Source organism: Aliiglaciecola aliphaticivorans (genome assembly GCF_054782055.1).
This window is the reverse complement of sequence record NZ_BAAGTF010000014.1, coordinates 57672-115342: the sequence shown is the minus strand read 5'-3', so window position 1 is coordinate 115342 and position 57671 is coordinate 57672. Positions and strand designations below refer to the sequence as shown.

At 41.4% G+C, this 57671-nt stretch carries 48 protein-coding genes (2 of these 48 cut by a window edge); 20 read left to right on the top strand and 28 right to left on the bottom strand.

Annotated elements, in window-relative coordinates; translation table 11 throughout:
- Positions 1-544, top strand: partial view of a FecCD family ABC transporter permease gene (locus ACYVIL_RS08120; protein ID WP_460312141.1) — the 3' portion only. 485 nt of this gene lie to the left of the window's left edge; the window shows 544 of its 1029 coding nt (coding positions 486-1029); its start codon lies off the left edge, out of view; the stop codon is at positions 542-544.
- Between the two features lie 2 nt (positions 545-546).
- Entirely contained in the window at positions 547-1437 is an 891-nt protein-coding gene (locus ACYVIL_RS08115) for a cobalamin-binding protein (protein ID WP_460312140.1), read from the top strand.
- Between the two features lie 79 nt (positions 1438-1516).
- Here the strand turns inward: ACYVIL_RS08115 and ACYVIL_RS08110 are convergent, their stop codons facing one another.
- Positions 1517-1840, bottom strand: coding sequence for a BolA family protein (locus ACYVIL_RS08110; RefSeq protein WP_303471221.1), 324 nt, complete (start codon positions 1838-1840; stop codon positions 1517-1519).
- A gap of 149 nt (positions 1841-1989) precedes the next feature.
- Positions 1990-2601: an alpha-ketoglutarate-dependent dioxygenase AlkB family protein gene (locus ACYVIL_RS08105; RefSeq protein ID WP_460312139.1), complete on the bottom strand. Its 612-nt coding sequence runs from the start codon at positions 2599-2601 to the stop codon at positions 1990-1992.
- Positions 2602-2626: 25 nt separating this feature from the next.
- Between ACYVIL_RS08105 and ACYVIL_RS08100 the strand changes: the two genes are divergently transcribed.
- A complete protein-coding gene (locus tag ACYVIL_RS08100) occupies positions 2627-3766 on the top strand; it encodes a methyltransferase (RefSeq protein WP_303471227.1) in 1140 nt (379 codons plus the stop codon).
- A gap of 12 nt (positions 3767-3778) precedes the next feature.
- Entirely contained in the window at positions 3779-4378 is a 600-nt protein-coding gene (locus tag ACYVIL_RS08095; protein WP_303471230.1) for a peptidylprolyl isomerase, read from the top strand.
- Here the strand turns inward: ACYVIL_RS08095 and ACYVIL_RS08090 are convergent.
- The 4 genes from ACYVIL_RS08090 to efp form a co-directional block, all read right to left on the bottom strand.
- The gene (locus ACYVIL_RS08090; RefSeq protein ID WP_303471232.1) at positions 4373-4903 is read right to left on the bottom strand and encodes a GNAT family N-acetyltransferase; all 531 of its coding nucleotides are present in this window, start codon (positions 4901-4903) and stop codon (positions 4373-4375) included. The genes ACYVIL_RS08095 and ACYVIL_RS08090 overlap by 6 nt on opposite strands.
- Positions 4900-6039 carry a GGDEF domain-containing protein gene (locus tag ACYVIL_RS08085; protein WP_460312138.1) on the bottom strand — a complete coding sequence of 380 codons (1140 nt, stop codon included), beginning with the start codon at positions 6037-6039 and terminating at the stop codon, positions 4900-4902. The genes ACYVIL_RS08090 and ACYVIL_RS08085 overlap by 4 nt, the downstream gene beginning before the upstream one ends.
- Before the next feature lie 174 nt (positions 6040-6213).
- The gene (gene epmA, locus ACYVIL_RS08080; protein WP_460312137.1) at positions 6214-7191 is read right to left on the bottom strand and encodes an elongation factor P--(R)-beta-lysine ligase; all 978 of its coding nucleotides are present in this window, start codon (positions 7189-7191) and stop codon (positions 6214-6216) included.
- 53 nt (positions 7192-7244) lie between these two features.
- A complete protein-coding gene (efp, locus tag ACYVIL_RS08075) occupies positions 7245-7814 on the bottom strand; it encodes an elongation factor P (protein ID WP_303471241.1) in 570 nt (189 codons plus the stop codon).
- Positions 7815-7846: 32 nt separating this feature from the next.
- Here efp and epmB point away from each other — a divergent pair, with 32 nt between their 5' ends.
- Positions 7847-8872, top strand: a complete 1026-nt coding sequence (epmB, locus tag ACYVIL_RS08070) for an EF-P beta-lysylation protein EpmB (protein WP_460312136.1) — start codon at positions 7847-7849, stop codon at positions 8870-8872.
- Position 8873: 1 nt separating this feature from the next.
- Here the strand turns inward: epmB and ACYVIL_RS08065 are convergent, their stop codons facing one another.
- On the bottom strand, positions 8874-9062 hold the full coding sequence (locus ACYVIL_RS08065; RefSeq protein WP_460312135.1) for a hypothetical protein: 189 nt from the start codon (positions 9060-9062) through the stop codon (positions 8874-8876).
- 122 nt (positions 9063-9184) lie between these two features.
- Here ACYVIL_RS08065 and ACYVIL_RS08060 point away from each other — a divergent pair, with 122 nt between their 5' ends.
- Positions 9185-9514 (top strand): hypothetical protein, encoded by a 330-nt coding sequence (locus ACYVIL_RS08060; protein ID WP_460312134.1) that lies wholly within the window; start codon positions 9185-9187, stop codon positions 9512-9514.
- Positions 9515-9735: 221 nt separating this feature from the next.
- Complete coding sequence (locus ACYVIL_RS08055) at positions 9736-10086, top strand: hypothetical protein (RefSeq protein ID WP_460312133.1); 351 nt, start codon at positions 9736-9738, stop codon at positions 10084-10086.
- A gap of 5 nt (positions 10087-10091) precedes the next feature.
- Here the strand turns inward: ACYVIL_RS08055 and ACYVIL_RS08050 are convergent, their stop codons facing one another.
- The 7 genes from ACYVIL_RS08050 to nudF form a co-directional block, all read right to left on the bottom strand.
- On the bottom strand, positions 10092-11411 hold the full coding sequence (locus ACYVIL_RS08050) for a hypothetical protein (protein WP_303471254.1): 1320 nt from the start codon (positions 11409-11411) through the stop codon (positions 10092-10094).
- A gap of 128 nt (positions 11412-11539) precedes the next feature.
- A complete protein-coding gene (locus tag ACYVIL_RS08045) occupies positions 11540-12049 on the bottom strand; it encodes a prepilin-type N-terminal cleavage/methylation domain-containing protein (RefSeq protein WP_460312132.1) in 510 nt (169 codons plus the stop codon).
- Between the two features lie 47 nt (positions 12050-12096).
- Positions 12097-13986 carry a DNA topoisomerase IV subunit B gene (gene parE / locus ACYVIL_RS08040; protein WP_303471256.1) on the bottom strand — a complete coding sequence of 630 codons (1890 nt, stop codon included), beginning with the start codon at positions 13984-13986 and terminating at the stop codon, positions 12097-12099.
- Positions 13987-14162: 176 nt separating this feature from the next.
- The gene (locus ACYVIL_RS08035; RefSeq protein WP_460312131.1) at positions 14163-14738 is read right to left on the bottom strand and encodes a YqiA/YcfP family alpha/beta fold hydrolase; all 576 of its coding nucleotides are present in this window, start codon (positions 14736-14738) and stop codon (positions 14163-14165) included.
- Positions 14739-15494 (bottom strand): metallophosphoesterase family protein, encoded by a 756-nt coding sequence (locus tag ACYVIL_RS08030; protein ID WP_460312130.1) that lies wholly within the window; start codon positions 15492-15494, stop codon positions 14739-14741.
- 11 nt (positions 15495-15505) lie between these two features.
- Positions 15506-15952, bottom strand: a complete 447-nt coding sequence (locus tag ACYVIL_RS08025) for a DUF1249 domain-containing protein (RefSeq protein WP_303471265.1) — start codon at positions 15950-15952, stop codon at positions 15506-15508.
- On the bottom strand, positions 15939-16565 hold the full coding sequence (gene nudF / locus ACYVIL_RS08020; protein ID WP_460312129.1) for an ADP-ribose diphosphatase: 627 nt from the start codon (positions 16563-16565) through the stop codon (positions 15939-15941). The genes ACYVIL_RS08025 and nudF overlap by 14 nt, the downstream gene beginning before the upstream one ends.
- 351 nt (positions 16566-16916) lie before the next feature.
- Here nudF and tolC point away from each other — a divergent pair, with 351 nt between their 5' ends.
- Entirely contained in the window at positions 16917-18254 is a 1338-nt protein-coding gene (gene tolC, locus ACYVIL_RS08015) for an outer membrane channel protein TolC (protein WP_460312128.1), read from the top strand.
- 125 nt (positions 18255-18379) lie between these two features.
- Positions 18380-19213, top strand: a complete 834-nt coding sequence (locus ACYVIL_RS08010; protein WP_303471272.1) for an ion transporter — start codon at positions 18380-18382, stop codon at positions 19211-19213.
- Between the two features lie 723 nt (positions 19214-19936).
- Here the strand turns inward: ACYVIL_RS08010 and prsT are convergent.
- Entirely contained in the window at positions 19937-22678 is a 2742-nt protein-coding gene (prsT, locus tag ACYVIL_RS08005) for an XrtA/PEP-CTERM system TPR-repeat protein PrsT (protein WP_460312127.1), read from the bottom strand.
- Between the two features lie 330 nt (positions 22679-23008).
- Between prsT and ACYVIL_RS08000 the strand changes: the two genes are divergently transcribed.
- From ACYVIL_RS08000 to ACYVIL_RS07985, 4 genes are all read left to right on the top strand, one after another.
- Positions 23009-24736, top strand: coding sequence for a DEAD/DEAH box helicase (locus ACYVIL_RS08000; protein ID WP_303471276.1), 1728 nt, complete (start codon positions 23009-23011; stop codon positions 24734-24736).
- Between the two features lie 142 nt (positions 24737-24878).
- Positions 24879-26276, top strand: coding sequence for a siroheme synthase CysG (gene cysG / locus ACYVIL_RS07995; RefSeq protein WP_460312126.1), 1398 nt, complete (start codon positions 24879-24881; stop codon positions 26274-26276).
- A gap of 81 nt (positions 26277-26357) precedes the next feature.
- A complete protein-coding gene (locus ACYVIL_RS07990; protein ID WP_460312125.1) occupies positions 26358-27311 on the top strand; it encodes a hypothetical protein in 954 nt (317 codons plus the stop codon).
- Positions 27312-27536: 225 nt separating this feature from the next.
- A complete protein-coding gene (locus tag ACYVIL_RS07985; protein ID WP_460312124.1) occupies positions 27537-28814 on the top strand; it encodes a type III PLP-dependent enzyme domain-containing protein in 1278 nt (425 codons plus the stop codon).
- A gap of 110 nt (positions 28815-28924) precedes the next feature.
- Here ACYVIL_RS07985 and ACYVIL_RS07980 read toward each other — a convergent pair whose 3' ends face one another.
- On the bottom strand, positions 28925-30253 hold the full coding sequence (locus ACYVIL_RS07980) for an aminotransferase (RefSeq protein ID WP_460312123.1): 1329 nt from the start codon (positions 30251-30253) through the stop codon (positions 28925-28927).
- 306 nt (positions 30254-30559) lie between these two features.
- Positions 30560-31957, bottom strand: a complete 1398-nt coding sequence (locus ACYVIL_RS07975) for a PhoH family protein (protein WP_460312122.1) — start codon at positions 31955-31957, stop codon at positions 30560-30562.
- 400 nt (positions 31958-32357) lie between these two features.
- On the opposite strand from ACYVIL_RS07975, the gene rapA reads away from it, so the two are divergent.
- The 4 genes from rapA (at position 32358) to ACYVIL_RS07955 (ending at position 38801) form a co-directional block, all read left to right on the top strand.
- Complete coding sequence (gene rapA / locus ACYVIL_RS07970) at positions 32358-35198, top strand: RNA polymerase-associated protein RapA (RefSeq protein ID WP_460312121.1); 2841 nt, start codon at positions 32358-32360, stop codon at positions 35196-35198.
- A 35-nt stretch (positions 35199-35233) separates the two neighbouring features.
- Positions 35234-35938: an RluA family pseudouridine synthase gene (locus ACYVIL_RS07965; protein ID WP_460312120.1), complete on the top strand. Its 705-nt coding sequence runs from the start codon at positions 35234-35236 to the stop codon at positions 35936-35938.
- Between the two features lie 62 nt (positions 35939-36000).
- The gene (locus tag ACYVIL_RS07960) at positions 36001-36846 is read left to right on the top strand and encodes a DUF3530 family protein (protein ID WP_460312119.1); all 846 of its coding nucleotides are present in this window, start codon (positions 36001-36003) and stop codon (positions 36844-36846) included.
- A 593-nt stretch (positions 36847-37439) separates the two neighbouring features.
- Positions 37440-38801, top strand: coding sequence for an AmpG family muropeptide MFS transporter (locus ACYVIL_RS07955; protein ID WP_460312162.1), 1362 nt, complete (start codon positions 37440-37442; stop codon positions 38799-38801).
- A gap of 39 nt (positions 38802-38840) precedes the next feature.
- Here ACYVIL_RS07955 and ACYVIL_RS07950 read toward each other — a convergent pair whose 3' ends face one another.
- Genes ACYVIL_RS07950 through rppH form a run of 7 tightly spaced genes read right to left on the bottom strand, consistent with a single transcriptional unit; the run spans position 38841 to position 46153 of the window.
- The gene (locus tag ACYVIL_RS07950; RefSeq protein WP_460312118.1) at positions 38841-39794 is read right to left on the bottom strand and encodes a GGDEF domain-containing protein; all 954 of its coding nucleotides are present in this window, start codon (positions 39792-39794) and stop codon (positions 38841-38843) included.
- A 3-nt stretch (positions 39795-39797) separates the two neighbouring features.
- Positions 39798-40844: a response regulator gene (locus tag ACYVIL_RS07945; RefSeq protein ID WP_460312117.1), complete on the bottom strand. Its 1047-nt coding sequence runs from the start codon at positions 40842-40844 to the stop codon at positions 39798-39800.
- A gap of 12 nt (positions 40845-40856) precedes the next feature.
- Positions 40857-41690, bottom strand: a complete 834-nt coding sequence (locus ACYVIL_RS07940; protein ID WP_303471342.1) for a thymidylate synthase — start codon at positions 41688-41690, stop codon at positions 40857-40859.
- Positions 41691-42521, bottom strand: coding sequence for a prolipoprotein diacylglyceryl transferase (gene lgt / locus ACYVIL_RS07935; protein WP_303471344.1), 831 nt, complete (start codon positions 42519-42521; stop codon positions 41691-41693).
- 8 nt (positions 42522-42529) lie between these two features.
- Positions 42530-43315 (bottom strand): sulfite exporter TauE/SafE family protein, encoded by a 786-nt coding sequence (locus ACYVIL_RS07930; RefSeq protein WP_460312161.1) that lies wholly within the window; start codon positions 43313-43315, stop codon positions 42530-42532.
- Positions 43316-43330: 15 nt separating this feature from the next.
- Positions 43331-45619, bottom strand: coding sequence for a phosphoenolpyruvate--protein phosphotransferase (gene ptsP / locus ACYVIL_RS07925; protein WP_460312116.1), 2289 nt, complete (start codon positions 45617-45619; stop codon positions 43331-43333).
- A 12-nt stretch (positions 45620-45631) separates the two neighbouring features.
- The gene (rppH, locus tag ACYVIL_RS07920) at positions 45632-46153 is read right to left on the bottom strand and encodes an RNA pyrophosphohydrolase (RefSeq protein WP_303471346.1); all 522 of its coding nucleotides are present in this window, start codon (positions 46151-46153) and stop codon (positions 45632-45634) included.
- A 129-nt stretch (positions 46154-46282) separates the two neighbouring features.
- On the opposite strand from rppH, the gene mutH reads away from it, so the two are divergent.
- Complete coding sequence (gene mutH, locus ACYVIL_RS07915) at positions 46283-46960, top strand: DNA mismatch repair endonuclease MutH (RefSeq protein ID WP_460312160.1); 678 nt, start codon at positions 46283-46285, stop codon at positions 46958-46960.
- A gap of 58 nt (positions 46961-47018) precedes the next feature.
- Here mutH and ACYVIL_RS07910 read toward each other — a convergent pair whose 3' ends face one another.
- From ACYVIL_RS07910 to ACYVIL_RS07895, 4 genes are all read right to left on the bottom strand, one after another.
- A complete protein-coding gene (locus ACYVIL_RS07910) occupies positions 47019-48449 on the bottom strand; it encodes an aldehyde dehydrogenase family protein (protein ID WP_303471349.1) in 1431 nt (476 codons plus the stop codon).
- 8 nt (positions 48450-48457) lie between these two features.
- Positions 48458-50098 (bottom strand): acetolactate synthase large subunit, encoded by a 1641-nt coding sequence (locus ACYVIL_RS07905; protein ID WP_460312115.1) that lies wholly within the window; start codon positions 50096-50098, stop codon positions 48458-48460.
- 247 nt (positions 50099-50345) lie between these two features.
- Positions 50346-51491: a helix-turn-helix transcriptional regulator gene (locus ACYVIL_RS07900; RefSeq protein ID WP_460312114.1), complete on the bottom strand. Its 1146-nt coding sequence runs from the start codon at positions 51489-51491 to the stop codon at positions 50346-50348.
- A 7-nt stretch (positions 51492-51498) separates the two neighbouring features.
- A complete protein-coding gene (locus tag ACYVIL_RS07895; protein WP_460312113.1) occupies positions 51499-52998 on the bottom strand; it encodes a CYTH domain-containing protein in 1500 nt (499 codons plus the stop codon).
- Between the two features lie 156 nt (positions 52999-53154).
- Between ACYVIL_RS07895 and ACYVIL_RS07890 the strand changes: the two genes are divergently transcribed.
- Positions 53155-53760 carry a TIGR04211 family SH3 domain-containing protein gene (locus ACYVIL_RS07890; RefSeq protein WP_303471359.1) on the top strand — a complete coding sequence of 202 codons (606 nt, stop codon included), beginning with the start codon at positions 53155-53157 and terminating at the stop codon, positions 53758-53760.
- A gap of 206 nt (positions 53761-53966) precedes the next feature.
- On the top strand, positions 53967-57671 hold the 5' portion of the coding sequence (putA, locus tag ACYVIL_RS07885; protein WP_460312112.1) for a bifunctional proline dehydrogenase/L-glutamate gamma-semialdehyde dehydrogenase PutA. It continues 96 nt past the right edge of the window; the window shows 3705 of its 3801 coding nt (coding positions 1-3705); it begins with the start codon at positions 53967-53969; the stop codon falls past the right edge of the window.

Genomic DNA, 57671 nt, shown 5'->3' with positions numbered 1-57671 from the left:
AGGTGTAGCCGTGTCATTTATGTTAAGTGCACTGAGTCATTTTTTATTGTTTATGGCAGAACCTTTTGCTGCTAATAAAGTGATTTTTTGGTTACTTGGAAGCTTAGCTAATTCACAAATGTGGTTCGTTTGGATCATGCTTCCAATGGTTTCTATCAGTGTCATACTGCTTTGGCTTTTTGGCCGTCATATGGATGCAATGTTATTAGGTGATGAAAATGCCCAAACTTTGGGGATAAAAGTTGATTCGTTGCGTTTACTGGTATTAGTCATTTGCGCGGCGCTAACATCGTGCATAGTCGCATATTGTGGTGGCATTGGCTTTGTGGGGTTGATGATCCCGCATATCGTCAGAGGTTGGTTTGGGGTGACAAGTAGAAATTTAATAGTGGGTTGTGTGTTAATTGGCGGTAGCTTTTTAATTTGGATTGATGTTGTTGCCAGGGTGATAGTCGAAAATCAAGAAATCCCCATTGGCATAATTACTTCAGCAATCGGCAGCCTATTTTTCTTATTTGCCCTACAAAAAAACCAAGGACGTTAATGATGCCTACTCTCAAAAATATGCTGGTCTATTGGCTGTGGGGATTTGCTGTTCTAGTATTCTCATGCGCCAATTGCGCAGCCGCACAGGCCACTGAAAAAGTAAAACAAACCGATAAACAAAAACTAAAAATCATCGCCTTAGCTCCCCATATTGTGGAACTGTTGTTTGATATTGGAGCCGGTGAACAAATCATCGCCACAGGTTCATACGCAGATTACCCGGAACAAGCCAAAACATTGCCACGTGTGGGTGATCATAGTCGATTACAAATCGAAAAAATTCTGCAGTTAAACCCCGACCTTGTAGTAGCCTGGAAAAGTGGAAATCCGTTGGAAGACCTAGCTCGATTGGAGCAATTTGGCATCCTAGTGGTTTATTCTGACCCAAAAAAGTTAGAGGATATTGCTCAAGAGTTGTTGTTATTCGGTGATCTCACCGGAAGGCACCCCCTTGCACAGCATCGCGCCGACACATACCTAGCCCAACTGACAAACTTACGGCACCAATTTGCCAATCAAACACCAGTTGACGTATTTTTCGAAATTTGGCCAGCGCCGCTGCAAACCATTGCCGGTAACGCATGGCCCCAACAGCATTTAGACATTTGTGGAGCAAAGAACATTTTTGCTGGGTTAGATAACGACTATCCGTCAGTGTCACTTGAGCAAGTCATTAGCAAATCACCTCAAGCCATTATTCAACCTAAATCGACTAAGCAGTTAGCCAGCAGGCTTTATGATTGGCAGAAATTTACGTTTTTACCCGCGGTTCAGCACAATCTTATTTTTCAACCTGACGCAGATAAATTATTTCGGATGACCACTCGAGTATTGAGCGAAGTGCAAACCTTGTGCGAGCAAATTCAACGAGCCAGACATGTGTATCAGTAGCAATAGTCGTTCACATATATGGCTAAAAACAAGTATTAGAGTGCCTCAAAAAAAGTGGCACTCTTTGCTGCAGTCAGTATTAGGATACGGCCTGCTTCATCCCACCTAAACAATTAGGAGAGTCTGGTGAGTTACCGTACAAGTTTTGCCACTCTTCTCCGGTGTAAGTATGTAATGCAAGGGCGTGGATCTGCTCAGCTAACTCTTCTTTAAGTACCGCGTTGACCGCTCTATGACGATTGATTAAACGCTTACCCGCAAACTCTGGGGTGACAAGAACCACTTTAAAGTGAGTCTCGGACCCTTTGGGCACGTTATGCATAAAACTTTCGTTGATCACTTCCAAATGCGCCGGATTGAAATGCGATAGCAACTTCTTTTCAATATTATTTTGGATATTCATTGTGTGGTTCCTTTGTGTGTCCCATTATAAATTTAGCCTGTTCGGCGAAATTTAAAAAACTATTTTTTGCAATTTTTAACTAAGTGGTTGAGTCAGTTAGATATAATTTCCGGTAAAGGATAATGCTGTTTTTATAACGTCTTGTTCGGTTAAAATATTTGCCGAAAGGTGAGATTTATGCGTCCCCCTAGTGACTGGCTTCGCTTAGGCAGACTGTGCTGCCAAAATTTTTGGGTATTTCCTGCCATTATTAAGAGACTGCCATTTTGCAGTGGCAGTCTTACCTTTTGACCGGTATGTATATGTTTAAAATCAAAATCGCGAGTTTGGCCTAAGGTTAATGAAGCAATGATAGGTTGGTATCCTAGCTCAGGTTCGTTGTCGCCATGCCAGCCCATACTGTCTTGGCCATTTCGGTACCAATTCGCTAAAACTGAATTGAATTTGGTTTTGCAAACTTGTTCTAAGGTAAGTTTCAATTGTGCTAACTCTTTGATCCAAGGATTAGGTTGCATGCTCAATCCTGAATATTGGTAGTTGGCCTCTTTATCCCCATACCAAGCCTGAAAACGTGGAATTTTTACTTTGCGACCGTAAACTTGAATTGAATCTTGCTGCCAAGCTAATTTGCTTTGTAATTTCTGATACAATTCAGTGGCGGTGCCTGAGTCCAAAAAATCTGCCTGATAATGCACATCTGCGTCTTGCATTGGCATTTGGCTTAGGCCTGTTTGGTGGGATGAAAATAAATCCTGTTGCATATAACTTACGTGAATCCTGCTAAAAATGAATACTAGCTTTAATTTTTTAGAAAAGTCTCTGGAATTATACCGCTATCCAAAGCGATTTACCCACCCGAGTTGGCAAGCATGGGATGCAGCAGATGAGTTACTGCTCACCCATATCCAACAAACCCAAGAAAATATACATCAAGCTCGCATAGTCATTCTTAACGACGATTTTGGCGCATTGAGCTGTTGGTTAAATCAGGCCGATATTCACCATGTAAGTGATTCTCTCGTTTCTCAAAAGGCATGTAAACAAAATATCAAGCTTAATCAATTAGACAACTCTCAAATCACTTATATCGACAGTCTAACCCCTATGCCTCAAGCCCCAGACTGGGTGGTCATAAAAATCCCGAAAACCTTAGCTCTGTTGGAACACCAGTTAATTCAATTGCAAGGGGTGGTATCTGCGAAGACTAAAATAGTGGCAGGCGCTAAAGTGAAAATGATTCAAAAATCCACGTTAGCCCTATTTGAAAAATATCTCGGCACAACCCATACATCCTTAGCCAAGAAAAAGGCGCGGTTAATTTTTTGTGAACCAGACCTGCCACTGCAACAGCAACCATCTCCCTACCCAACGGTTTGGGAAATGCAACAAGAACCCTTTAGCATTAGCAATCATGCCAATGTATTTGCTCGCCAGCAAATTGATATAGGCGCACGCTTGTTAATCGATAACTTACCCGATTGTAGGGCCAAAACCGTGGTGGATTTAGGCTGTGGTAACGGTGTATTAGGCTTGTGTATTCTAAAACGTTATGAGGATGCTCAGGTTATTTTTATGGACGAATCCCACATGGCGGTGGCTTCTGCAAAACTGAATGTACAAAATAATTTACCCGATCAAATGGACCGCGCGCGTTTTATTGTCAGCAATTGTCTGGAAGAATTGGAAAACCATCAACAAATTGATAAGGTAATTTGTAATCCTCCATTCCACCAGCTGAATACCATTACCGATCATATAGCGACTCAGATGTTTGAAGATGCACATTTAAAATTAAAAAAAGGTGGGGAATTGCGGATAATCGGCAATCGACATTTAGAATACCCACAAAAGTTAAAACGCTTATTTGGTGGTTATAATGTGATTTCTAGTGACAAAAAATTTAGTATTTTATCTTCGTTGAAGTAGAGAGTATTTATCATGAAAAAGGCTTTATTCACCCTCACACTTATCTTTGTTACTTTTTTGTCCCATGGCAAACCTAAAGACGATGGTTCGCAAATTCAACCCGATAATTACTATCCAAGAGTCATGATGCATACCACCATGGGCGACTTTGTTGTTGAACTTGATAGATCGAGAGCCCCTATCACAGTGAATAACTTTTTACGCTATGTGGATAAGCGTAGCTTTGAAGGCACCCTATTCCATAGGGTAATCTCTGATTTTGTTGTGCAAGGGGGTGGCTACGATAAGGATTACAAAGATTTGTCTAAATTTCCTGACATTTATAACGAATCAGGAAATGGTTTAAAAAACCAAACTTATACCATCGCTATGGCTCGTTCAAATGGCCCCCATACGGCGAATCGTCAATTTTATTTCAACCTTAACGATAACGAGAGTTTAGACCCCGGCAGAAAATGGGGATACGCTGTTTTCGGCTATGTGACAGAAGGCACAGATATTTTAGACGCCATATCTCAGGTAGAAACGCAATATGACGCCATTGTGGGCTGGGCGGATGTTCCTATAGAGCCAGTAATATTAAATAAAGTGACAATTTTACCGCCTCTATAATTTTGCCTGATTGGTGTAGGTAAAAAGTTTTGTATCTGCATCTTGATGTTGAATAACCTTAGTAAATTCAAACCCCAAGCGTTCGATTAAGTTAATTGATTGGGTATTATCTGGCGATATCATCGCGTGAACGGTTTGCAAACCTAGGCGTTTGCAATCGGCTGATAATACTCCGCCACAGGCTTCTAAGGTTAATCCTTTACGCCTAAATTCTGGCAAAATAGCATAACCAATATCGGGATAATCGAGGAAAGGCCTTTTTAACATTCCGCAGATACCCATAGGTCGGTTTTTACGGTTATCACAAAATACATATAAACCGTAGCCATTTTCTCGGTAAGAAACAAAAGGACCTTTTTCAATGAATTCCCGCGCTTCGGCTTGATTTGAAATATTACGATCACCGATGTGTCGAATCCAATCAGGATCATTCACTAAGTCTAGAATAAAATAGGCTTCGGCTAAGGTCACCTTACGGATATTTAAACGCTCAGTTTGAGCAACGAGAGTTCCCTTACAATTCATGAATCTGATGCATCATTTAACTGCGAAAAAACACTACGGACTTTATTTTTACCTGCCTTTTTGGCTAGATATAATGCCTTATCCGCTTTTTCTAATAATGCCACAACACTCTCTCCTTCCATTGCTGTAAAACCAATACTAATTGAAATATCACAATCTAATTTTTGACTATTTATGTTTCGCACTTCATTGAGCATTCTTTCTGCAATTTGCAGAGCATTATTTTGATTGGTTTCAACCAGAATAACTAAAAACTCATCTCCCCCCATTCTACCGACATAATCCACATCACGAACGTGTTTTCTGATGCTACTTGAAATATCGATTAAGATCTGATCACCAAACACATGCCCAAAACCATCATTAATTTGCTTGAAGTTATCCACATCAACCATCAGTAGAGACAACGAATGGTCAAAACGTTCACTTCGGGCCATTTCTCGCTTTAATGCACTATCAATCGCTCTTCTATTGAGTAATTTAGTAAGATGATCCTGTTGGGAAAGTGTCTGTAATTGCTTATTGGTACTAGTTAAACTGTGAATCTTTTCAAAATTTTTCAATCTCGTTTTTTCAATCAAGTTAGCCACCGCAAAACAAACAATAACACTGCAAAAGCCGATACTAATATGCTGCCAACTATCTGTACTTTCTGGGAGCCAAAAAAGCCCAATAACTAACCCAAAAAATGCTGCCACAAGAAGGCTTAAGAAATACCCCAAGTAACCTTGGGATGCACAGCACAACAGCATCAAGGTAATCACAAAAGGCGCAATCCCTTCTCCATCATTGACACTCAGCAACGACCAAAATACACCTACTGATGCAATAAAAACTGAAAAAATAATTTCAATTGCGTTGCTGAAAGGCAATAACTTAGGAAAAGTTTGTAATTTACTTAATAAGAATGCAGTGGATAATGCGAATATAAACGACACTAAGTACAACAGAGTATAAGGGATATTCGCAGCAAACAGCACGCCTGCTCCCAGACGGAAGTGAGCTAGCAGTTGAATACCAAAAACGACGCAAGCCAAACTAGAGAAGTAAATGGCATACTGAATGTTTTTGGAGTTACTTTGTACCAAATATTCCGCTAGAAAAGCAGGTTTTGGTTTGGGAAAAAGTTGTGACATCAATCCACTCGTCAAATCGAAACCGAAGCACGCTTCCATTCACTGGAGTACAAACAAAATAATAGATGTTGGTGCGTCGATTAAAAGTCCTTCAATCTCAGTTTACCAAATATTAGAAGGCATACCATGTATTTTGTTGTCATTAATGATTAAATTTTAGTCTAGTTTATCAAACTAAGCGTTATCAATGGAAAAACTCATAACCTTTTCGATATTTTGAACCCCACAGGCTAACATTACTAACCTATCCACGCCTAAAGCCACTCCTGAGCAGTCAGGCAAGCCATTCTCCATCGCCGCCATAAAATACTCATCCAGAGCAATATTGCTTAGCCCATTTTTTTGGCGTACCTGACGATCCTTTTCAAACCGTGATAGTTGTTCGTTCACATCCCTTAATTCATAATAACCATTCGCAAGCTCAAGCCCTTTATAATAAATCTCAAATCGCTCCGCCACTCGAGGATCTTGTTGTTTTATTCTGGCTAACGCTGCTTGGGATGCGGGGAAATCAATGAGTGCCACAGGTCTAGTGCGGCCAATTTCAGGTTCTACAACTTGGCTACAAAGCAACTGCAAAAGCACATCTTTCACACTTTCATTGTCAGCGATATTGGCAAACCCCAAGTCTGATGCTTTGCGTTTTAACTCTTCTAAGGTGCACGCCAGGGGGTCGATATCACAATAGGTAAGAAAAGCTTGCTGATAAGATAATCGTTCAAGGGGTTCGGTTTTTAGTATCTTTTGTAAAAGTTCATCTACTTCATCTATTAGCTGAGATAGATTAAACCCCACTCTATACCACTCCAACATGGTAAATTCAGGATTATGCTGCTTACCGGCCTCTTCATTGCGAAAAGACTTACATAACTGAAAGATACTGCCACTTCCGGCACACAACAACCGTTTCATGGCAAACTCTGGAGACGTCTGCAGAAATAAATTATCAGGCTCGGGTTTTAATGGACTATTAAATTGTGTTCTAAACCCATGAAGATGAATATCGGTAACACTAGCGTGTGCTAACGCCGGTGTTTCCACTTCTAACACCTTACGTTGTGCAAAAAACTCACGTATCTGAGCATTAATCTGTGCTCGTTTTTGTAGGGTTTGGATCGTTGCGGTGGGTCGCCAGTTGACTGATGAATTCATACTTACCAGATAATTTTAGAGCCCAATAGAAATTGGGCCCAAGACTTGAAAACTTACTTTTGCGCTCGAGAAACGTATTCGCCGCTGCGAGTATCGACTCGAATCACTTCGCCAGTCTGCACGAACAAAGGAACCCGCACCACAGCGCCAGTTATCAACGTAGCAGGTTTACCACCTGTACCTGCAGTATCACCTTTTAAGCCGGGATCGGTTTCAGTGATCTCAAGTTCAACGAAATTTGGTGGAGTAACAACAATTGGGCTGCCATTCCAAAGAGTAATAGTGCAACTATCATTCTCTACCAGCCACTTCACACTTTCACCCACCGCTTTTTCATCTGCAGCAATTTGTTCGAAGGTTTCGTTGTTCATAAAGTGGTAGAATTCACCGTCGTTATATAAATAGGTTAATTCCGTATCCATCACGTCTGCACCTTCTACGCTATCACCGGATTTGAACGTTTTTTCTAATACTTTTCCGGAAATTAGCTTACGAATTTTAACGCGGTTAAAGGCTTGACCTTTACCTGGTTTTACATATTCGTTCTCAAGAACGTTGCAAGGTTCGCCGTCGAGCATTATCTTTAAGCCCGCTTTGAATTCATTTGTGCTGTAATTAGCCATAAAACCTCTAAATTAATCGATTGAGTACTCGTTTGGCGAAGATAATACCTAAAAAATCCATCTCTGTAGAGAGTAACTGGCAAAAAGAACTGGCAACTAGCTTTACTGATCCGCAAAAACTACTGAAATATCTGAATATTCCAGTGGCCGAGCAGGTGAAAAATATTGAAGCTAGGTCACTATTTCCAATGCGTGTTCCGCACCATTTTGCGGATTTGATGAACAAAGGCGATCCGCAAGATCCGCTATTTAGGCAAGTGTTCCCTCTATATGACGAATATCTTGAAGATCCAGCATACACGGTCGACCCATTGCAGGAACAAGAAACGCCTCAGCAAGGAATACTGCATAAATATCAAACGCGGGCGTTATTGATGGTCCGTGGGGGCTGTGCGGTGAATTGTCGATATTGTTTCCGCAGACATTTTCCCTACCAGCAAAATAGTTTAAATAAGCAAGGTTGGTTAGAAGCCCTAGACTATATTGCGCAAGATCCAAATTTAAATGAGATAATATACTCTGGTGGTGATCCTCTGATGGCAAAAGATGATTTTTTAGCCTGGCTGACCAGCCAGATAGAACAGATCCCTCATATAACCCGGTTAAGGATGCATACTCGCTTGCCCGTTGTTATTCCCAACCGAATTGATCAGCATTTCCTCAAGTGGATTACTCAGTCTCGTTTAAAAATGATAATGGTACTGCATATTAATCATGCCAATGAAATAGACACGAAATTAATCACAAAGTTAAAGTTATTGCGGGAAAACCAGGTGACACTGCTCAATCAATCCGTCTTACTTGCCACGGTGAATGATTCAGCCGAAAACCAAATTGCCTTGAGTGAGCGTTTATTTGAAGCCGGTGTTATGCCTTATTACCTGCACATGTTAGATAAGGTAAAAGGAGCGACTCATTTTGATGTGAGTGAGAATCGCGCAAGGGAAATAATGGCAGAAATGATAAAGCGCTTGCCAGGTTTTTTAATCCCAAAACTCGTACGAGAGATAGGCGGACAACCTGGCAAGACACCTTTAGACTTACATCTTCATCCTTAATTTAAGCGAATGTGTTTACATTCGATCCAATTGCAGGATTAGAAGAAACTTTTGGTACGTCAGCCGCTGATTCCAACAACTGAAGCGTCGCTTGACCTTGCGTCTCTTGATTTGATTTCGCGAGCTGCAAAGCTTTAGTTTCAAGTGACGCACCGGTAGTTCCAGATGTATTTACACCCTGAAGTTCCATACCAATTACCTCATTGCTTGTAGCAATTTAAAAAAACAGGCAGAATTACCCGTCTACGGTTAGTATCGGCTCTCATCAAACATTCTTGAGTATTTTTTTTCACTTTATTGAGATCATTTTTCATGTCCCCACAATTGAACACGACACTTCGCCCTTTATTTGAGAAATTAACAGAAAATATGCAGCTTATTTATCGTAAAGCCATTGACGCAGATGAAGCCCTATCGAAGTTGCAACAAACAGGAAAAGGTAAGTTTAATCATATATTTGCACAGGACGCAGGGTTTAACGTTCAAAGTAAACGATTTATGCCTTATGTGAAAGAACTCGCCGCTGAGGTAGCTGCCTTAGAGACAGCAGACCAAGAAAAATTTGAAAATGCTCTGCCTGCTATAGTTAAAAAAATGGAGTTATTGCTCAGTACGTTAGGTCAATTGAAAACCACTCTTTAAACACATCGCCAACTTTAAAGGACCCTAAATGAAAGTTGGCACAACCACCACAGCATATTTCAGGTTGTTTTTTGAGCAAAACACACCATAATAATAAGAGTGCTTTGGCTATTTAAGGGCTATTTAAGGGCTATTTAAGGGCTATTTTAAAAGCAGGCTAAAGGCTATTTCAAAGAGCAGGGCATAGATGTGAGCTATGTTCTTAATTTGGAGGTGGAATCATGGAAATTACATTAAGTAACAGCTTAAATAATTTATCTAACGCTGTTTCAAATACTTTAAATAATATAGAGCCCAGCCTGAATGCCTTTGGAATAGGAAATGCCAATAAGCCAGAGGTTGAACTGTCAGCGCAAGCTAGAATTTTGCAGCAGAATGAACAAACCCAGCGGGAACGTATTCAATCAGAACAAAGACCAAATACAGACACTGAGAATCAAACGGATAGTGTTGAAGCACTGGCAGGCAATGAATTTATTCGCGTTTCCAGTAGCCTTGGTTCTACTGCTAAGAATAATCTAACCACGGAAAAGGCAACAGAAGTTTACCGCTCTATTCAAGATCTATTATAAATCTTTTATTGCGGTTTATTACTGCCGCTTTTTTCGTTATTCAGGGTTTGATAGAGTGGTAATCGTGCTAAATGTTGATTAATTTGCGCAACAACCAGCTTGTACTCATCAGTTTCAACATGTCCATATTGCTGAACAAAATCTCGTTTGCTCAAACCTTCAGGTAAGCTATCAATGACTGGGAAAAATAAATCTTCACTTTGAACTTGTGATAAGACATCTTGGAAAGCGTCGGCGTAAATCGGGTCAATCGCCATAGAAGCGAATTTAATTCCGGCCAGATCAGCGGCTAAATCAGCGAAGCTAAAACCTGATCCCCCTTCAGCCCTATCCATCAACTCCTTAAATTCGCCCACAGCATTGCTTATCCCCTGTTGGGTTAAAATTTTGATTGCTGCGGAAATAACAAAATGTTGAGTTAAATCACTACGCCCTCTTAAAAGGGGCCGATAATAAGGCATAACCACTTTGTTTTGATATGGTTGCACGTCACCAATAAAATTGGCCATGCGGTGATGACCTACATAAATCGCTAGGGCTAGTAAAGCCGATTCATTTTCTAGTACCGCTGACGACTTAGCCGTTCTAACCTTTACTTTTTTGAATAAGGGATTGATGTAATCTGCTAATGGTAACCCTGCTGGATGTTGAGAAAAACTCAATCCGTCTAAATACGTCAAATAATAGCTAACTCTTTGTTTAAGTTCCTCATCACCGCTGCCTGACAGACCGTTTTTAATTTCATTTAAACTAACCAAAAACTCATGAATAGGAATTAGCCTTACGTTTAGTTCATCAGCAGAAACAGTCACTTCAGAGACTTGATTTAACGCCAAGTCTCCCAAATCACTTTTGGTCCAGCGGTTGATAATATACGTCATCATCGAAATAGCCCAGTCCCCTGAAATGGGTAAATCACCTAAATGTACATTAGCCACTTTAATGCCCTGAGCTGGGACTAACTCACCTTCGAAATTAACATAAGCTGTTAGCCAGTTGATGGGAATTTTATAGCTAAATTTAACGCCTAGCTTTTGTTTACTTGTGTCTATTTGCCCTGAGAACTCCGGAACAGCGCGTTGTAAAAAGCCTACAATACTGTTCATTTGCGCTTTGGAAATAACAATGGTTTGGGGAATGTAGCGCTTACGAGTGACTTGTCGTGCTTGAGAAAGCAGTAAATTTATGGTGTCTGCATCATCCACTTGTACAGATGCGTTAGCAACGACAATGGGCTTTGATTCAACAATTAACACCGTTAAAATAATTAAGCATGCAACTAAAGTTAGCAATAATACTTTGCATAATTTAATGACTTTAGACATAAGGTGACGTCCAAACAACTTGCAACACCGAGCTGATAAAATTCATCCTTGTTTTACCGATTTACTTAATTTATATGTTGGGAAACCAACTCTTTATTCTGCTTGAAGCCTGAATTATAAGTCACTTTTTAACAGTCTATATCGACGACTTCTATAGTACAGTCAGGCTCTGCAAAAGAATCATAGATCACGTAGCAACCTTGGTCAGTAGGAACACCTGAACTAGGTACAGCGTAACCTATTAATGCGTATTGATTGGTGGTTCGCGTTTCTAGATCTTCGTCTGATGAAATATCCATGAATTTGAAGAAATCCACAGAATCGCCTAATTCAGATTCGGCTTCTGGGCAAAGATTTCCAAAGTAGAGTTCAGTTTCCGCAAAGCCAAAATCAACAATCAGCTCTGATTGACCATCACCTGGATTCACTGTAGACGTTTCAAGCCCTTGGATTCTGGCTTTATTTTGCACTAAACGAACGGTGGTTCGCATATTTCCAGCAATACCATTTAGCACCGAAACCTTTGCATCACTTGAAATTCCGACGAATTTCGGTGCAGCAAACACCGTTAGGATACCTAATATCACGATAACTAAAATTAACTCTATCAGCGTAAAACCACGTTGAACTAAATTCACACATTCACCTGTCTATTTGTCACTTTTTTGTTGCTAATTATGATTACTTAAACCTCAGCCATGTTGCCTTTAGACTCTAACCATACCTTACGATCCGAAGCGCGCTTTTTGGAAAGCAGCATGTCCATTAGCTCCATCATTTGCCCAGCATCACCTTCGGTAAGTTGAACGAGACGGCGAGTATTGGGGTCCATGGTAGTCTCTCGCAGTTGCATGGGGTTCATTTCACCCAACCCTTTGAATCGTTGCACATTCACCTTGCCACGTTTCTTTTCGGCTTCAATACGATCTAAAATTCCTTGTTTTTCGCCTTCATCGAGGGCGTAGTAAACTTCTTTTCCCACGTCAATTCTAAATAACGGTGGCATCGCTACATACACGTGACCGCGATTAACCAGTGTTCTAAAGTGGCGCACAAATAATGCACACAGCAAAGTGGCAATATGCAGGCCGTCGGAGTCGGCATCGGCTAAAATACAAATTTTACCGTAACGTAACCCAGTTAAATCATCTGAGTCAGGATCTATACCCAATGCAACCGAAATATCGTGTATTTCCTGAGATGCCAACACTTGTGAAGAATCCACTTCCCAACTGTTTAGTATTTTACCCCGCAGGGGCATGATAGCTTGAAAAACACGGTCTCGCGCCTGTTTGGCCGACCCGCCAGCGGAGTCCCCTTCCACTAAAAACAATTCTGAGCGTTCGATATCCTGATTAGTACAATCGGTTAATTTACCGGGTAACGCAGGCCCTTGCGTGACCTTTTTACGAGCGACCTTTTTACTTTGGCGTAAACGACGTTGGGCATTGTTAATACACATGTCGGCCAACAATTCCGCCACATCAGTGTGCTGATTCAACCACAAACTGAATGCATCTTTAACCACGCCAGATACGAACGCAGCAGCTTGTCGAGATGACAAACGCTCTTTAGTTTGCCCTGCAAATTGCGGATCTTGCATTTTAGTCGACAAGATATAAGCACATCTGTCCCAAATATCTTCTGGCGATAATTTAACACCGCGAGGCAAAAGATTTCGGTACTCACAAAACTCTCGCATGGATTCAAGTAAACCTTGTCGAAGTCCATTAACGTGAGTTCCCCCTTGAGCTGTAGGGATCAAATTCACATAACTTTCGGTGACAAGCTCGCCACCTTCAGGCAACCACATTACCGCCCAATCTGCGGCCTCATGATTACCTGCTAACTTGCCAACAAATGGCGCATCTTCGGGCAACGAAATGTAATTACTAACTGACTGATACAAATAATCTCTTAAGCCATCCTCATAGTGCCACTCTTGGCTTTCTTTGCTGATTTTATTATCGAACTTAATTCTGAGGCCGGGACATAAAACCGCTTTCGCCCGCAAAATGTGCAATAATTTGGTTACCGAGAATTTAGCTGAATCGAAATACACAGGATCAGGCCAAAACCTGAGACCGGTTCCGGTGTTGCGTTTACCGCAGCTATCAACAATGCTTAGGTCTTCAACCTTATCACCGTTCTCAAACGCCATGCTGTAAACATTACCGTCACGTCGAATCAGTACCTCAACCCGTGTAGACAAAGCGTTCACCACAGATATACCCACACCGTGTAAACCACCAGAGAACTGATAGTTTTTGTTGGAGAATTTGCCACCGGCATGCAATTTGGTCATGATCAATTCGACCCCAGAAATGCCTTCTTCTGGGTGAATATCCACCGGCATTCCGCGTCCGTCATCAACCACTTCTAAGGATTGGTCTTCATACAAGATAACTTTGATATTACTGGCGAATCCAGCCAAGGCTTCATCGACACTATTATCGATAACTTCCTGGCTTAGATGATTAGGGCGAGTGGTATCGGTATACATCCCAGGACGACGTTTTACCGGATCTAATCCGTTAAGGACTTCAATTGCATCAGAATTATATTGGTTTGACATGCTTTTTATTCGATTTTTGTTGCCAAAAGGAGGTGCTTGGTAACACCCATAATAGCATTGATGTTATCAACTCAAGATGCGCTGAGCAATCAACATATTGGGTTTTCTCAACTCATTCCCTCATGACATTTTTTAAACCCTTTGCTAACCTGAAGGCTATCGCCATGGAAAACAGCTTACGACAGCAAAAATTTAAAAATATCGGGTAGATGATCAGCGTAGTTTTGAAAACTATGATCCCCCCCTTGTTCAATAGTCAGTCGACTGTTCGCATACTTTTGCTCAGCTTGGCGATAATCCAGAGTTTCATCATCGGTTTGCAATAGCGCCCAGTAGGCTTGGGGATCAGACAGTTCTGGGGTATTTAAATCAAGAAGTTGTTGAATATGGGTCCCTTGTAAAGTGAACTCTTGATTGGTATAGGGATTGACATGAGTGCCTAAAAACCCTTCCAATAATTCGAAAGGACGAACAGCAGGATTAATCAGTACCGCTTTTCCCCCAAACTTCTCGACCAAATAAGTCGACATAAACCCGCCCATAGAACTACCAATAAAACGTAGACTTTTTCCTTCATATTTGCCTGCCAGGCTTTCTAGCATTTGCGCCGCATCTAAAGGGTAATTTGGTACTTGTGGTACTTCCACTGTCAAATCTGGATGGTATTCCACCACATAATCAATAGTTTGTTGTGCCTTGACAGATTGCGGAGAGCTCATAAAACCGTGAATATAAATTAATACGTTTTCCATTTAATCTAGTTGTTCCTGTTGCAAACGAATAGTGGTGCAATTAAAAGTACCATCATTGTGTAATTGATAGAGCTTAAACCCCGGCATTTCATTACTTACGGAAAAATCGGCTTGATTAGCAAATTGCCAGCATGTTGACGGGCATGAGTGAAAATAACACTGGCGTATCATTTGATGAGTGTCATGATGAATATGCCCATAAATCACCAATTTTACTTGCGGTAATTGCGTTATTTGTTCAACAAAATTATGCCCATTAAGCCACTGGTGTTTATCCATCCAACCACCACATGGTATGGGGTGATGATGGCAAGCAATTAAATGAAAGCGCTCTGAAGCGTCTTGCAAATTATTTTTTAAGTTTTGCAAATTTTCAACCGAAACCTGTCCCAGGGTTCCTTCATGTCGGGTATCGATACCATGAATTAACCAGCTATCTTGTTGCCAAGGTCGGCTTTTAGCTAAATCAAAATGTGTTAGCAACTCGTCGAATAAATCAGATTGGTCGTGGTTACCAGCCACCACCTTGAATTTGTTCAACAAATTAAATTGCTCCAACAATTCAAAAAAATGCTGATAACTTTGTGCGCTATCGTCACCTGAAATGTCGCCAGTCACTAAGACGCCGTCGGGATTGAGCCGCGCAACCTTGCAAAGCAGTAATTGTAGGGTTTGGTAGGGATTAATATTATTGTAGCCAGTTTTGTTCTTATCTTTGAACAAATGACAATCACTTAATTGTACTATTTTAGCCATGCTAATTTACGCTAAGTCTCAGATGAGCCTATTGACTCAGCATGTCGTAAACAAAACGATAACCACTCTGCAAGGAAACGGTTGGTCATTTCTTTCTCATTGGGCTGATGCATATTCGTATTGGGGTAGGCGTAACTGGGTTTTAACGAACCAATATGCTGCGCACTGAGAACTTCAGCAACATTGGCATCGTGATAAAGTCGAATTTGCATTACTGGACGCAAAAAAGCCGGTACGCCATCGGCTAACTGTGCCAATTCAAGGGTGCTGGTATAACGACTACTATCAATGATTTTAACTCGGTAGTACAAACCATCGTTAATTTCAAACGTATAACTTAAGGTCACAGTGTCACAATCGGGCAATAAACGCAGTAAACGGGCATAATTAGCCTCACATACCGCCAACAGAGACGGTAAGTTTGGAACATATTTGCGCTGTCTACTAAGTGTTGTCATGCCAAATGTCACGTACTTTTTGTTCGTTAATAAGAAACCATTGTAACGCGATAAGCGTGGCAGCGTTATCGATTTTCCCTTCGTTTAGCCAATCAATTGCTTCTAACTTAGTTGCACGACGCACCAAGATGTCTTCACTCTCATGCTCCAACCCATGCACGCCTTGCGCAGTGGAAGCATCCACTTCTCCAATGTAAATATGGATGCGTTCAGTGGTTCCACCAGGACTTGAAAGGTAGCTCAATGCTTTATGCAAACGCTTAATCGTCACGCCAGCCTCTTCGAACGCTTCGCGACGACATACCTCTTCGATAGATTCACCTTGTTCTATCATACCTGCAACTATCTCAATCAACCAGGGTGATTGGCTTGTAGCAAAAGCTCCTATGCGAAACTGTTCGATGAAAACGAATTCATCCACTTTGGGATCGAATAACAAAACTGCGACAGCATGACCACGCTCCAATACCTCACGTTTAACCAATTGACTCCATCCCCCAGCAAATAATCGATGGGTAAATTGATAATCGATAAGCTTGAAAAAACCATCATATAAGGGTTTAGTTTGACTAATTTTCAAATCGTCTTTGCCGAAGGTTGGAAAAGGTTTCAATTTTTAAACTCCATATTTCATATAAATCTGCTAATTTATCGGTTCAGTTACCTTGATAAACACTTAGTCTCATTGCCTAATAACAAGTTATTTTTGGCTTAAACACTTTTATCTTAAAGATTGAGGTAAAATACATGAATTAAACTATTGAAGTGCACATTGGTGCAAAAACCTAGTTAAATAATACCGAACATAGGTTCTAGCACACATATTCTGTTACACTTCTCAGGATACTGTTACCACTTATCGTTTTCGGTTAACGCTTGATTTACTTACACTTTGAATCGAAATAAAAATAATCGAATAAACTAGCATCATGCAATACACTACGGAACATAAATAGGAAAGCAAATGAAAAAATCAATTCTGTCTCTGCTTATTGGCTTTAGCGTGGCCACTCAAGCCTATGCAGATGATCTTTATCAGGTGTATCAACGCGCACTGGAACAAGATCCTACGATCAATCAAGCAAAAGCTGATCGTGACGCAGCTTTTGAAGGCATATCAATCAGTCGGGCGAACTTACTGCCTCAAGTTTCTGGTGTTATTAGCTACTCTAAAAGCACTCAAGAATCCATTACTTTTGCCAACCTAGATACTGGCCCTATCGTAATTGATAATGAAACCACTAATTTAGGTTGGGACATTAGCCTTTCATTATCTGTTTATGACCACCAAAACTGGGTTGGTCTAAATCGTGCCGAAAAAATCGCTCAACAATTCGATACTAGTTTCGCATTAGCCAAACAAGAGCTAATTGTTAGAACAACCATTGCTTATTTGGCAGTGCTGCGGGCTAAAGATGGCTTAGAGTTTGTGCAAGCAGAAAAACGCGCTATCGAGCGCCAATTGGAACAAACAAAGCAACGTTTTGAAGTGGGATTAACCGCCATTACAGATGTTCACGAAGCTCAGGCTAATTTCGACAACACCGTTGCTCAAGAGATTGTCGCTGAGAACTTAGTTGAACTTAGATTAGAAGAATTGCGTGAAATTACCGGTAAATATCACGACAACTTGTCCGTGCTCAACACCGAGAGTTTTTCAGCCTCCCGTCCAATACCAAAGCGGGTTGATGGCTGGTTATCAATAGCGGAAGAAAAAAACCTAGATTTAATGGTCAGTAAGTTAGCAACAGAGATAGCCAAAGAAGATATTAAAAATGCTCGCGCAGGACATTACCCAACATTAGATCTTACCGCCTCGATTGGCAGTGACGATACTGAGGTTGGTGACCTTTCCTTACCTAAGCGAGATAATGATTCAATTGGTTTGAGTTTAACTGTACCTATTTATTCTGGCGGTAGCGTCAGCTCGCTAACAGCTCAGGCAAAATATAATTACATCTCAGCCAGTGAAAGCCTAGAGCTGATTCATCGCTCAACGGTTCGTTCTATTCGCAGTTCATATAATGATGTAGTGGCAGCAACATCCACTATTCGTGCATTCGAACAAGCGGTCATTTCCGCCCAAAGTGCACTGCAAGCCACAGAAGCTGGATTTGATGTGGGTACGCGTACAATAGTTGATGTCTTAGACAGCACTCGTAATCTGTTTGATGCTCGCCGTAATCTTGCAGGCGCGCGTTATGATTTTATCTCTGCTGTCATGACTTTAAAACGTTCTGCGGGTAATTTGACTGAACAAGACTTAATAGATATCAATCAAGGACTAAGACCAGCATCTTAATCCTCTGAATGCTCAAAAAATCCGTTACCGGCGTTGTCGGTAGCGGATTTTTTATGGTTTCTTAAACCCACTCTTTGATATCATTTAAGCGCGTTATTTAACTCTTTGTTTGGAATTCAATTGACATGAATGCCTCTGCCATAAAAGCCAAATTTATAAAAATTCGTTCTAACAAAATATTCGAGCTTGTAGTGATTTCAGTCATTATTTTTTCTGCGTTATTAGTTGGCGCAAAAACCTATGAAATGTCACCTACCCTCATTTCTGTCACCACCTTTCTTGATTGGTTTATCACCTTTTTCTTTTTCACTGAAATAACCATACGATTTTTTGCAGAACCGCGAAAAAGAGATTTCTTTAAAAGTTTATGGAACCTATTTGACACCTTAATCGTACTGGTCAGTATTATACCTGCAGACAATACTGATATGGCTATCATCGCGCGTTTAGTGAGAGTATTTAGGGTACTCAGAATGGTTTCGATTATTCCTGAATTAAGGTTGTTATTAACCTCTTTGGTAAAAGCCATGCCTCAATTAGGCTACGTAATGTTACTCATGTTTATTATATTTTATATATACGGAGCGATTGGCAGCACCTTGTTTGAGGAAATTAACCCTGTGTTATGGGGTGACATCACCATTTCAATGTTAACCCTATTTAGAGTCATGACCTTTGAAGATTGGACTGACGTGATGTATGAAACGATGGAAGTTTACCCCCTTAGTTGGATTTTTTATCTAACATTCATATTCTTAAGTGCCTTCGCTTTTTTAAATATGGTTATAGGCATTGTCGTTAATGTCATGGAGCAGGAAAATGAAAAAGCACGCAGTGAGAAAATGTTAGAGCGGGGCGAGCCAACAATTGCAGACTTGTCTAAACAGTTGAGTGATATCCATCAACAGATTCATAAGTTGAATCAAACCCATCAATGTAAAAATACTGAAATACAATAGCGCCAACAAACCTGCCAATCTGCTAATACTTCCCGCCAAAGTGCAACTAGCGGATTGGTCAGGTAAAATTTCAAAATAGAAGCGTCATCTCTCCTGCATATTCCCTTATGCGCTCTTCACCGTGTAAAGATTTATGTTCACCGATTTAGAAATATATTCATCGCAAATGAGAGTAAATTGGTGTTAATTGCACTATAAAGATAGAGCGTCAAAAAATAATTGACGTTGAGGCGTTCTAAAAGGAATCAAACGTCAAAAGTATAGCTAATCATAACAATCAGGTAAATTAAATAACCAAAAAAGCGCCAAAAGTTGTATTATTCAATTTCTAAAAGCTGGCATTGTTTTCGCTTATAAGAGTTTAGATAACGAAAAACACAGAATAGCTAACAAAGATAATAGTAGTGAGCGAATTTAATTTCAGCACTACTAAAATCACAAATGGAATAAAATTATGCGTATTAAAAGAGTCTCAGAACCATTCAAGCACTTGGCTGGAAAGTCTTTTAAGTTAGTTTGTATAGATTTGAATAGGGAAAGTTCAAACCAAAAATCCACAGTTCCAGTGAATAATGTGGTTAATTTTCCTATTTCAAAGAAATGTAAGAATTTCAAAAAAGACTAGAAATATTTTCTGAATTATTTTGTAAATTTAAAAAGGGAGCAATTGCTCCCTTTTTAAAAAACCGCGAGTTCCAACATTCCAGCTAAAACCTTGTTGCGTTAAATTCCATATTGATTCTTCAGATTTTTAACTCGCTCAATATTGTTTTCAGCGGTAAACGTGCGTTCACTCAGTTTTCTTCTACCTAAAGTATTGTTGCCACTTGCAAATAACACTTCTACATAATTAAGATAAATCTCATTATTTTTCATGGAATCATTGATGACTCGATCATAATATTTTAAGGATTCATCATACTTTTCTTGCTTCATTAAAGCCTGCGCTAAAGTATCAACAGCATCAGGGTTATCTGGATATTGCTCTACCGCTTGTTTAGCGTACTTTTCAGCTTCTTTCAAACGGCCATTTTGTGCATACAGATAAGCTAGGTTGTTTAACACCACAAAATTATTTGGATTTAGCTCTAAGGTTTTCTCATACGTCGCTATGGCGGTTGCTTCATCGCCACTTATTTGCCGCTCAGCAATCATCATCTTCACAGCAATATCATCGGGGTATTTTTCCGCATGTTGTTGTAAAAATGTTAGGGCTTGGCTTTTCTGCTCAAGTCGTTCCAAATTTATTGCTAATAAAACCGCATTTCGGCTATTAGGAACCGCGCTATAAACCGCTTCAGAATTTTCAAGAGCCTCAGCATATTCATTATTAGACATTTGGATCCGAGCTTTGAATCCTTTCGCAACAGGAAGCTGTTGAGTTGCTTCAGGTAACTCAGATAGCGCTTTTTGTGCTTCGTCAAACTGCCTAGACATCACTAAAAAGTGGGTTCTTAATACTTCAACACTTAAATCATCGCGAGCCTCAAGAAAACGACTACTTAGCTCTGCACCTTCCGTAAATGCGCCTTTGGCATCAAGCAACAACATTTTACCTAAGTTGGCAGCTTTACTATTTGGATATACCTCAATCCATTTATCATAATGTTGATTTGCATCGGCAATACCACCAATTCCTAACAATGCTTTGCCTTTTAAATTCCAGTAAGCTGCGGGGGTTTCTTTATCTGCAGTAACGCCCTCTAAAGTTGCTAAAACCTCGTTCCATTTTTGCTCGGTTAAATACATACGAGCGACAAGTAATTTCAGCCCGATATTTTGCGGAGCATTTTGCAAAGCAATTAAGGCAGGTTCCATGCCTTTCGCATTTTCTTTCAATTGCAAATGAGACAGGTAATATGATGCTAACGCAGGCACAAAATCTGGTTTCTTCGCCAAAATGTCCAATAACTTTTGATGACCTTCATCTCTATTACCTTTAGCAATATCTAAATTAGCAATAGCTAACTGTATTAAACCGTTTTCCGGGTCTAAGACTTCAGCCTTTTTGTACATCGCTAGGGCCGTGTCATAGTCTTTTTGCTTAGTGGCTAACTCTCCGGCTAACATATAACCTTTAAAATCATCCGGGTTAGATGCAATCCACTCTTCAGCTAGTGTATTCGCTTTATCGAACTGTCCAGTCATTAAGTAAGCATTTGCCAATGTGGCTTTGGTCACATCCATATCTGGACTTTGTTCAAGTGCATTTTCTAAATCTATGATGCCACTGACGTCGTTTAGAGAAAGCCTTAACACCCCTAGTCGAGTTAAATCTTCTGCCGAGCGGCTTATTTCAGCTGAGCGCGCTACGACCTCTTTGGCTTCATTCAGATTGCCCGCACGAATTAATTCGTATCCAGCTTTGCTAAACAACTTAGCATCTTCCTCAGTCACTTCACTGAACATTTCTATCACATTGCTAGCGTCTTCAGATAAACCAAGCTCCAATTGGCTTGCAGCTAGCATTTTTAATGCTGGGTGATTGGGTGGTAAAGAACTGGCAATGTAAGATAAATGGGTGTTCGCAGCTTCAAAATCTTTAAGCATGTAAGCCGCATAACCTGCAATCAATCTCAGGACCGGGTCACCACGGCCACTTTGAATTGCTTTTTCAGCGTATTTTTGCGCATTTTCATGCTCATTCTTCGCTGCACTAACAACACTTTTTAGTTGATTTAGTAGCGCGTTCTCTTGGTTAATTGCTAGCAACTGGTCGATATAAGGTTCCGCTTCGGTTACTTTTCCGTTATCGACTAACAGTTTCGCCAAAACAAAAACAATTTGTGTATCGTCAGGAAATTGCTCTAAATAATTCACATAAACTTCAGCAGCTTTATCAGCCTGTTGAGTGCGCAGATACAATTGACCTTGCAATTTAAGTACATCAGCATTGTCGGAATATTTTTGAGCAAGTGCTTCTGTTTTACTTACCGCCTCATCAACGTTTTGCTCTAACACTAAACCAAAAACTTCCACTAATCCGGTGTACACAGTATCTGCATTAATCGTACTTAGCTGTTCCAATAACAATTTCGCTTCCGCTTCTTTGCCAAGCTGAGCCAGCGATTGCAACTTGAAAAAGCCCACTTCCATTTCTTGCTCTGGCGTCATTCCCGCTTCGGAGTGATCAATTTCACTCAATTCTGCATAGGCGCCAGAATTTTGATAAGCCTGAGATAATAAGGGGATAACATCTGACGCGGGTTGACCATATTCTAGCGCACGGTTTAACTCTTTTTCTGCACTCTCATATTGTTTTTGTTTTAAGTACACTTTACCCAATTCAAACCGGGCTGCAGGATTTCTAGGATCAGCTTGAACTGCACTTTTCAGTTCAATAACTGCGGAGTTCAACTTATTTTGTGCAATGAATTCTTGTGCTGAGGTTAAATGTTCTTCGCTTGTCTTCTGGGTACATCCGAGAATGAGGCTAACGCTAATTGCTATTAGTAATGTTCTCATATTGTCAACTCTTCCTTAATGTCAAATTAGCTCTAATTGGCTATATCCTACAAGGCTAATTATTTTTTTTACAGCGGGTTTTAGTTTAAAAAACTATAGACTAACACCGATTTTATTAAATTTAAGCCTCTAATGTTAAACCATCGTTAATAGTCAGTTAAAAAACAAAAAATTATCGCCTGAAATGAGACCTTTGTTGGCTTAAAATAAGGTTATCTAATATACTACGACTTTAATCAATACCGGCCTTTAGGCACTTTTCAAGATTGCCTGTTTAGCTGTAATTAGCTGATGTCAGTTAATTACTTATCCGGTAACCAGGGATCATGAATGACCAGTACGACAGATATAACCTTTAAAGAACTTAATCTACCTGAAGCGCTCTTGCAAGCAATTGAAAAAGTTGGCTATGAAAAACCTTCTCCGATTCAAGCTGAGAGTATACCGTTAATATTACAAGGCCATGACTTATTAGGCCAAGCGCAAACGGGAACCGGCAAAACCGGCGCATTTGCACTACCTATGTTGGCGAATTTAGACATTGAGGCTGATTTCACCCAACTTCTAGTTCTTGCACCTACTCGAGAATTAGCGATTCAAGTAGCAGAAGCGTTTCAAGTGTACGCGAGCTTTTCGAAAAAAATTCGCGTTTTACCGATTTACGGTGGCCAATCTTATGACAACCAAATTCGCCAGTTAAAACGTGGTGTACAAGTGGTTGTTGGTACACCTGGACGTGTTATTGACCATATCAAGCGCGGTACTCTTAAACTCGACAAGTTGCGCTTTTTGGTATTAGATGAAGCCGACGAAATGTTACGAATGGGTTTCATTGACGATGTAGAATGGATATTAAGCCATGCACCTGATACACGCCAAACCGCGTTATTTTCAGCCACTATGCCTGCGCCAATTAAAAAAATCGCGGAACGCTATTTAAACAATCCTAAACATGTAAAAATTGCTTCTAAAGTCAGCACAGCCAGTACTATAAAACAGCGTTTTTGTCAGGTTGCAGGGCATCACAAGTTAGAAGCATTAACGCGTATTATGGAAGTGGAAGAGTTTGATGGTGTCATCATCTTCGTACGTACCAAAACAGCAACGGTGGAATTGGCCGACAAACTGTCCGCTCGTGGTTATGATGTTGAACCTTTGAACGGTGACATTGCGCAAAACGCCAGGGAAAGAACCGTTGATCGTCTGAAACAAGGCAAAATTGATATTCTAGTAGCCACTGACGTAGTCGCCCGTGGACTTGATGTTGAACGCGTAAGCCATGTTATTAACTATGATGTTCCATACGATACTGAGTCTTATGTTCACAGAATTGGACGAACCGGTCGTGCAGGACGCCAAGGTGATGCGATTCTATTTATTTCACATCGTGAAAAGCGCATGTTGTTCTCAATTGAAAAAGCAACAAAGCAAAGTATCGAGCAAATGCCGATCCCTTCGATTTCGGAAATCAATCAAACTCGCTTGTCACGTTTTAAAACCAGTGTCATTGAAGCCATTCAAGATGACTCAATCGAGAGCTTAATTCCTATTGTTGAGTCCATTCAAAAAGAAACCGAAGCGGCCCCAGAAAAAATTATGGCGGCCTTGGCTAAAATTGCCCAAGGTGATGAGCCATTAATTCTTAAGGAAGGGGATCGTCCTGATCTAAACGCTAAACCTGCTTATAACGAGAGAGAGCGTGCACCTCGCGGTGGTAGAGATCGCGGTTCTAGAGAAGAGCGTGGTGGCCGAGGTCGTAATCGCAGTAGTAAGCCAGATGAAGGTATGCAGCGTTATAGAATCGATGTAGGCCACTCTCACGGTGCTAAGCCTGGCAACATCGTTGGGGCGATAGCCAATGAAGCGAATATTAGCAGTAAGAATATTGGTGCCATCGAAATCTTCGATAACTTTAGTACCGTTGACTTACCTAAGGGCATGCCAGCCAACACATTTGGGGTACTTGAAAAAACCCGTGTAGCCGGACAACGATTGGCTATTCGCGAGTGGAGTGATGAGCCACCAAAGCGTAAATCACGTAAATTCGATAAACGATAAAATACTAAACCCGCTCACAAGGCGGGTTTTTTGATTTAAAATCTAAATAACCAAAAGAACTATCAATTCGCTTTTAATACTTTTGCTATATATAGAATTTCACGCAGAATCTACTTTTTAACGATTAATACAGGCAGCCAATATGCGTTACTTCCCCATTTTTATTGATACTCAAGGGTTAAATTGCCTCGTGGTAGGCGGTGGAGAAGTGGCTGCCCGTAAAATAGAATTATTGCTTAAAAGTAAAGCCGAGATAACAGTAGTGGCACCTTGGATGTGCAACACGGTTGAACAGTTTGCAGAGGAAGGGGTAATTACCACTATACCCAGAGAATTTCATCAAAGTGATATAGAACAACGCGACCTGATCTTTGTTGCTACAGATGACAGTGAAGTGAATCAGCAGGTTCATAAACTTGCCAGTGCGGCCAATATTTTGGTGAACGTAGTTGATAATACACCTCTGTGTAAGTTTATAACCCCGTCTATCATCGACCGTTCACCAATCGTAATTGCGATGAGCAGTGGTGGTGTCGCACCGGTATTATTGCGCTACTTAAGACAAAAATTAGAGTCTTTTATTCCCCAAAAAATTGCACTCTTGGGTGAGTTTTCGGAAAAGTTTAGAGACCAGGTTAAGCAGCGTTTATCCTCTGTTACTGCTCGAAGATTTTTCTGGGAAGATATTTTAGATGGCCCAGTGGCTGAACAGGTGTTAAATGCCAATCCACAAAAAGCAGAAGCTATGTTTGCCGAATCATTGGCGAACCATGAACAAAACAAAAAGCACGGTGAAGTGTATTTAGTAGGTGCAGGACCTGGTGATCCGGACCTGCTCACTTTCAAAGCCCTACGTTTAATGCAAAAAGCTGATGTCGTGGTTTACGATAGGCTAGTATCCAAAGAAGTCTTAGAGTTGGTTCGCCGAGATGCTGAAAAGATCTATGTGGGAAAAGCAAAAAGCCAACATACTTTACCTCAGCAAGATATTAACGTGTTGCTAGCAGATCTAGCAACAGAGGGCAAAAGAGTCGTCAGGCTCAAAGGTGGCGATCCTTTTATCTTTGGTCGGGGTGGAGAAGAAATAGAAACCCTTGTCGATCGGAATGTAGCCTTTCAGGTAGTACCAGGGATTACCGCAGCGACCGGAGCAGCAAGTTATGCAGGGATTCCTTTAACCCATAGAGAGCATGCCCAATCGGTGGTTTTTGCTACAGGTCATTTAAAAGACAATACCATTGATCTAGATTGGCCAGCGTTAGTCCAAAAGAATCAAACTATCGTCTTTTATATGGGGATAACTGGTTTAGCAATTATCCGTGACAAACTCATTGAACACGGTATGCCTAAAGACATGCCCATCGCCATGGTACAGTCCGCCACTACAGATAAACAGAAGGTTGTCACCGGTACTCTAGTTACAATTCAAGAAGTTGCTGAAGCAGCAGAAATAAAGCCACCATCTTTAATCATAATAGGCACTGTTGTTACTCTGCGGGACAAATTAAACTGGTTTGCAACGGAACAAAGCACTTACTAGCCATAAAATACAGAAAGGGCAAATTTAACCTCAACTCTGATATTCGCTACTATGCTTAAGGTAAACAGAGGGTGAATGCCAATGAAATCACTATCGATTAATCTGTGCATATTAATGATCACGGGGCTCGTAGCCCCTATACATGCGAAACAATTGCAATTTGAGAAATCGTCAGACGAAACGAGTTACCGCTTCGCCTACCAGTGGGTAGACCAAGGTAATCAAAACAAATCCTTAACTTTTTCAATAGATAAAACCGTCGCCCAAAATCAGTATAAAAATCAAACGGTATTCAAACCAGAAATTGCACAACGTTACGTTTACGTTGAACTCATGAAACAAGCACAAAAAATCGATCCAAAAGAAGCCCGCGTTAGTATTCAACAGCGCGGGGAACAATTAGAGGTAAGCGTTTCCAGTCGGCATCTTGAGATGCTAGACAAGTGGAAATCTCTCATGTCAGAAAAACAGCAAAGTGCTTTTGATGACTATCTGCATGAACATCATTATACCCGATTTACTAACCATGTTGGCCAAGAGGGAGTGATTCCAGATCATATCCGCTACATTCAAGAGAGCCGCAGCATAGTGTTGCCCGCCGCTCAAGCTATATATGAACAACTAGAAAAAGGCAGTGATACCCGTGGCTATGTGAATCTGCTACTGAGTTGGATTCAAACAATCCCGTACAATGAACTAACCAATCGTGTGGATTCTAATGGTGCCGGCTTCTTCACACCTGTGGAGGTTCTCACAAATAATAAAGGGGATTGCGATAGCAAAGCGACCTTAACAGCGTCTTTAATGCGTTCACTGCTGCCAGATCTAAGCATGGCAATGGTGTATTTACCCAATCACGCACTACTAGCGGTTAATTTAGGGGAGCGCCCAAATGAAGAGTCCATCAATATTCGCGGCGCTCAGCACGTTTTAATTGAGCCAACCGGTCCAGCAGTGATCAACATAGGCGAAATATCGGATGAAACAGCCAGGCATGTAACAAACGGCAATTACACAGTCGTTATGATTCCTTAGCTAGTTATCACTTCAGCATTGGGCTTTGACGCAATTCCAGAATTGAACGTCATTTCCTGAGCAAAAAAGCTTGGGTATAACTTAAGACTATCCCACTAACAAGGATTACTAATATACCTAGTAACAGACATACCTTATATTTTATTCAGAAATATTTCTGTTAGTTCACACCGCTTAACGGGAAATAGCTTAACTTTAAATTAGATTGACAGAAGGAATCTGAAGATGTTCAGAAAGCAGAATATTGTTCAGCTAGCGATAAAAAATAATATACTGAATGATGAAGTAACCGCGATCGGCGTAACAGATTTCGAGCGTCTTAGGCAAACCGTTTCAGAACTACACTGCGCGTTTCCGCAACCTTTTATCCACACCTTTGCCGTTAAAGCAAATGCATTGGTCGATGTTTTAAAAGAATTAAAATCGTTGGGCATGGGAGCGGAGGTGGCAAGTCCAGGGGAGTTATTAATTGCCCAAAAAGCCGGTTTTGAGAACAGTGAAACTATTTTTGATTCGCCTGCAAAAACGCTATCTGATCTAACTCAATGTATCGAACAAGGTATTTCCATAAACATTGATAATCTGCAAGAGCTAGAAAGAGTAGATCGTTTAAAAGCGAAAAACGTGAATTCCTCATCAATAATAGGATTTAGAATTAATCCTCAAAGCGGATCCGGAAGCATATCCTCCACCAGTACAGCTACTGCCACATCGAAATTCGGCTACGCCCTTGCAGATGGTGATAATCGTAATCAACTCCTTGAAATTTATAAACAACGACCTTGGTTGACTAGCCTGCATACCCACTCGGGTTCACAAGGGTGTGAGCTAGAATTGATGGCATTTGGCATAAAAGAACTAGTGTCACTTGCCGAAGATATCAATCGTGAAGTGGGCTACCAGCAAATTCAGCAACTAGACATAGGTGGCGGTTTACCGGTTAATTTCGAAAGTGAAGAAGTCACTCCCAGTTTTCAGCAGTACGCTGATGTTCTAAAACAAACTGTACCTGCATTATTCGATGGAAAATACAGAGTTAAAACCGAATTTGGTCGTGCAATTACAGCTAAAAACGGTTTTATTTTAACACGGGTAGAGTACACCAAGTCTATGGGGGGAAGGCACATAGCCATTACACATGCTGGCGCTCAAATATTAACCAGAACTGCGTTTACCCCTAAATCTTGGCCCCTCAGAGTATCTTGCTTTACGCCTCATGGAGAAGTGCGAAATGCTGAGAATACAGAAATAGTACAAACAGATGTAGCTGGTCCATGCTGTTTTGCTGGAGATTTAGTATGTAAAGACAAACCTTTACCTAAATTAGAAGCAAACGATTATGTATTAATCCACGATACTGGTGGTTACTATTTCAGTAACCACTTTGACTATAACAGTCTTCCTAGAGTGTCGGTTTATGCCGTAAAAGGTAACGACAATCACATAGATATCTCGTGTATTCGTAAACAAGATACACTAACCGAAGTAATGGCGCGTATGTGACAGCCTATATTCCTTTGACGACATATTGATAATACCAATATGTCGTCAATTCATGGCTCTGCTGATTATTAATCCTATGGAATAAGCTCAACTTGTATTTAACGGTGAGATTATATTTTTCCCATGTAATCTAGGGTTTTATCCAGCGCTTTTTCTAAGATAAAGATTATTTCATCAATTTCACTTTTAGTCGTTATAAGCGGAGGGCAGAACGCTAAGGAGGTACCTCCCACCGCTCTGGTTATCATTCCCAGTTCTTGACAGGTATGCATAGCAAAAGTAACAACTTCACTAGTCTTCGCGGGTGATTCACAGGCTAGCAACTCAACTGCAGCAATCAAACCTTTACCTCTGACCTCGCCCACCAGTGGATGGTCTTGTATCCTTCGCAACTGACTTTGCAAGTAAGCACCAATGTTCCCCGCATGCTCAAAGACCTTATCCCGCTGATAAATTTCAAGGGTTTTTAATGCCACAGCACAACCAACTGGGTGGCCAGAATACGTGTAACCATGACCAAACGCCCCGACCTTTTCGCTAGACTCTTTAATCTGGGTATACATATCACCGCTGATAACAGATGCACTAATAGGTATGTAGCCCGATGAGAGTTGTTTAGCGAAGGTAAGAATATCTGGTGATTGAATCCCCATGGCATTACTCCCAAAATCCTCCCCTAACCGACCAAAGCCAGTGATAACTTCATCAGCCCAAAATAAAATATTATATTTACTCAGTATCTGTTGTACTTTTTCATAGTAGCCCTTAGGCGGCACTATCACACCACTTGCGCCCGTCACAGGCTCTGCAATAAACGCTGCGATTGTATCTGGACCTTCTTCAACAATTAACTTTTCAAGATTGCCGGTAATTCGCTCCACAAAATCTGACTCTGATTCTCCGTCAAGTGCTCCATGATAATAGTGTGGTGCGTCGGTTCGCAGAATGCCTAATGCCGAAAAGGGCAGATCAAAATTAGTGTGATTTACCGGTAATCCAGTTAATGATGCGGAGGCAACGGTCACTCCGTGGTACGAGCGTTCTCTGGCAATGATTTTATATTTTTGAGGCTGCCCGATTGCGTTGTAGTAATAACGTAGTAATTTAATATTAGTGTCATTAGCGTCGCTGCCAGAATTTCCAAAAAACACTTTTGCATCTTTGGTTGGCACCATTGCACTTAGTTTTTCAGCCAAATCAATGCCCACCTGATGGGTTTTACCACCAAACATATGTGAGTATGAAAGTTTGCTTAATTGCTCACTCGCCGCATCAATCAACTCTTGATTGTTATAACCTAAGGATGTGCACCAAAGACCAGACATAGCCTCTAGGTATTTTTTACCCTTATTGTCGTATACATACACACCGTCGCCTTTTTCAATAACGAGATTAGGTTGGCTTTTAAGATTGCTGGCTGGATAAATAATACTGGTCATAATGCCTCAGATTAACGTATTCGCGTTGATTCAAAGGCCTATTGAAACCTATTCATTGGCAATATTAAATATCAAACTTTCAACCCTTTGTTTTAATTTTTTAAAACATTAGGCCTAATCCATCTTGCCATAAGGATCCGCGAAGAATGTCTAAAACCAGTCAAATAGTTGGATAGCGACGAAATGCTTCTATGCATTTTTAGGAGAAAAGTGAATAACGATATAAAAGTAGTCGGAGGGTGGTTGTAGCAAGGAAACACATTATCGTTTCCTTGCTATAAATTGACTAAGCTGGCAACACAAAAATTACAAATTTTCTTCTGCAAACTCGGCTAAACGACTACGTACAACCCCATCCAAATTAATGGTAGCGCTGCCTGAGAAATCTTTAAATTTCTCCACCAAATAGGTTAAGCCAGAGGTCACTGCTGATAAGTAATTACTGTCAATTTGCGCGAGGTTTCCGCCACAAATTAGTTTAGTTCCTTCGCCACAACGAGTAATAATCGTTTTTAATTGGGAAGCCGTAAGATTCTGCGATTCATCTAAAATCACAATGGCATTTTGGATACTACGACCGCGCATAAAGTTAACTGATTTAAACTGTATATTGGCCTTCTCCATGATGTAACTCATAGAACCTTTGACGTTTTCATCGTTTTTATGCAATACCTCTAAAGAATCAGTAATGGCAGCTAACCAAGGTGCCATTTTTTCTTCTTCTGTGCCCGGTAAAAAGCCTATGGATTCGGCTATTTCTGGCGTACTTCTGGTGACGATAATTTTATCGTACATATTTTTTTCAATAACCATTTCCAGCGCCGCTGCCAAAGCAAGCAGGGTTTTACCGCTTCCCGCAGGTCCGGTCAAAATCACCAAATCAATATGTGGGTCAAGGAGTGCATGGAATGCCATTGCTTGGCCAATATTCTTCGGCGATATACCCCAGGCATTGCGCCCCATTAGTCGATCGTAACCTAAATCAAGGACCTCTAGCGTATCTTCTGTAATGTTTTCCACTAACCCGGCGAATTGCTCTTCCCCATCAATTAAAAATTCATTGATATAGGCTTCGGGAAGGGCTTTTTTATCAATAGTGTGAATGGTATCTCGGCCTTCGGTTCGGCTATCCACGGTTTTCACACACTCCCAAAAATCCCCGTTAAAGGTGTGATACCCCTTAGATAAATATTTGATATCACTGATTAATTGGTCTGTTCGATAGTCTTCAACATGGGCTAAGCCGGCTCCTTTTGCCTTCAAGCGCATATTGATATCTTTGGTCACCAAAACAACCTGTCTGGGTAGCTTGATTTTTTGTAAATGCAAAGCGGCATTGATGATGCGGTTGTCGTTATCATTACTGGTGAACACTTGCTGCTCAAAAGGAAGACCGTGATCAGCAAAAATAGATAGCTGGCCAGTAGGGGCTGACTCACCTGAGCCAAGTCCAGTCATTGCAACACCTTCTATCATTTGTTCCGGTGTCGATTCATGGAGTAAGTCTTCCATTGCACGAATTGAGACTCTCGCATCCCGAGCTACGTCTTTTTTACTGTCTTTAATGTAATCCAGTTCTTCTAGAACCGTCATGGGGACAACTACATCGTGTTCTTTGAAAGAGAGAAAAGCGAGGGGTTCATGTAAGAGGATATTGGTATCGAGCACATAAAGTTTGGTATTCATTTCAGCTTTTTCTGGCATCCGCTACTCCGTTTAACTGCCCACATAGATAACATAGGCCCATGGCATGGTTTTGACTAAATCCATTCTTACCATAAACCACTTTTTCAGCACTTTCATCAACTTTTACAAAAGACTTTTAAAGTTATAAAAAACTCTATAAATATCAAAAGACTGCTTAAAGGCTATGGAATTTCCACAAACAAAATTAGGTCATTAATTAACCGTCACTGAAGGTCACTAGGGTGATTTTTGATTACTCTCTTCGAACCTTCAACTAATTTAATAGGGGGAGTGAGAACACACTGCAAAACTCCATTATAAGCGTTATAATCGCGCTCTTTATGATTTGGCGAAAGCCCTTAATTGGCAACATAGGCACACTTAGATTTGGCCTGTAACGCTCAAGAGATTTTCTACTATGACACAAACAAACAACTTTGCTCTAGGGCAACGTTGGCTTAGCAATACTGAGTCAGAACTTGGCCTGGGCACTATCATTGCCGTGAACAATAGAACGGTTGAAATACTTTTTCCAGCCATCGGTGAAACCCGCACTTATGCGCCGGCCTCAGCACCGCTAACCCGCGTTACATTTGATATTGGCGACAAGGTTACTAGCCATGCTAATTGGCAATTCATAGTAGAGCGCATAAGTGAACAAGCCAGCATGCTAACTTATCACGGTAAGCGCTTAGACACGGGGGAGGATGTTGATTTAAAAGAAACCTTTATCGATCATCACTTTCAATTGAACCAACCACAGAAAAGACTTTTAGCGGGTCAGGTTGATGAACCTAAATGGTTCGACATTCGGGAAAAGTGTATTACCCAGCAGTACCAACATGATACGTCAGACTTATTAGGTTTCTTAGGTGCTCGTGTGGATATTATCCCTCACCAGTTGCACATTGCTTCAGAAGTAGGACGTCGTCATGCTCCACGGGTTTTATTAGCCGATGAAGTCGGTTTAGGTAAAACCATAGAAGCGGCGTTAATTATCCACCAACAATTGTTAACTGGGCGGGCACAAAGAATATTGATTGTGGTGCCAGATAGCCTTGTTCACCAATGGTTAGTGGAAATGTTAAGACGAGTTAATTTAGCATTTTCGATTTTTGATGAAGAACGCTGCCAGGCCATGGCGGAAGAAAGCGGTAACCCGTTCGAAGCAGAGCAATTAGTACTCTGTAGCCTAGATTTTCTGACTCACAATAGTCGCTATTTCCAACAAGCGTGTGAAGCCCCTTGGGACTTAATGGTCGTAGACGAAGCGCATCACCTAACCTGGTCTGAAGGCCAGCCTTCCCAGGAATATGAGGTGATTGAGCAGTTGGCTCAAGTTACAAAAGGCGTTCTACTATTGACCGCCACCCCTGACCAATTGGGTCACGAAAGTCATTTTGCACGCCTACGCATTTTGGATCCTGCTCGTTTCCATAGTTATCAAGAGTTTGTGCATGAAGAACAACAATATAGCCAGCTAGCCAAAGCCATCGAACCCTTATTAACAATAGCGGATACTAAGGTTACCCTGAGTCAAGAGTCGATACAAAGAATACAAGAGTTTGCCGGTGAAGATTTAGTTGCGAATTTAGACTTAACTGACACAGCTAGCATCGAGAAGCTAATTAACCAACTGCTAGACAGACACGGTACAGGACGAGTACTGTTTAGAAACAGTCGCTCAGGGGTTAGCGGTTTTCCAGCCCGTGAATTACTGTCCTATCCTTTGCAAATGCCCGAAGAGTATGAACATCATCTTGAAATTGAACTTGATTCTAGCCGGTTGTTATCACCGGAACGGATCCCTGAATTAGTTGACAGCTGGACAGACTTTGACCCCAGAATAGATTGGTTTATTGACCATTTACAGACACTACGGGGCGAAAAAGTGTTGACCATATGTGCCAAAGCTTCCACTGCATTGATGTTGGCCGAGGCGGTACGCCGTAAGTCGGGTATCAGAGCTGGTGTGTTTCATGAAGGCTTGAGTATTGTTGAACGCGACCGCACAGCCAACTTTTTTGCCCAATCAGAAGACGGCGCTCAGGTGTTAATTTGTAGCGAAATTGGCAGTGAAGGGCGAAATTTCCAATTCGCTCATCATCTGGTGTTATTTGATTTACCACAAGTTCCAGATTTACTCGAACAGCGCATTGGTCGACTTGATCGAATTGGCCAAAAACACGACGTTAAATTGCACGTGCCGTTTTTTGTGAACTCTGCCCAACAAGTTATGTTGGAGTGGTATCACGATGGACTGAATGCTTTTGAACTAACCTGTCCTGCTGGCACTAGTGTCTACGAAGAAGTAGAAGAAATGCTACTCAGTTCACTACAAAATCCCCATGATGAGTTGGCCAAACGCAAACTCATTGAAGACACTCAAAGCATTTATGCCGAACTAAAAAGTAAATTGGAACAAGGCAGAGACAAACTACTAGAAATTAATTCTTCGGGCAAAGGTAAAATTCAACAACTTATTGAAGGTATTGAAGACTCGGATAATTCCCCGAAACTTGAACGCTTTATGACCCAATTATTCGACACCATTGGTGTTTTACAAGAAGAGACGGACGAAGGCTGCTATTTACTCAAACAGACAGAGTCTATGCACACTCAACTTCCAGGGCTTGAAGAAGAAGGCATGGCGATCACTTATGAGCGCGACACTGCCACAAAACTGGAACACGTACACTTTTTTAGTTGGGACCATCCCATGGTGCAACATGCTATGGATACCATTACTACCGATGTGCAAGGTAAAAGTGCCATAGCCATGAACAGAGATAAGTCTCTTCCACCTGGCTATTATTGGTTAGAATGTTTGTTTGTACTGTCAACAAAAGCCGAAAAGCACTTACAAGTTAATCGATATATGCCTGCCACTCCGATTAAAATTACCGTCGATCCTAAAGGACAGCAAACAGATAGAGTGTTTTATATGCTCGATAGAGTGAAACCTAAAATGTCTGCTCAGTTGATTCATGCACTGCAATCAAAAATTGAAAACGCCATCCAACAAGCCACTGCTATGGCAACCGAAACTGCTGCAGAAATCAAACAACAATGTATCGACAGTATGCAGAATAATTTACAGGAAGAACTGAATCGTCTACAAAGTTTGAGTTTAGTTAATAAGTCCATTCGCGAAGAGGAATTAGACTTTATCCGTAATCAGTTAGATGCCCTAAACAACGCTCTAGAGAATGCAGAAGTGCATTTAGAAGCGGTTAGGTTAGTGGTCAATAATCATTAATGAAAATCATAAAATACAACGGAAATGCAGCTTAAATGGCAATTTTGAATTATGCCCCTAGCCGATATCCCTATTTCGATATCGTTTATCAAGATGAAAACATATTGGTGTTAAATAAGCCTAGTGGCTTGTTAACTGTGCCAGGAAAGGCACTTGAACATAAGGATAGTTTACAGCTTAGAGTCCAGCGAGCCTTTCCAACGGCCACCATTGTTCACCGCTTAGACATGGCAACGTCGGGACTTATTGTCTTGGCATTGGATATGGATAGCCATCGGAAAATATCCAAAGCATTTGAATTACGTCAAACGGCTAAATCCTATGTTGCCAGAGTATTTGGTAAGCTAAGTGAAGAACAAGGTAGCATCGATTTACCGCTGATTTGTGACTGGCCTAACCGCCCAAAACAAATGGTAGATCACGAACGAGGAAAGAAAGCGCTAACCCACTGGAAGCGATTGGCCTGTGACGATCAAGAATCTCTTGTGGAACTCATACCGGTTACAGGACGCTCTCATCAATTAAGGGTACATATGTTGAGTATTGGACATCCAATATTAGGAGATAGGCTGTACGCCCATGAACAAGCCTTACAAGCTGCTAACCGTTTACAGTTACACGCCAAAACACTTAAATTCAACCACCCGTTATCTGATGAACCCATGGCATTTGAATGTCCAGTGCCGTTTTCATTCAAGTCTTCAAGGGGTCTTACCGATATAGACCATAGTGGGAATTAAATGAATTGTGAGCACTCGTGGTTAAATTATCATTAAGCAGAATACTCAGCTTGGTCATATTCATGATCAGCTATACTGCCCATGGTATACAATCCCCTGAAGCCGCTTTGAGTGATATTCAGCGCAGCCAATTTGACGATCAATTCGATGTCCTTCTGGTAGGTGAAAAACAAATACCGATTGTGATTTCTGAATCAAATACGCCACTGACCCGTGGCGTAGCTGTTATGGTCAGTGAATCAGGAAGAAACCCATTCAGTGTTCAAGGGTTGGCTCAACTTTCGACTTCCCTGAATAACGTTGGCTGGGTAACGATGATAATGCCGGCCCCTACGAGTGGCTTTTGGCCTACTCCCGATGAAAATCCTGACGTCAACCCAGATGCTAATGCATCAAGCCAGCCCCCTGCTTCCACTACCGCAGGAACAAACAACAACACCCTAAATAAAGCTGCAATGAGTCAAATAGAACAAAAAGCATTTGATCTTCATGAACAGCAAATTATCCAGCAAATGCAAGCTATCAAAGATAAAACCCGTCAATACAATGGGTTCTTCTTAGTCATAGCTCAGGGCACAAGCGCAGCGTGGCTAACCAAAATATATGCTGAGAAAAAATTAGAATACCCTGATGCTATGGTGTCAATCAGCCTTCAGTGGCCAGACCGCAGTTACAATCAACAGCTGCCTAAGTGGGTAGCAGAAACACCGATGCCTTACCTTGATGTATATTCTGCAGCGGATACATCATGGGCAAAAGCAACCGTGAGTCAACGTAAGATTCAATCAACCAAAACGTTGAAAATGATGTATCGACAAAGGGAACTCACTGGGCAAACGATGGACAGCCAGCAATTCGCCCGTTTAGGAAAAGAAATATATGGCTGGTTAACGTTTATGGGCTGGTAATTAAAGAAGGCTAATTTGGTGAATTAATTCTCCCCGCAACCAGTATTTTATATTTAGTGAATGTCTCAGTATTTCAATCAGATGAAAATTTTATTCGATTTCTTGGGAACATATATCGTATTTGCGGTCTATACTTCTTAGTATTCCACTAACCGGAGTCTCTCAAACTAGCCGTGAATATTAAGAACTTTATAAACAGTAAAGCTGGTCAACTCGCTTTTTTTGTCCGGGGGTATTGGTCCTATAAAATCCCCTATATAGAGTTAGACCTGTATTTTTGGGATACCCTTGAAGAATGGGCCCACGTCAAAAAAAGAGATGATGAACCATACTCCCAGAAAGAACGAGTCTTCTGGCATTTGCTGCATCAATTAAACTATTGGCCAGAACAAAAGTTATTACACGATCAATATCTCCGTTCTGAACTAGAGGCCTGTATCAATTATTTAGAGGGTGAAGGACAATACCCCCTCGATTGTATCGGTATCCGACCGTAACTCTTCCAAACTTACCCCCATTGTGCTGCTTAACTAAAATAGATATTGAACTGTCAGGTCATACGTGATCCAATAACGCTTTTCCTAAGCGACTGAATCTCTGTGTCTGAAACCATAAAAAATACTCTTCTTTGTTACAAAGATAAGCGTTTGCTTTTTGTCTTTTTGTTCGGTATCGCCAGTGGTTTTCCTTGGGTGATGATTGGCTCAGCACTATCTGCTTGGCTGCAAGAAAGTGGCCTAAGCCGCTCTTCTATTGGCTTAATTGGCTCAATTACAATCGCTTACTCAATTAACTTTCTATGGTCACCTTTACTGGATAGGGTTCAACCTCCACTGTTAGGGCAACGGCGAGGCTGGATTGTCACTACCCAATTAATGATCATTATTGCTTGTGTGGCTATGGCTGTGGTACCCGCCCAGGAAAATCTGTTGATTATTGGTTTAGTGGGCTTTTCAATTGCCATATTTTCAGCCACCCAAGATATTGCAATTGATGCTTACCGAATCGATATAATTCACCCCCATGAAAAAGATAAACTTGCTGCAGCATCCTCGATGGCAACGGCAGGTTGGTGGACAGGTTACGGTGGCTTAGGTGCAATTCCCTTTTTTATAGCCGACATGGCAGGGTGGCAATGGTCGGATATTTACTTCATTCTTGCCGCTATCATGGCAGGACTCATGCTAATGGTCTTTTTTAGTGATGAGCCTGTCACTAGCCGCATTGAACAACAAGCGGCAGCCAGTGCACGCTACGCCAAAGCCATGGTGGGCGATCTTAAACTAAACGGCTCTCAGCGCTTAATTAACTGGTTGGCAGTAACACTAGTAGAGCCTTTTCGCGACTTTTTTAGTCGCAATAGCGTAAAACTGGCACTTTCCATTTTAGCATTCATCTTTTTATTCAAAATTGGTGAAGCCTTCTTAGGTCGCATGAGTATTGTCTTTTATAAAGAATTAGGTTTTAGCAACAGTGACATTGGCAGCTATTCAAAACTGTTGAACTGGTGGGTAACTATTGTTTTTGCTGTGTTAGGTGGAATGGTAAATGTTCGCTATGGTATATACAGAGGCTTAATGACCGGAGGGTTTGCCATGGCAGCAAGTAACCTCATGTTTGCGCTGATGTCAGTAGTGGGCCCTGATAAGGCACTCTTTGCCGCTACTATTTTTGTAGATGGTTTTACCGCAGCCTGGAGCTCAGTTGCATTGGTGGCGTTTATTTCTCTACTATGTAACCAAGCATTTTCAGCTTCTCAATATGCACTAATGGCTTCCTTAGGCACATTAAGTCGCACCCTTATGGCTTCTGCCAGTGGTTTCTTAGTTGATTGGATGGATGGCAATTGGGCGTTCTTTTTCATCCTCACTGCCATAATGGTGATGCCAAGTTTAGTTATATTATGGCTGATTAAAGATCACATTTATGCGCTAGAAAAACGTGATCAGAGATGAGTTTTTCAACTAAAGATGAAAGATACAAATAATTTTTTGCTAAAACTTGCTGACTCGGTTTCGTCCTTCCTTTTTAGATGTGTACAAAGCTTGGTCGGCTTTTTCTAACCAAGCCATATGATCTTGATAAGTCACTTTAAACTCTGCAATACCAATACTGACACTAAACGGTATTTCATTACCGTCATAAACCGGCAGTAAAGCTTCGCAACTACTCCTTATCCTTTCAGCCACTATCATCGAATTTTCGGCGTTAGTGTCGGGCAATAATATCGCAAACTCTTCTCCACCATAACGCCCAGCAAGATCGGTTTCTCGAATGGATTGTTGCACCACATTAGCCAAGGTTTTTATAATGTAATCGCCGGCAGGGTGACCATAGGTATCGTTCACTTTCTTAAAGTGGTCAATATCTAACATCAACACAGAAGCCGGCAAACCATTACGCACTATCCGTTTGTGTTCGAGGGAGAACTGCTCTTCCCAATAGCGGCGGTTAAATACTCCTGTGAGGCCATCAACTCGGCTAATTTGCTCTAATTGTTGGTTTAGGGCCTTGATGCCATTTTTATTCAATGCTTCATCAGTCACGTCATATACAACGATACAAATCTGCTCAACCACACCTTCTAATGATGTCAGTGGAAACAATGTGACATTTTGATACATAAAGTCTGAGGCTGAGGTTATGGGTCGACTGGTTTCAAATTTAAACAAATACGGTCGTTGTTCCCAAATAATAAACGCAGGGCTTTTAAGGCTAACAACAGGCTCGGTTTTTAATAAAAACCATTCTTTATCTATTTCAGGAAAAAATTCAAAAAGGTTCTTATACTTGATTTGACTAGGCAGAATACCGCTATTGTTTTCCATAAACTGATTCCACACCAGCACATTAAAATCGCGGTCTAGTACGGTGATCCCCACTTCAATTGAGCCAAGTAAATCAAACTGCCAATGCAGTGCATTAATGTCAGAGAAGTCGTCACTCATTATTTATCTGTTACCTTCTACCAGTTTTTCAAACATCAGATCGATTGATTTATCTGGAAATAACAAGAGTAAATCAAAGTTTATAGACTTCGCTTTTATTCCATAGCCGATCTCAACAGCTAACACTTTATTCCATCTCGACACATTACTTTTCAATAGCTCATCTAGACCACAGTGCTGTCCCAAAAGAATCGGGTGATTATGGGTAAAGGTTACATCTAACTGTTCTGACAGTGCTGTCAAACAAGCGCTTACAGCAATATTTGCCACATCCATCAATGCTTCTAACTCGATGGATTCGTTAATTTCAACGTGCTTGTAATTTAATAGCTCTACCATATTTGTGAAGTTTGAATCATTAAACATCATGATGGCTTCGCCATTAATACCCGCACTAATGAAACCTTGAGAAGTGGCCGACACGCTCTCATTATCACTAATTTCAGCGAGTGCCATATGTAACTCTGTAGTGTCAATCAAGTTAACATTGGGGATGGGCAAATCAATAAACACATTAAGCAATTTGGCCAATTTCTCACCTGCTTGGCCCATTGCCACATTGGCCATTTCTCGATAGACGTCCAATTTTTCGGCCATAGTAAAATGCATAGAATGGGACAAAGTAGGCATTGCAGCTGGATTGATGTCATTGCTAGCCGTAGAGTCTGATTGCAAATCACTTTCTGTATAAAGACCATATTGGGTTAAAATTGTGGTTAGTTTTTCATTATCCACTGGCTTACTAATGAAATCTAACGCCCCCATTTGCTTCATGCGGGCACGGGCTTGAGGTTGCACATCGCCCGAGACCACAATCACAAGCGTGGGTAAGTCCTGTTCTTTGATCAGCTGCATGGTTTGATAACCATCCATAATAGGCATATTTAAATCTAAAAAAACCAAGTCAGCTTTACCAGCCTTGATCATTTCGATACCTTGCTTGCCATTTTCGGCGAAGCTTAAACTGATATCCCAGCCACGAGGTAAAGCACGCGCCATTTGCTTTCGTGCAAAACCAGAATCGTCGCATATCAATATATTAAAAGACACGGAAATTTCTCATCAGATTGCAACCGGCGCTTTGATATGTGGGTAGCATTCATAACCCACTAATTCAAAGTCATCAATCGTGAAATCGAATAGGCTTTTAACATCTGGGTTTAACTTCATTTTAGGCAGTGCTAGAGGCTCCCTGCTAAGTTGCAGTTTAGCTTGCTCTAAATGATTTGTATAAAGGTGAGCATCACCAAACGTGTGGATGAAATCGCCTAGTTCCAAATCACATACTTGTGCAACCATCATAGTTAACAAAGCATAACTGGCAATATTGAATGGCACCCCTAAAAAAATATCACCACTTCGCTGATACAGTTGGCACGACAACTTATTATCAATAACGTAAAACTGGAACATGGTATGACATGGAGGAAGGGCTTGTTTACCTTGTTTAGCATTTTCTTTTGGCGATAATTTGCTATCGGGTAGCACAGTAGGATTCCATGCACTTAATAATAAGCGGCGAGAGTCAGGGTTGTGTTTTATTTGCTCTAGCAACTCGCTTAACTGATCCACCACAGTGCCATCAGTTCCTTGCCAGCTGCGCCATTGCTTACCGTAGACAGGCCCCAGTTCGCCTTCATCCGTGGCCCATTCGTCCCAGATACTGACGCCATTGTCTTTTAAATACGCAATATTGGTTTCACCTTTAATAAACCACAGTAGTTCGTGAATTATTGAGCGTAAATGGCATTTTTTCGTAGTGATTAACGGAAAACCATCGGCTAAATTGAAACGCATTTGGTATCCAAAGATACTTAATGTGCCCGTTCCTGTGCGATCTTCTTTTTTGCTGCCACTTTCCAATACATGACGCATTAGTGATAAATATTGCTGCATTTAAACTTTCTTACCTTTTTTTAATTTAGTGCTTTGAGGTTGATGTATTTGATTGCGTTTGTAAGCCCAAAAAAGCAATAAAATACCAATGATAATCATCGGTAAAGACAGCATTTGCCCGCGACTGAAGAAGCCTAAATACAAATCTAAATGACTATCCCATTGACGGAAAAATTCCACAAAGAACCTAAAACATCCATAACCTAACAAGAATACGCCACTTACGGCACCGATAGGACGGGGTTTCTTAGAATATAACCACAAAATAATGAACAACAAAACCCCTTCTAAAGCAAATTCGTAAAGCTGCGAAGGGTGGCGCGGTTCACTACCGGCATTCGGGAAAATGATCGCCCAGGGTACGTCGGTTGTACGCCCCCAGAGTTCAGAATTGATAAAGTTACCAATTCGCCCTGCACCTAGCCCAATCGGTACCAAAGGTGCAATAAAATCGCCAACCACTAAAAAAGGGACTTTTAAACGCCGAGCGCTTAGCCATAGCGCAGTTAAAACACCTAGCAATCCGCCATGGAAGGACATCCCACCTTCGTTAATTTTAAACAGGTACAATGGGTTGTCGAGAAATAAGTCAAATTGGTAGAACATTACATAACCGATGCGTCCCCCAAGAATCACCCCCAGAAACCCCCAAAATAACATATCGCTGAGCTGTTCTTTACTCCAGCCCGTGCGAGCTAAGCGACGATTAGCTAACCACCACGCCGCAACAAAACCGACTAAATACATCATTCCATACCATTTAGGACTTAAAAAACCCAAATTGAAAATGGCCGGATCAATTTCCGGAAGGGTGTAATAACTTTGCGACATAATTTCTATTATCCTAAGAACATTTGCACACTGACTATCACTAAGAAAGCTGCAAATATTTGTTTTAAACGTTGTGTATTTAATCGGTGGCTAATTTTAGCCCCGGTTTGTGCTGTAAATATTGATGTTAAGACGATGCCCAATGCCGCTGGCAAATAAATATAACCAAAAGAAGCCTCAGGTAAACCTTGTATATTCCAGCCCGCTAAAATAAAACTAAACGAACCAAATATGGCGATAACCATTCCACAGAAAGCGGCACAGCCAATGGCTTGTTTAATATCAACCCGGAACCAGACTAAAGCAGGCACCATAATCGCACCACCACCAATTCCCATAAAAGCTGAAATAACCCCTGTCATGCAGCCAATCGCCATCAACATGGGTTTAGAAATGTGACTTTTGACACTTTTCGGTTTTAGAAAAATCATTTGCAAGGCAATCGCTAAAACCATAAAAGCAAAAATAAGTTTTAAACTTTGTACGGGAATTCTCACAGCGATCTGAGGGCCAAGTAATGCGCCCAGAATAATACCAAGTGCGCACCAGATGACAATCTTTGAATTGATATGGCGTAAGCGAAAATGAGAAAAAGTGGAAGATAGCCCTGTGAGAATGATAGTTGATAACGACGTAGCAATGGCCATGGGTAAAGCGTGCTGTAAAGGCAAGCCCAAATAGCGTTCAAAAACAAACATCAAAACAGGGACAATAATTAAGCCGCCGCCGATTCCCAGCAACCCCGCGAGGAAGCCAACAACCGCTCCTAATAACAAATAAATAGCGAAAAGCATGGGTATTTCAGACAACTAAATACCTGCTCGAACTAATCCGCCCAAGCCAATTGACTCTAGATATTGGTTCACTTGTTCGCGCACTTCCCATGGGTCATCGCAGCTCAGAACACTGTCTAATAACAATTTAGATTGTTTGACGGTGACGCTTCTCACAACCCATTTTATCTTTAATAAGTTGTGGCTATTCATACTAAACTTACTGTATCCCATGGCGAGTAATAATATGATCCCGCCGGGTTCACCGGCCAACTCTCCACAAACGGTAATAGGGACATTATGTTCATTGGCTTGTTCAACAATACTTAATAGCGCCGCTAGCACTGCAGGGTGGTAACTGTCGTACAAGCCCGAAACGCGCGCGTTATTGCGGTCAACTGCCAGCAAATACTGAGTTAAATCGTTACTCCCGACCGAGAAAAAATCGACTTTTTTGGCCAATTGAGGAATTTGATAAATGACCGCTGGAACTTCCAGCATCACCCCAATTTTCGGCATTTCCAGGATTTTCCCGGTATCAGAAATTTCTTCCGAAACTTCATGATATGCCTGTTTTATTAAGCGTTTAGATTCATTAACCTCAGATACTGATGTCACCATAGGTAACATAATCTGTAAGTTGCCCAAACCGATGTTAGCCCGCAGCATAGCGCGTATCTGAACCAGAAAAATTTCTGGATGATCGAGGGTAAGCCTAACTCCACGCCAGCCCAAGAATGGGTTTTCTTCACTAATTGGAAAATATGGCAGTGGTTTATCACCGCCTACATCTAACGTCCGCATGGTAATGGGCTTATGGGGATCAGATTCCAGCATTTCGCGATACAGAGTCATCTGCTCTTGCTCAGAAGGAAAACGTTCCCTGAGCATGAAAGGTACTTCAGTACGATATAGTCCTACGCCTTCACCATGGGTGAAATTGGTGTTCTCCATTTCAGCCGAAAGACCGGCATTAATAAACAGTGACACCGTATAATCGTCTTGTGTTACTGAAGGTAGGTGTGCTTTTTCCAGTATGCGGTCAGAGAGTTCTTGCTCCTCAGTCACGAGTATATTGAATTCTTGTCGCACACTTTCCGAAGGTGAAACAATCACCTCACCCGAATAACCATCGACCAGCAATTTTTTACCATCGAGCAAAGAAAGGGGTGCATCGGATAATCCCATAACTGCAGGCAGCCCCATGGCACGGGCTAAAATCGCGGCATGTGAGTTACTAGATCCCCGTACGGATATAATTCCGCACAACTTCATAGTAGAAAACTCAGCAAGCATTGGAGCCGTTACTTCTTCAGCAACTAGAATCGCGTTTTGATCCACATCTAACGGGCGCTGATCCGGACTATCTGTGCCCAAAATATTGGCTAATATGCGGTTTGACAGATCTTCAATATCAACAGCCCGCTCTTGCATATATGGGTCACTCATATTGCGAAACTGTTGGATATAATTTTCAATAATATATTTTAATGAACTAGCCGCATCCCAGCCATCTTTTATTCGGCCTTCGACTTCATGACCAAGGCTATTGGCATCCAAAAGGTGGCTGTAAATTTGAAAAATAGCTTGTACATCACTTGGTACTTGCCCTTCAACACGATTAGACAACTCTTCTACTTGACTGCGGGTAATGTTTACCGCTTCGCGATAGCGGGCGATTTCTAGCTCTTTATTTGCGGAGCGTTTAGCCACATGACTGGCCAAGCTGACTTTAAAATGTGGGACAAAGCCAATTCCCATCCCCAAACCTGCAGATCCCGGTACACCTGATATTTTCCGTTGCCACTTATCTCGATTATTATCGTCAACAAAAGACAAGAAACCCCGGGTTTCCGCGTGCACTATTTCTAAAGCTATTTGGGTAGATAGGGTAACTAAGAAAGCTTCTTCATCTTCACTGAAACGACGCTTTTTTTTCTGCTGTAAGGTTAATACCCCTAACACTTTACGTTGATGTATGATTGGCGTACCTAGAAACGCGTGATACTTTTCTTCTTTAACCTCGGGATAATGTTTGTAGCGGGGGTGAGACTGAGCGTCGAGTATATTTAAAGGTTCTTCGCGCTGACCGATTAAACCAATCAACCCTTCTGAGAAGCCAATGGCGACTTTACCGACAGCGCCAGAATCAAGACCGTCGGTAGCCATAAGCATAAAATGTTGTTTTTCATAATTAGCAAGATAAACCGAGCAAGAGTCTACTCCAATAGCCCCTTTAATACTGCTAGTCAGGTGCTTTAAAGCCTCCTCCAACACGGGGATTTTACTGACTTCCTGAACTATCCGTTTTAAGCTAGTTATCATGGGCCTTTAAAACTATCTCCGTCGTCTACGATTCCGTTGAGACTGATTGTTTTTTGTGTAAATCGGCATGGCAAAAGACACGAATTCTTTCATTACGCGCCGATATACATCACGTTTAAATGACACAACGTTTCTTACTGGATACCAAAAACTGACCCATCGCCAATCATCAAATTCAGGATGCCCGGAACTCAACACATCCACGTCTGACTCTTTGCATTCAAGTTGCAGCAAAAACCACTTCTGCTTTTGTCCAATACAAACTGGATTAGTTCCCTGCCTAATCAATCTTTTGGGTAATTTATATCTGACCCAATTTTTAGTCACTCCAAGAATTTTAACGTTTTCTGGTTTTAATCCAACTTCCTCATTTAACTCACGATACATAGCCTGTTCAGCAGTTTCACCTTGATCTATTCCGCCTTGTGGAAACTGCCATGAATGTTGTCCATAGCGCTTTGCCCAAAATACTTGCCCCATTCTATTGCAAATCACTATACCGACATTCGCGCGGAAACCTTCGGCATCAATCACTTTGACTCCCAGGGGGATTGATTTCTTTAATATTTTGCCATTCTTCCATAAACTAAGGGTCAAGCAAAGCAATATCATCGCCAAACCGGCGTAACAACGAATAAAAAATAGTAAAAAAGGTTAAATTTGATCAAGCCCGCTACCAATCCCCCAAAGACTATTGATGAGCTTGTTACTCGTGCTCAAGCGTTAGCTGGTCTAACGTTAGGCGAATTAGCCAATTGGGCAAATATACAAGTTCCGGCTAATTTTAAACGCGAAAAAGGCTGGACGGGACAGTTATTAGAACTGTTTTTAGGTGCTCAAGCTGGATCTAATCCCGAACAGGATTTTCCCGACTTAGGCGTAGAATTAAAAACCTTACCCATAGATTCACAGGGCTTGCCATTAGAAACTACCTATGTGTGTTTCGCACATTTACTTAACGTTTCAGGCGTTACCTGGGAGACTAGCAATGTTAGAAATAAACTCAATTGTGTTTTGTGGGTGCCTGTAGAAGGTAGCCGTGAACTATTACCAGCACAAAGAAGGATTGCCACACCAGTACTTTGGCAACCCAGTCAAGCTCAACTGGCATTACTCAAACAAGACTGGGAAGAGTTAATGGACATGATTGTATTAGGTGGGGTAGAACACATCACTGCAAAACATGGGCAGGCATTACAAATTCGTCCTAAAGCGGCCGATGGTAAAGCATTAACGGACGCAATTGGTGCTGATGGACAAAGGGTAAAAACCCGGCCAAGAGGGTTTTATTTACGTAAACAATTTACTCAGCAAATACTCCTAGAGGCTTTTGTTGATTGATGCAGGCGAAAAATTAAAAAAGGGCCTAGCAGGCCCTTTAAATGATTTATTGGTTAAACTACTGCGGCGTTCTTAACACCATTAAGCGCAGTTCTGTCATATCTTCGATAGCATAGCGAATACCTTCACGCCCTAAGCCTGACTCCTTGACGCCACCATAAGGCATATTATCTACACGCCAACTCGGCACATCGCCAATCACAACGCCACCAACATCTAATACATCCCATGCTTTATGAGCTTTATAAATGTCGCGGGTAAACACACCGGCTTGCAAACCAAACTGGCTGTTATTTATTTCCTCAAGGGCATCGTCGTAATCTTGAAAAGGCGCGATAATTGATACTGGACCAAAAGCCTCATCAGCATTGATACTTGCGTCGCTAGGTACGTTTTCCATTACCGTTGCTTGCAGCATTGCGCCATCACGTTTACCACCACATAGAACACTGGCCCCTTTCGATTTAGCTTCAGCAATCCAATCATCAAGACGAGACGCTTCAGATTCGGAAATCATAGGGCCGATAAAAGTGTTTTCACTCAATGGATCGCCATGCACTAAATTCGACACTTTTTCCACATAACGCTGTTTAAATTCAGCATAGATGGATTCATGTATTAATACTCGCTGCACGCTAATACAACTTTGACCAGATTGATAATAAGCACCAAAAACAATACGTTCAATGGCATCATCTAAGTCTGTATCATGGTCAACAATGCAACCTGCATTACCACCAAGCTCTAAAATCACAGGCTTTTTGCCCGCTCGCGCTTTCAGATCCCAGCCCACATCAGGTGAACCAGTAAAGCTTAGTAATTTAAAGCGATCATCTGTGGTAAATAAGTCTGCACCATCACGACTACAGGGTAAAATTGAAAAGGCTCCCTCAGGCAAATCAGTTTCGGCTAAAATTTCACCAATAATTAAGGCTCCCAACGGCGTACGGCTGGCTGGTTTTAGTACAAAAGCACAACCAACGGCTAACGCAGGCGCGACTTTGTGCGCCGCCAAATTCAATGGAAAATTAAAGGGAGAAATAAAGGAACAAGGACCGATAGGTACTTTTTTATACATCCCCTGATAACCTTTGGCACGAGGTGTAATTTCCAAATTCATCACTTCACCGGTGATTCTAACCGACTCTTCAGCAGCAATTTTGAAAGTATCAATTAGGCGAGTCACTTCACCACGAGCATCTTTAATGGGTTTTCCGGCTTCAATACACAACGCATAAGCTAATTCTTCAAAACGCTCTTCAAAACGTTTTACGCAATGATTTAAGATCTCTTGACGCTCGTAAGGTTTCATTGCTGTGAGCGCAGCTTGGCTTTTTTCTGCAGCGTCAATTGCTTGTTCAATCACGTCAGCTTTAGCCATCGCCACTGTGGTAGCATTCTCGCCAGTATATTTATTTGTCACGACTAAATCTTGATTGGCATAGACCGCTTTATTCGCTAAGTAATAAGGATAAGCTTTCTGTAACATAGTTGCTCCTATAGTTTTTGGCTAAGTTCGCGAATGGTTTTATTTAACGTCTGGTCATTCAAAGAATAATCAACTGGCACATCAATTAGATGCACAGCAGGTTCAGCTAAACAAGCTTCAACTCGTGGTAACAACTCTTCTGCAGAGTTAATTCGCCACCCCTCAGCACCATAACTTTCCGCATACTTAACGAAGTCGGGATTGCCATAATCTAAACCGAAATTATCAAACGACATATGCGCTTGTTTCCATTTAATCATGCCATAGGCGTCATCACGTAAAATAATGACGACTATATGTAAATCAAGACGCACCGCGGTTTCCATTTCTTGGCTGTTCATCATAAATCCGCCATCACCACATACGGTAATAACTGATTTCTCTGGATACACAATTTTAGCAGCCATGGCCGAAGGTAGGCCTGCACCCATGGTCGCTAGGGCGTTATCAAGTAATAGCGTGTTGGGAAGGTAAGCCGGATAATTTCGAGCAAACCAAATCTTATATACACCGTTATCTAAGGTCACAATGCCATTTTTTGGCATGGCCGTGCGTATGTCTCGCACGAAACGCTCTGGTAAAATAGGAAAGCGATCATCATCTTCTGATACTTTGCGATGGGCAATATAGGCATCATGAACGTCACTGTAAAAATCAAGCTTCCAATTATTAGATGGAGTAATTTTTTGTTTAATTTGCCATATGCTATTGGCAATATCACCTACCACTTCTAGTTGCGGGAAGTAAACAGGATCTACCGCAGCGGACGCAAAATTAACATGAATGACTTTTTTGCCATCATTACTCATGAAAAATGGCGGCTTTTCAACTACATCATGGCCCACGTTAATAATTAAATCAGCCCGTGAAATTACTCGGTGTACAAAGTCGCCATCAGACAATGCAGTGTTGCCCATAAATAGCTGACCACTTTCATCTAAAACGCCTTTGCCCATTTGTGTGGTTATGTATGGGATACCGGTCTTTTCAACGAACTCTTTGAGCATTTTTGCAGTCAGTTTGCGATTTGCTGCAGCACCAATAAGTAACACAGGTGATTTTGCTGATTCAATCATATCAACAGCACGATTGATGCTCTTATCTTCTGCAATTGGACGCCTTACTACACTCGCTTCAATTAACTGAGCATTGGTTTTTTCGGCAGCAATATCTTCAGGTAATTCGATGTGCACAGCACCAGGACGTTCTTCGTGGGCCAAACGAAATGCTTCACTAACGATAGAAGGAATCCTGTCACCACTTACTACCTGAGTGGTATATTTAGTTAATGGACGCATCATATCAACCGCATCTATCACTTGAAAACGACCTTGCTTACTCGTTTTAATGGGTTTTTGACCGGTGATCATTAACATCGGCATAGCACCAAGTTGTGCATAAGCTGCTGGGGTAACTAAGTTTGTAGCACCTGGACCAAGAGTCGACAAACAGACGCCAACTTTTCCGGTCAAACGACCATAGGTTGCAGCCATGAAACCAGCCCCTTGTTCATGTCTGGTAAGTATAAGCTTGATAGACGACTTTCTTAAAGACTCTAATAAATCGAGGTTTTCTTCGCCGGGAATACCAAATACATATTCGACTCCTTCGGCTTCTAATGCTTGTACAAATAAATCTGATGCTTTCATATTCTTCCCATTAGATTGTTGGCTAGAACTACTAATATAAACGTTTAAAGATAGTCCATAATTCCCATCAAGCTAAATGTTAAATATATTCTAGTAGAACTCGTTAAATGTTAGCTTTGGTTACCATGTCCAAAAACTAGATTGAGTGTACACAGAGTACCCATTGAATTTAAATGTTTAAAAGTGATTACTTTAATCGTTTAATTATATCAAAGCAGAAAACCGCTAATATAGTTTGCCAAGTTGATTATTTGGCTGTTTTTGGGGAACGCATTTTCACGTCTTCGGTGTTTTTCTTCTTATCTCGTTTACTCATCAAACCAATGTATTTTACAAATACATTGCTTAAGTATTTTTCAGAATTGAATCCTAGGCGTTTAGCTACGCTGGTGACTTTTTGATCCGTGCGCATAAGTACTTTTTTAGCATATTCTAGTCGGTAGTGATAAACAAAAGCGCGGAAGTTTCGATTAAGCACAAACCGGGTTGCCAACGCTAGCGCCGCAGGTTCCACATTTGCCGCTTCGGCTACTTGCTTAATTCTAAGTCCTTTGCGTTTATAAGCCTTATGTTGAATGATGGCTTTTTCAGCCTGTTTTAAGGTAAACCTTAGGTGATCTTCGGAGTAGGCTTTTTTATCCATTTGAGCGTAAGCAAATGGCGTCGGAGAATATTTTCGGTTTTGAACTAACAATAAAAGTAAGTACAAAGTACCGGTGGCGTTAAGCATATTGACTAACGTCTGCCATTGCACAACAGCCGGTAACCAATCAAAAACAGCGAGTCCAATGATGCAAATGGATAAAAATGACGTGAACATGAGTACATAGCAGCCGTTGGCGGTGAATCGCATTTCAAAAATATCAATATCCACTACTTGATCAGACAAATAATAATGGTAAGAAGCGAGGTATTCAGCAGCGTGCACCGCAAAACTCAAAGTAACAATGGCGCTAAACAAATAGGTGGCATAATAGGGCCAGTTCACCAAAACGTCCCCAACTGGAGGGGAAAAGAGCATCCCCACCCTAGTGTCACTTGGCGTCAACCAAAGTGGCAATTGACCTGCCAGCAGCACTAAGCAAGGTATAAAAAACAAGACATTATTGTTAGCAAACTTAGTCAGTGTCAGTTTCCTAATGCTGAGCACTAAACAAGCGGCAATGATTGCACTAAAGATCTGTGAAGCGCCGACCAGGAAACTTAACTGGGATTCATAACCGGATAACTTCAGCCACTCATCTAAAAGTAAAAAAGGCCAAAGTAACAGAGCAACTAAAACCAATTTGGCATGGGGAAATTGCCCATACCTTACCCAGATTAAAATGAGCCCAATGAACCACCCTACCAGCATAGAGCTGATTGCAATTTGATAGAGACTCATTTCATCCATTATGTGTTCACCAATATGTTTCCACTGTGGTTGCTACGCCTTTACTTAACTCTATAACGGACAAAAGACTGTTTTTCTTAACCTCACTCCATTGTAAAAGCTCAGATTTATCATCTACGTCAGAATCCAGTAGCTTAGTTTGAAAGACTTTAAGCTTGCGTAACTCTTGAATCCCCTCCAAAACATCCTGCCATGGATCTAAAAAGGGTTGACGCCGCGGGTTATCTAAACATGACCCAAGCAACAAGTCTGTATTCAAAGCACTGAGTAAATCTTTATACTGTTTTAAATAATCTTCCATGCTACTCACATTCTCATTAATACTAGAAAACACGGTTTGCCATTTTTGCTGCAAAACCGCAACTGCGTGCTCCTTCAACGGCTTAGTATAGCCGTCGGATTTTTTCCGCCAGGGGCAGGTTACCAAAAGTCGCGATAAGCGCAGTTGCAATATGGAATTATCTTGATGGGTAATCAAATAATGAGGACGAGACAAATTTAGAGTGCCATCTTGCAAGCCTCGTAAATAACTCACCAGCGCATCGTGCTGAGTTAGACGTTTGCTATACATTCCGCGTTTTGAACGCAACGCTCGAATACTCTTAACCTGTTCAATCCAGGCCCATTTGTTTAAGCGTAAATTTAGCCCTCGGCTGACTTCATCCATCGCTTTGCACTTAAGCGGTTTAGAATATAAGCGAACACAATCGCGGGTTAGTCGCAAACCGATGTATATATCAATTAGATCGGCCACTTTTTTAGTTTGCATATAACGATATTCAGCTTGTTGCCAAAACGACAAGGCATACCCCAACCCTTTGATAAAACCAGACTCGCAATTTTCACTGTCCGATAGGCTAACATTGCTGATTTTTTTGGGGTCTGGCGCCAGCGCATTGCGAGCGAGGGTAAAGCCCCTACCCGCTTTACTCAAATTACATAATTGGCTAGGGGCTAAGGTTGCCATCTTCTCAGCAATATCGAACAACACTGCAACATCACCATTTTTCAGCTCCAATTCCATTTCACAAATATCAGCACTATTATCTGCAGTACTAACGGCTCCCTTATCTAAAACCAACTCAACGTCAGTACCATCAGATAAGCGTAAGAAAAAAGCTTTACGTTTAAAGTCCGTGTTAAAAATTGGAATGATCGTTTCTTGTAGTTCTGCCACCGAAATATCTTGTGGCCAAACGCTAGGCTCAAATAATTCCAACGAAGGGGACAATGAGTCTATGGAGACATTATATTCTGGACGTTGATGCAAACCACCAACACTTTTCCCTGCGGTTTTTACAGTCTGTTCAATGCCCTTATCGCTACTTCGAACGCGTAATCCGATGCTATTAGCGCTTAGCAACCAATCCGGCGTATCAAAGTATTGATTAAACAGCGTAAATTCTGACGTTTCAATATTCGCTGAAAATTTTCCTAAGGCGGATAATAAGTCAGATTCGTCAATACCATTGGGTAATAACAACTTTAGTTCAATTTCTTTTTCCATTAAAACTTATGTCCAATGAGAGGATAAATTAGCGGGTAATCAATGGCCTAAACAATACTCCTAAGAACAATCTAAGGCAATCAATCAAAGCTTCACTTGCCTTTGGCAATCCAAGGCCATACCATTTGTCTAAATTTGTATTAACATTGATGAATTATGGGCAAGCTTTCAACCACAATTTTATTTATTTTCGCGTTGGCAATTAGCAACGTAAGTGCACAACAAGAGCCTAATGATGGCTCAGGCGACATTCGTTATATTACCGATGACTTAACTGCTTTTATGCATACAGGTCCGAGTAGGAATTATCGCATCCTTGGCTCAGTTACAGCGGGTACTCGCATTACGGTTTTACAGGAAAACCAGGAAACCGGGTTTATCGAGGTCATTGATGATAAGCAACGCACGGGCTGGGTAGAGTCGCAATATGTTAGTCGCGACCAGAGTATTCGCGTGCTCGTTCCGGGACTACAGCAAAGTGTCAAAGAATACAGTTCTCAAATTGCACAGCTGAACAAGTCCAATGATTTATTAAGTCAACAATTATCAGACTTAACCAGTCAAAACAAAGTGTTAGAAAAAGACTTGGAAAGTCAAACCAAGGAAACTCAAAAGCTGCAACGAGAGCTAGATATGCTAGATCAAAGTGCTCAAATGAAGTGGTTTACCCGTGGGGGTATTATTGCTTTAGTGAGTATTCTGCTTGGTGTCATCATTGCCTACTTACCGAAAAAACGTAAACGCAGTGACCAATGGATGTAATCTGACATTTGCGCAATGCACTTCATATATTGAGGTGCATTGCAATCTGAATTCCCCCCTTGTACCCCTAATATCCTTTTTTCCATTTCTCGTCACTTCTTCTTCCAAACTAGTATAAATAGGTCTACTTTTGGACTGTATTTCTGCTAATTCAATCTATACACTCGCGCAATTAACACTGTCACAATTCTTAACGGAGAAACTGCATGCTATTTGAAGGTAATTTAGTTACTAGTTGTCCAATTCGACAAAAGATAAGAGATTTTTATCGCATTGACGAGAATTTGGCTGTAGACCATATTCTGCCTGATGCAGAAGTCTCTGTTAGTGCTCGAAGCCGAGCGTGGGAGCGAGCCAGAAAAATGGTTTTACGTATTCGTCGTGAACAAGAAGGGCACGGCGGTGTAGATGCGTTACTAAATGAATACTCACTGTCCACCGCAGAAGGCGTGGTATTGATGTGTTTAGCAGAAGCATTATTGCGGGTACCAGACAAAAAATCACAAGATGCATTGATTCGCGACAAGCTATCTAAAGGGGCTTGGAGTGCGCATTTAGGAACCAGTGACTCAATATTTGTCAATGCCTCTTCTTGGGGATTATTGCTCACAGGAAACATGGTTTCCTACACCGACCACCGTAAACGCAATAGTATTGGGCTTTTGAAGAAAACCTTAGGCAAAATGGGTGAACCCGTCATTCGTAAAGCCATGAACATTGCTATGAAAGTAATGGGTAAACAATTTGTTATGGGTGAAAACATCAATGACGCCTTAGAGCGTGCTGCTGAAAAAGAACAGCAAGGTTATGTTTATTCCTATGACATGCTTGGTGAAGGGGCTCGCAACGCCAATGATGCTCAGGAATATTTCGAAGCATACGAAGAGGCGATTCATGCAATTGGTAAAGCAGCGAATAAAAAAGGGCCTAAGCGTAGCCCAGGTATTTCCGTTAAATTATCAGCTATTCATCCCCGCTATGAATTTACTAACCGCGAAGAAGTGTTGGACGTCATTCCAACGCTGTTAAAACAACTATGTATGTTATGTAAAGAGTATGACATTGGTTTAACGGTAGACGCAGAAGAAGCGGATCGTTTAGATATCTCATTAGATATCATCGAAAAGGTATTTTCCGATCCTGATTTGGGCAATTGGAGTGGCTTCGGTATAGCGGTTCAGGCCTATCAGAAGCGTTCTTTATACGTTCTAGATTGGTTAAGGGATTTAACCTTGAAAACTGAGCGAACCATGATGGTTCGGCTGGTCAAAGGAGCGTATTGGGATACGGAAATTAAGAATGCTCAGCAAGATGGCTTAGAGCACTTCCCGGTATTTACCCGTAAATCTTCCACAGATGTGTCCTATCACGCCTGCGCAAACCGTTTATTAGCCTATAAAGACACCATTTATCCGCAATTTGCCACCCATAACGCCTACACAGCTTCGGTCATTCTAGAATTGGCCGGAGATGACAAAGACGGTTTCGAATTCCAGTGTCTCCATGGCATGGGCGATAGTTTATATGACCAAATTGTAGTTGAAGAAAAAGTCCAATGTCGGGTTTATGCGCCCGTTGGTGAACACGAAGACTTGCTTGCTTATTTGGTGAGAAGATTGTTGGAAAATGGTGCCAACTCATCTTTTGTTAACGCCATTGTTGATGACACTAAACCGGTTGAAGATTTACTCGAAGACCCAGTCGAAAAAACCCAAAGATTAAAATATAAATACAATCAGCAAATACTCAAACCAATCGATTTATATGGCGATGAGCGAGCTAATTCAAAAGGTCTAGACCTAACCGATATCAATCACATTGCGCCACTTAAGCTTGCCCTAGATCGTTGGCAGTCAGAAAATTGCGGTGCCCAGCCGGCGGAAAATGAAAGCATCCATGTGGTACGTAATCCAGCCAATCAAGATGAAGCTATAGGGCATTTAACCTTTGATTCGCCAGCGCAAATAAAACACAAACTTGAGCTAGCAGAGCGTGCGTTCGATCAATGGTCAAACACGTCTGTTGAAGCCCGCGCAGATATATTAAGACATACGGCAGATGCCCTAGAACGCAATTCCGATGAATTAATCGCTTTGTGTTTAAAAGAAGCTGGAAAAATAGCTCAGGATGCCATTGATGAAATCCGTGAAGCGGTTGATTTTTGCCGTTATTATGCAGCAAGAGCCGAAGAATTATCGGAAGACAACCGCCTCAATCCAAGAGGAGTTGTTCTGTGCATTAGTCCGTGGAATTTCCCATTAGCCATTTTCTTAGGCCAAGTCGTTGCAGCACTGGTTACCGGTAACACTGTGCTTGCCAAACCTGCAGAGCAAACAAGTTTAATCGCCATTCGTGCGGTTGAATTGATGGAAAATGTTGGACTGCCAAAGGGCACATTACAGACAGTAGTGAATAGAGGTCCTGTGGTGGGAGATACCCTATTACCCGATGAAAGAATTAAAGCCGTGATCTTTACCGGCTCAACCCAAACCGGTAGCTTAATTGCCAAAGAATTGGCCAATCGAGGAACGGAGCAAGTCCCCCTTATTGCTGAAACAGGTGGCCAAAACTGCATGATTGTCGATTCGACTGCACTACCTGAGCAAGTTATAGATGACGTCATCGCATCTGGCTTCCAAAGTGCGGGACAACGCTGTTCTGCATTGCGAGTATTGTTTTTACAAGAAGATATTGCCGATACCATTATTGAAATGTTAGTGGGTGCCATGCAGGAACTTAGAGTTGGCGACCCGGCCATGTTATCAACAGATATTGGCCCTGTTATTGACCAAAAAGCCCTTGATAGCTTGCAGCAACATGTCACTGATATGCAGGGCAAAGGCAAATTGTTATATGACGCTCCTGTGCCAGAAGATTGTCAAAATGGATTTTATTTCACACCAAAATTATACGAAATTGACAATATTGACGTATTGACCCGAGAAGTATTCGGTCCCTGTGTGCATATCGTCCGATTTAAGGAAAAAGACACACTTAAAGTGGTAGAACAAATCAACAGCACTGGTTTTGGTCTAACCATGGGCGTTCACTCTAGAATTGATGAAAAAGCCATGGAGCTAGGGCGCTTATCTCGCGCCGGTAATGTCTACATAAACCGCAATATGATTGGCGCAATTGTTGGCGTGCAACCTTTTGGTGGGCGCGGACTATCGGGCACCGGCCCTAAAGCAGGTGGACCTAACTATTTGCCGAGATTAATGATAGAAAAAGCTACGCCATCGAAAAGTCCAGCAAAAGATGAATTGCAAATTCAACAAGTCTTTGAAGCTGCTGGCGTTGATGAAAAAGGCGCGCTAAAGATCATGTCACATGCTGCTGACGCCGAATTTGATTGGCGTTCCACTAACCTTACCTCACGCATATCTTGGGTACGTCAATTACTCGCTAAGCTGGCTAGAGTCGATATTCTTGATGAACTGGCTGAAGATTTAGATCAAACTCTTGCGGTATCTAGAGCGCAGTTGATTAAAATTGAGAGAATGCTCAAAGCCCCTAAAGAATTGCCAGGTCCAACAGGTGAATCCAATACTCTCTATCTCGAGCCAAGGGGTGTTTTATTGTGTTACGCCGATGAACAGGTAACCTTTGAATATTGGGCTCTATCCATTGTAACCGCGTTGGCAACAGGTAATGTGGTTATCGCTGTTGTGTCTGACTTATTTTACGATGAAGCTACTGAGTTCGCGAATAAATGGCGCTCAAATGGAGCACCGGAAGCTGTCCTTCAGGTGGCTAAACTGTCTCATTTACACGCTTTATTAGAAGCCCCCCAACTTGCTGGGGTTGTGGTTGATAGTCAAAGTCACAGTAAAGCTTATTTCGCGAAAAAATTGGCCGAGCGTGAAGGGGCTATTTTGCCCGTTATCACTTCGGAATACTCAGATAACCTG

What these genes read in the sequence shown, in the direction of transcription:
- ACYVIL_RS08115 (WP_460312140.1), top strand. Translation starts at nt 547, where the DNA reads ATGCCTACTCTCAAAAATATGCTGGTCTATTGGCTGTGGGGATTTGCT.
- ACYVIL_RS08110 (WP_303471221.1), bottom strand. Translation starts at nt 1,840, where the DNA reads ATGAATATCCAAAATAATATTGAAAAGAAGTTGCTATCGCATTTCAAT.
- ACYVIL_RS08105 (WP_460312139.1), bottom strand. Translation starts at nt 2,601, where the DNA reads ATGCAACAGGATTTATTTTCATCCCACCAAACAGGCCTAAGCCAAATG.
- ACYVIL_RS08100 (WP_303471227.1), top strand. Translation starts at nt 2,627, where the DNA reads ATGAATACTAGCTTTAATTTTTTAGAAAAGTCTCTGGAATTATACCGC.
- ACYVIL_RS08095 (WP_303471230.1), top strand. Translation starts at nt 3,779, where the DNA reads ATGAAAAAGGCTTTATTCACCCTCACACTTATCTTTGTTACTTTTTTG.
- ACYVIL_RS08090 (WP_303471232.1), bottom strand. Translation starts at nt 4,903, where the DNA reads ATGAATTGTAAGGGAACTCTCGTTGCTCAAACTGAGCGTTTAAATATC.
- ACYVIL_RS08085 (WP_460312138.1), bottom strand. Translation starts at nt 6,039, where the DNA reads ATGTCACAACTTTTTCCCAAACCAAAACCTGCTTTTCTAGCGGAATAT.
- epmA (WP_460312137.1), bottom strand. Translation starts at nt 7,191, where the DNA reads ATGAATTCATCAGTCAACTGGCGACCCACCGCAACGATCCAAACCCTA.
- efp (WP_303471241.1), bottom strand. Translation starts at nt 7,814, where the DNA reads ATGGCTAATTACAGCACAAATGAATTCAAAGCGGGCTTAAAGATAATG.
- ACYVIL_RS08065 (WP_460312135.1), bottom strand. Translation starts at nt 9,062, where the DNA reads ATGGAACTTCAGGGTGTAAATACATCTGGAACTACCGGTGCGTCACTT.
- ACYVIL_RS08060 (WP_460312134.1), top strand. Translation starts at nt 9,185, where the DNA reads ATGTCCCCACAATTGAACACGACACTTCGCCCTTTATTTGAGAAATTA.
- ACYVIL_RS08055 (WP_460312133.1), top strand. Translation starts at nt 9,736, where the DNA reads ATGGAAATTACATTAAGTAACAGCTTAAATAATTTATCTAACGCTGTT.
- ACYVIL_RS08050 (WP_303471254.1), bottom strand. Translation starts at nt 11,411, where the DNA reads ATGTCTAAAGTCATTAAATTATGCAAAGTATTATTGCTAACTTTAGTT.
- parE (WP_303471256.1), bottom strand. Translation starts at nt 13,986, where the DNA reads ATGTCAAACCAATATAATTCTGATGCAATTGAAGTCCTTAACGGATTA.
- ACYVIL_RS08035 (WP_460312131.1), bottom strand. Translation starts at nt 14,738, where the DNA reads ATGGAAAACGTATTAATTTATATTCACGGTTTTATGAGCTCTCCGCAA.
- ACYVIL_RS08030 (WP_460312130.1), bottom strand. Translation starts at nt 15,494, where the DNA reads ATGGCTAAAATAGTACAATTAAGTGATTGTCATTTGTTCAAAGATAAG.
- ACYVIL_RS08025 (WP_303471265.1), bottom strand. Translation starts at nt 15,952, where the DNA reads ATGACAACACTTAGTAGACAGCGCAAATATGTTCCAAACTTACCGTCT.
- tolC (WP_460312128.1), top strand. Translation starts at nt 16,917, where the DNA reads ATGAAAAAATCAATTCTGTCTCTGCTTATTGGCTTTAGCGTGGCCACT.
- ACYVIL_RS08010 (WP_303471272.1), top strand. Translation starts at nt 18,380, where the DNA reads ATGAATGCCTCTGCCATAAAAGCCAAATTTATAAAAATTCGTTCTAAC.
- prsT (WP_460312127.1), bottom strand. Translation starts at nt 22,678, where the DNA reads ATGAGAACATTACTAATAGCAATTAGCGTTAGCCTCATTCTCGGATGT.
- ACYVIL_RS08000 (WP_303471276.1), top strand. Translation starts at nt 23,009, where the DNA reads ATGACCAGTACGACAGATATAACCTTTAAAGAACTTAATCTACCTGAA.
- cysG (WP_460312126.1), top strand. Translation starts at nt 24,879, where the DNA reads ATGCGTTACTTCCCCATTTTTATTGATACTCAAGGGTTAAATTGCCTC.
- ACYVIL_RS07990 (WP_460312125.1), top strand. Translation starts at nt 26,358, where the DNA reads ATGAAATCACTATCGATTAATCTGTGCATATTAATGATCACGGGGCTC.
- ACYVIL_RS07985 (WP_460312124.1), top strand. Translation starts at nt 27,537, where the DNA reads ATGTTCAGAAAGCAGAATATTGTTCAGCTAGCGATAAAAAATAATATA.
- ACYVIL_RS07980 (WP_460312123.1), bottom strand. Translation starts at nt 30,253, where the DNA reads ATGACCAGTATTATTTATCCAGCCAGCAATCTTAAAAGCCAACCTAAT.
- ACYVIL_RS07975 (WP_460312122.1), bottom strand. Translation starts at nt 31,957, where the DNA reads ATGCCAGAAAAAGCTGAAATGAATACCAAACTTTATGTGCTCGATACC.
- rapA (WP_460312121.1), top strand. Translation starts at nt 32,358, where the DNA reads ATGACACAAACAAACAACTTTGCTCTAGGGCAACGTTGGCTTAGCAAT.
- ACYVIL_RS07965 (WP_460312120.1), top strand. Translation starts at nt 35,234, where the DNA reads ATGGCAATTTTGAATTATGCCCCTAGCCGATATCCCTATTTCGATATC.
- ACYVIL_RS07960 (WP_460312119.1), top strand. Translation starts at nt 36,001, where the DNA reads ATGATCAGCTATACTGCCCATGGTATACAATCCCCTGAAGCCGCTTTG.
- ACYVIL_RS07950 (WP_460312118.1), bottom strand. Translation starts at nt 39,794, where the DNA reads ATGAGTGACGACTTCTCTGACATTAATGCACTGCATTGGCAGTTTGAT.
- ACYVIL_RS07940 (WP_303471342.1), bottom strand. Translation starts at nt 41,690, where the DNA reads ATGCAGCAATATTTATCACTAATGCGTCATGTATTGGAAAGTGGCAGC.
- lgt (WP_303471344.1), bottom strand. Translation starts at nt 42,521, where the DNA reads ATGTCGCAAAGTTATTACACCCTTCCGGAAATTGATCCGGCCATTTTC.
- ACYVIL_RS07930 (WP_460312161.1), bottom strand. Translation starts at nt 43,315, where the DNA reads ATGCTTTTCGCTATTTATTTGTTATTAGGAGCGGTTGTTGGCTTCCTC.
- ptsP (WP_460312116.1), bottom strand. Translation starts at nt 45,619, where the DNA reads ATGATAACTAGCTTAAAACGGATAGTTCAGGAAGTCAGTAAAATCCCC.
- ACYVIL_RS07910 (WP_303471349.1), bottom strand. Translation starts at nt 48,449, where the DNA reads ATGTTACAGAAAGCTTATCCTTATTACTTAGCGAATAAAGCGGTCTAT.
- ACYVIL_RS07905 (WP_460312115.1), bottom strand. Translation starts at nt 50,098, where the DNA reads ATGAAAGCATCAGATTTATTTGTACAAGCATTAGAAGCCGAAGGAGTC.
- ACYVIL_RS07900 (WP_460312114.1), bottom strand. Translation starts at nt 51,491, where the DNA reads ATGGATGAAATGAGTCTCTATCAAATTGCAATCAGCTCTATGCTGGTA.
- ACYVIL_RS07895 (WP_460312113.1), bottom strand. Translation starts at nt 52,998, where the DNA reads ATGGAAAAAGAAATTGAACTAAAGTTGTTATTACCCAATGGTATTGAC.
- ACYVIL_RS07890 (WP_303471359.1), top strand. Translation starts at nt 53,155, where the DNA reads ATGGGCAAGCTTTCAACCACAATTTTATTTATTTTCGCGTTGGCAATT.